This window comes from Glycomyces albidus (assembly GCF_009451885.1).
Lineage (GTDB): Bacteria > Actinomycetota > Actinomycetes > Mycobacteriales > Micromonosporaceae > Glycomyces > Glycomyces albidus.
The window spans coordinates 54,424-110,911 of record NZ_WIAO01000018.1 but is presented as its reverse complement, the minus strand read 5'-3'; the positions used below and the strand labels follow the sequence as shown (position 1 = coordinate 110,911).

54 protein-coding genes and 1 pseudogene (2 of these 55 running past the window's edge) are annotated in these 56,488 nt (G+C 71.5%); 27 read left to right on the top strand and 28 right to left on the bottom strand.

The genetic code is table 11. From position 1 onward, the window contains the following. Together GFD30_RS27960 and GFD30_RS15590 are read left to right on the top strand one after the other, a co-directional pair. Positions 1-47, top strand: partial view of a helix-turn-helix transcriptional regulator gene (locus GFD30_RS27960; RefSeq protein WP_322633288.1) — the final stretch only. The gene continues 577 nt to the left of window position 1, outside the view; 47 of the gene's 624 nt are visible here — the last part of the coding sequence; its start codon lies off the left edge, out of view; its stop codon occupies positions 45-47. A gap of 93 nt (positions 48-140) precedes the next feature. After that, positions 141-1,280 (top strand): hypothetical protein, encoded by a 1,140-nt coding sequence (locus GFD30_RS15590; protein ID WP_153026113.1) that lies wholly within the window; start codon positions 141-143, stop codon positions 1,278-1,280. A 113-nt stretch (positions 1,281-1,393) separates the two neighbouring features. Here the strand turns inward: GFD30_RS15590 and GFD30_RS15585 are convergent, their stop codons facing one another. The 6 genes from GFD30_RS15585 to GFD30_RS15560 form a co-directional block, all read right to left on the bottom strand. After that, positions 1,394-1,810 carry a hypothetical protein gene (locus GFD30_RS15585; protein ID WP_153026112.1) on the bottom strand — a complete coding sequence of 139 codons (417 nt, stop codon included), beginning with the start codon at positions 1,808-1,810 and terminating at the stop codon, positions 1,394-1,396. 131 nt (positions 1,811-1,941) lie between these two features. After that, positions 1,942-2,727, bottom strand: a complete 786-nt coding sequence (locus GFD30_RS15580; RefSeq protein WP_153026111.1) for an ABC transporter permease — start codon at positions 2,725-2,727, stop codon at positions 1,942-1,944. 46 nt (positions 2,728-2,773) lie between these two features. Further along, positions 2,774-3,715 carry an ATP-binding cassette domain-containing protein gene (locus GFD30_RS15575; RefSeq protein WP_153026110.1) on the bottom strand — a complete coding sequence of 314 codons (942 nt, stop codon included), beginning with the start codon at positions 3,713-3,715 and terminating at the stop codon, positions 2,774-2,776. A 391-nt stretch (positions 3,716-4,106) separates the two neighbouring features. Then, positions 4,107-4,625 (bottom strand): EXLDI protein, encoded by a 519-nt coding sequence (locus GFD30_RS15570; protein WP_153026109.1) that lies wholly within the window; start codon positions 4,623-4,625, stop codon positions 4,107-4,109. Between the two features lie 172 nt (positions 4,626-4,797). Then, the gene (locus GFD30_RS15565) at positions 4,798-5,571 is read right to left on the bottom strand and encodes a sporulation protein (RefSeq protein WP_153026108.1); all 774 of its coding nucleotides are present in this window, start codon (positions 5,569-5,571) and stop codon (positions 4,798-4,800) included. A gap of 162 nt (positions 5,572-5,733) precedes the next feature. Then, entirely contained in the window at positions 5,734-7,029 is a 1,296-nt protein-coding gene (locus tag GFD30_RS15560) for a nicotinate phosphoribosyltransferase (protein WP_153026107.1), read from the bottom strand. A 157-nt stretch (positions 7,030-7,186) separates the two neighbouring features. Between GFD30_RS15560 and GFD30_RS15555 the strand changes: the two genes are divergently transcribed. From GFD30_RS15555 to GFD30_RS15520, 8 genes are all read left to right on the top strand, one after another. Further along, positions 7,187-7,669, top strand: a complete 483-nt coding sequence (locus GFD30_RS15555; RefSeq protein ID WP_322633287.1) for a M67 family metallopeptidase — start codon at positions 7,187-7,189, stop codon at positions 7,667-7,669. Between the two features lie 106 nt (positions 7,670-7,775). Continuing rightward, positions 7,776-8,054 (top strand): MoaD/ThiS family protein, encoded by a 279-nt coding sequence (locus GFD30_RS15550; protein WP_153026106.1) that lies wholly within the window; start codon positions 7,776-7,778, stop codon positions 8,052-8,054. An 18-nt stretch (positions 8,055-8,072) separates the two neighbouring features. Continuing rightward, positions 8,073-9,023, top strand: a complete 951-nt coding sequence (locus tag GFD30_RS15545) for a PLP-dependent cysteine synthase family protein (RefSeq protein WP_322633286.1) — start codon at positions 8,073-8,075, stop codon at positions 9,021-9,023. Between the two features lie 436 nt (positions 9,024-9,459). Beyond that, positions 9,460-9,990, top strand: coding sequence for a hypothetical protein (locus GFD30_RS26315; RefSeq protein WP_194201986.1), 531 nt, complete (start codon positions 9,460-9,462; stop codon positions 9,988-9,990). Positions 9,991-10,250: 260 nt separating this feature from the next. Next, positions 10,251-11,054, top strand: a complete 804-nt coding sequence (gene murI, locus GFD30_RS15535) for a glutamate racemase (RefSeq protein WP_153026105.1) — start codon at positions 10,251-10,253, stop codon at positions 11,052-11,054. A 6-nt stretch (positions 11,055-11,060) separates the two neighbouring features. Beyond that, positions 11,061-11,819: an MBL fold metallo-hydrolase gene (locus GFD30_RS15530; RefSeq protein WP_153026104.1), complete on the top strand. Its 759-nt coding sequence runs from the start codon at positions 11,061-11,063 to the stop codon at positions 11,817-11,819. Between the two features lie 72 nt (positions 11,820-11,891). Then, a complete protein-coding gene (locus GFD30_RS15525) occupies positions 11,892-13,733 on the top strand; it encodes a hypothetical protein (RefSeq protein WP_153026103.1) in 1,842 nt (613 codons plus the stop codon). A gap of 55 nt (positions 13,734-13,788) precedes the next feature. Further along, positions 13,789-15,018 (top strand): deoxyguanosinetriphosphate triphosphohydrolase, encoded by a 1,230-nt coding sequence (locus GFD30_RS15520; protein ID WP_407649064.1) that lies wholly within the window; start codon positions 13,789-13,791, stop codon positions 15,016-15,018. 8 nt (positions 15,019-15,026) lie between these two features. On the opposite strand, the gene GFD30_RS15515 is transcribed toward GFD30_RS15520, so the two are convergent. The 4 genes from GFD30_RS15515 to GFD30_RS15500 all read right to left on the bottom strand — a co-directional run bounded on the left by GFD30_RS15515 (position 15,027) and on the right by GFD30_RS15500 (position 17,262). Next, positions 15,027-15,440, bottom strand: coding sequence for a PIN domain-containing protein (locus tag GFD30_RS15515; RefSeq protein ID WP_407649063.1), 414 nt, complete (start codon positions 15,438-15,440; stop codon positions 15,027-15,029). Next, positions 15,440-15,673, bottom strand: a complete 234-nt coding sequence (locus tag GFD30_RS15510) for a type II toxin-antitoxin system VapB family antitoxin (protein ID WP_153026101.1) — start codon at positions 15,671-15,673, stop codon at positions 15,440-15,442. The genes GFD30_RS15515 and GFD30_RS15510 overlap by 1 nt, the downstream gene beginning before the upstream one ends. 65 nt (positions 15,674-15,738) lie before the next feature. Further along, positions 15,739-16,428, bottom strand: coding sequence for a tRNA (guanosine(46)-N7)-methyltransferase TrmB (gene trmB / locus GFD30_RS15505; protein WP_153026100.1), 690 nt, complete (start codon positions 16,426-16,428; stop codon positions 15,739-15,741). Between the two features lie 24 nt (positions 16,429-16,452). Continuing rightward, positions 16,453-17,262 (bottom strand): hypothetical protein, encoded by an 810-nt coding sequence (locus GFD30_RS15500; RefSeq protein WP_153026099.1) that lies wholly within the window; start codon positions 17,260-17,262, stop codon positions 16,453-16,455. A 365-nt stretch (positions 17,263-17,627) separates the two neighbouring features. On the opposite strand from GFD30_RS15500, the gene GFD30_RS15495 reads away from it, so the two are divergent. Continuing rightward, the gene (locus GFD30_RS15495) at positions 17,628-20,279 is read left to right on the top strand and encodes a sigma-70 family RNA polymerase sigma factor (RefSeq protein WP_194201985.1); all 2,652 of its coding nucleotides are present in this window, start codon (positions 17,628-17,630) and stop codon (positions 20,277-20,279) included. Between the two features lie 73 nt (positions 20,280-20,352). Further along, positions 20,353-20,871 (top strand): GtrA family protein, encoded by a 519-nt coding sequence (locus GFD30_RS15490; RefSeq protein WP_153026097.1) that lies wholly within the window; start codon positions 20,353-20,355, stop codon positions 20,869-20,871. 62 nt (positions 20,872-20,933) lie between these two features. On the opposite strand, the gene GFD30_RS15485 is transcribed toward GFD30_RS15490, so the two are convergent. From GFD30_RS15485 to GFD30_RS15470, 5 genes and pseudogenes are all read right to left on the bottom strand, one after another. After that, the gene (locus GFD30_RS15485) at positions 20,934-21,461 is read right to left on the bottom strand and encodes a PH domain-containing protein (protein ID WP_194201984.1); all 528 of its coding nucleotides are present in this window, start codon (positions 21,459-21,461) and stop codon (positions 20,934-20,936) included. A 127-nt stretch (positions 21,462-21,588) separates the two neighbouring features. Beyond that, a complete protein-coding gene (locus tag GFD30_RS15480; protein ID WP_153026095.1) occupies positions 21,589-22,611 on the bottom strand; it encodes a hypothetical protein in 1,023 nt (340 codons plus the stop codon). Between the two features lie 236 nt (positions 22,612-22,847). Beyond that, positions 22,848-23,663 carry a biotin--[acetyl-CoA-carboxylase] ligase gene (locus tag GFD30_RS15475; RefSeq protein WP_153026094.1) on the bottom strand — a complete coding sequence of 272 codons (816 nt, stop codon included), beginning with the start codon at positions 23,661-23,663 and terminating at the stop codon, positions 22,848-22,850. A 29-nt stretch (positions 23,664-23,692) separates the two neighbouring features. Further along, positions 23,693-24,154: a transposase gene (locus GFD30_RS28270; protein WP_227996417.1), complete on the bottom strand. Its 462-nt coding sequence runs from the start codon at positions 24,152-24,154 to the stop codon at positions 23,693-23,695. Beyond that, positions 24,123-25,028, bottom strand: a pseudogene (locus GFD30_RS15470) (RNA-guided endonuclease InsQ/TnpB family protein); the annotation flags it as partial. The gene GFD30_RS28270 and the pseudogene GFD30_RS15470, both read right to left, overlap by 32 nt. Positions 25,029-25,127: 99 nt before the next feature. Between GFD30_RS15470 and GFD30_RS15465 the strand changes: the two are divergent. From GFD30_RS15465 to GFD30_RS15450, 4 genes are all read left to right on the top strand, one after another. Then, entirely contained in the window at positions 25,128-26,711 is a 1,584-nt protein-coding gene (locus tag GFD30_RS15465; protein ID WP_407649062.1) for an acyl-CoA carboxylase subunit beta, read from the top strand. A gap of 228 nt (positions 26,712-26,939) precedes the next feature. Beyond that, a complete protein-coding gene (locus GFD30_RS15460; RefSeq protein ID WP_153026092.1) occupies positions 26,940-27,953 on the top strand; it encodes an NYN domain-containing protein in 1,014 nt (337 codons plus the stop codon). A gap of 4 nt (positions 27,954-27,957) precedes the next feature. After that, positions 27,958-28,167 carry an acyl-CoA carboxylase subunit epsilon gene (locus GFD30_RS15455; RefSeq protein ID WP_153026091.1) on the top strand — a complete coding sequence of 70 codons (210 nt, stop codon included), beginning with the start codon at positions 27,958-27,960 and terminating at the stop codon, positions 28,165-28,167. Next, on the top strand, positions 28,164-28,784 hold the full coding sequence (locus GFD30_RS15450) for a Maf family protein (RefSeq protein WP_322633282.1): 621 nt from the start codon (positions 28,164-28,166) through the stop codon (positions 28,782-28,784). The genes GFD30_RS15455 and GFD30_RS15450 overlap by 4 nt, the downstream gene beginning before the upstream one ends. Before the next feature lie 7 nt (positions 28,785-28,791). Here the strand turns inward: GFD30_RS15450 and GFD30_RS15445 are convergent, their stop codons facing one another. After that, entirely contained in the window at positions 28,792-29,334 is a 543-nt protein-coding gene (locus GFD30_RS15445; RefSeq protein WP_153026089.1) for a thioredoxin family protein, read from the bottom strand. 355 nt (positions 29,335-29,689) lie between these two features. Further along, a complete protein-coding gene (locus GFD30_RS15440; protein WP_153026088.1) occupies positions 29,690-30,367 on the bottom strand; it encodes a MerR family transcriptional regulator in 678 nt (225 codons plus the stop codon). 89 nt (positions 30,368-30,456) lie between these two features. On the opposite strand from GFD30_RS15440, the gene GFD30_RS15435 reads away from it, so the two are divergent. The 3 genes from GFD30_RS15435 (at position 30,457) to GFD30_RS15425 (ending at position 33,829) form a co-directional block, all read left to right on the top strand. Beyond that, a complete protein-coding gene (locus GFD30_RS15435; RefSeq protein WP_194201983.1) occupies positions 30,457-31,152 on the top strand; it encodes a DUF2306 domain-containing protein in 696 nt (231 codons plus the stop codon). 14 nt (positions 31,153-31,166) lie between these two features. Next, positions 31,167-31,595 carry a GNAT family N-acetyltransferase gene (locus GFD30_RS15430; protein ID WP_153026086.1) on the top strand — a complete coding sequence of 143 codons (429 nt, stop codon included), beginning with the start codon at positions 31,167-31,169 and terminating at the stop codon, positions 31,593-31,595. A gap of 92 nt (positions 31,596-31,687) precedes the next feature. After that, a complete protein-coding gene (locus tag GFD30_RS15425) occupies positions 31,688-33,829 on the top strand; it encodes a HelD family protein (protein WP_322633281.1) in 2,142 nt (713 codons plus the stop codon). Between the two features lies 1 nt (position 33,830). On the opposite strand, the gene GFD30_RS15420 is transcribed toward GFD30_RS15425, so the two are convergent. The 5 genes from GFD30_RS15420 to GFD30_RS15400 form a co-directional block, all read right to left on the bottom strand. Beyond that, positions 33,831-34,082, bottom strand: coding sequence for a hypothetical protein (locus GFD30_RS15420; RefSeq protein WP_227996383.1), 252 nt, complete (start codon positions 34,080-34,082; stop codon positions 33,831-33,833). Between the two features lie 9 nt (positions 34,083-34,091). Continuing rightward, positions 34,092-34,799 (bottom strand): lysoplasmalogenase, encoded by a 708-nt coding sequence (locus GFD30_RS15415; RefSeq protein WP_153026085.1) that lies wholly within the window; start codon positions 34,797-34,799, stop codon positions 34,092-34,094. Between the two features lie 255 nt (positions 34,800-35,054). After that, a complete protein-coding gene (locus GFD30_RS15410) occupies positions 35,055-35,651 on the bottom strand; it encodes a histidine phosphatase family protein (protein ID WP_153026084.1) in 597 nt (198 codons plus the stop codon). A 39-nt stretch (positions 35,652-35,690) separates the two neighbouring features. Then, the gene (egtD, locus tag GFD30_RS15405) at positions 35,691-36,671 is read right to left on the bottom strand and encodes an L-histidine N(alpha)-methyltransferase (protein ID WP_322633280.1); all 981 of its coding nucleotides are present in this window, start codon (positions 36,669-36,671) and stop codon (positions 35,691-35,693) included. Between the two features lie 52 nt (positions 36,672-36,723). Beyond that, complete coding sequence (locus GFD30_RS15400) at positions 36,724-37,611, bottom strand: carbohydrate kinase family protein (protein ID WP_322633289.1); 888 nt, start codon at positions 37,609-37,611, stop codon at positions 36,724-36,726. Positions 37,612-37,934: 323 nt separating this feature from the next. Here GFD30_RS15400 and GFD30_RS15395 point away from each other — a divergent pair, with 323 nt between their 5' ends. Then, positions 37,935-38,579, top strand: a complete 645-nt coding sequence (locus tag GFD30_RS15395; RefSeq protein WP_153026082.1) for a DUF4245 family protein — start codon at positions 37,935-37,937, stop codon at positions 38,577-38,579. 381 nt (positions 38,580-38,960) lie between these two features. Here GFD30_RS15395 and GFD30_RS15390 read toward each other — a convergent pair whose 3' ends face one another. Further along, positions 38,961-39,176, bottom strand: coding sequence for an exodeoxyribonuclease VII small subunit (locus GFD30_RS15390; protein WP_322633279.1), 216 nt, complete (start codon positions 39,174-39,176; stop codon positions 38,961-38,963). Continuing rightward, the gene (gene xseA / locus GFD30_RS15385) at positions 39,173-40,402 is read right to left on the bottom strand and encodes an exodeoxyribonuclease VII large subunit (protein ID WP_153026125.1); all 1,230 of its coding nucleotides are present in this window, start codon (positions 40,400-40,402) and stop codon (positions 39,173-39,175) included. The genes GFD30_RS15390 and xseA overlap by 4 nt, the downstream gene beginning before the upstream one ends. A gap of 125 nt (positions 40,403-40,527) precedes the next feature. Between xseA and GFD30_RS15380 the strand changes: the two genes are divergently transcribed. From GFD30_RS15380 to GFD30_RS15370, 3 genes are all read left to right on the top strand, one after another. Continuing rightward, entirely contained in the window at positions 40,528-41,490 is a 963-nt protein-coding gene (locus tag GFD30_RS15380) for a 4-hydroxy-3-methylbut-2-enyl diphosphate reductase (protein ID WP_322633277.1), read from the top strand. A gap of 297 nt (positions 41,491-41,787) precedes the next feature. Next, positions 41,788-42,294, top strand: a complete 507-nt coding sequence (locus GFD30_RS15375) for a SigE family RNA polymerase sigma factor (RefSeq protein WP_153026081.1) — start codon at positions 41,788-41,790, stop codon at positions 42,292-42,294. Beyond that, on the top strand, positions 42,294-43,655 hold the full coding sequence (locus GFD30_RS15370) for a hypothetical protein (protein WP_153026080.1): 1,362 nt from the start codon (positions 42,294-42,296) through the stop codon (positions 43,653-43,655). Before GFD30_RS15375 ends, GFD30_RS15370 begins: the two co-directional genes overlap by 1 nt. 56 nt (positions 43,656-43,711) lie before the next feature. Here the strand turns inward: GFD30_RS15370 and GFD30_RS15365 are convergent, their stop codons facing one another. Next, positions 43,712-44,863, bottom strand: coding sequence for a DNA recombination protein RmuC (locus tag GFD30_RS15365; RefSeq protein ID WP_153026079.1), 1,152 nt, complete (start codon positions 44,861-44,863; stop codon positions 43,712-43,714). Positions 44,864-44,904: 41 nt separating this feature from the next. Here GFD30_RS15365 and GFD30_RS15360 point away from each other — a divergent pair, with 41 nt between their 5' ends. The 3 genes from GFD30_RS15360 to GFD30_RS15350 all read left to right on the top strand — a co-directional run bounded on the left by GFD30_RS15360 (position 44,905) and on the right by GFD30_RS15350 (position 52,446). Then, positions 44,905-45,669, top strand: a complete 765-nt coding sequence (locus GFD30_RS15360; protein ID WP_153026078.1) for a hypothetical protein — start codon at positions 44,905-44,907, stop codon at positions 45,667-45,669. A 563-nt stretch (positions 45,670-46,232) separates the two neighbouring features. Beyond that, positions 46,233-49,502 carry a S8 family serine peptidase gene (locus GFD30_RS15355; protein ID WP_153026077.1) on the top strand — a complete coding sequence of 1,090 codons (3,270 nt, stop codon included), beginning with the start codon at positions 46,233-46,235 and terminating at the stop codon, positions 49,500-49,502. A 214-nt stretch (positions 49,503-49,716) separates the two neighbouring features. Beyond that, positions 49,717-52,446 carry a S8 family serine peptidase gene (locus tag GFD30_RS15350; RefSeq protein WP_153026076.1) on the top strand — a complete coding sequence of 910 codons (2,730 nt, stop codon included), beginning with the start codon at positions 49,717-49,719 and terminating at the stop codon, positions 52,444-52,446. Positions 52,447-52,506: 60 nt separating this feature from the next. Here GFD30_RS15350 and GFD30_RS15345 read toward each other — a convergent pair whose 3' ends face one another. Next, positions 52,507-53,613 (bottom strand): alkene reductase, encoded by a 1,107-nt coding sequence (locus tag GFD30_RS15345; protein ID WP_153026075.1) that lies wholly within the window; start codon positions 53,611-53,613, stop codon positions 52,507-52,509. Between the two features lie 56 nt (positions 53,614-53,669). Between GFD30_RS15345 and GFD30_RS15340 the strand changes: the two genes are divergently transcribed. After that, positions 53,670-54,041 (top strand): MerR family transcriptional regulator, encoded by a 372-nt coding sequence (locus tag GFD30_RS15340; RefSeq protein WP_153026074.1) that lies wholly within the window; start codon positions 53,670-53,672, stop codon positions 54,039-54,041. Between the two features lie 33 nt (positions 54,042-54,074). Here the strand turns inward: GFD30_RS15340 and dgoD are convergent, their stop codons facing one another. Next, positions 54,075-55,220, bottom strand: coding sequence for a galactonate dehydratase (gene dgoD, locus GFD30_RS15335; protein ID WP_153026073.1), 1,146 nt, complete (start codon positions 55,218-55,220; stop codon positions 54,075-54,077). A gap of 41 nt (positions 55,221-55,261) precedes the next feature. After that, a protein-coding gene (locus GFD30_RS15330; RefSeq protein ID WP_322633276.1) for an N-acyl-D-amino-acid deacylase family protein crosses the window boundary here: on the bottom strand, positions 55,262-56,488 show its 3' portion. 387 nt of this gene lie beyond the right edge of the window; only the last 1,227 of its 1,614 coding nucleotides appear in the window; the start codon falls outside the window, past its right edge; its stop codon occupies positions 55,262-55,264.

Here is a 56,488-nt window from a genome sequence, read left to right as displayed (position 1 = left end):
GGGCGCAGGCGGTGGCCCGGGCGTTCCGGTCGGGCCTGGTCGCGTGAGCAGGAAGGCGCTCCAGTGGCGGTTGACCACGGAGCGTCCCGACTGCGATACTCGGCAGCTTCCGGTCCTCCGGCTGAAACGAGGCGATGCCAATGCCGCTCACTGAGGAACACCGCGAGGAGTGGTTTCAGATCCTCGACGGCTACCCCGACGGCCAGAAGCCCGACCCGGAGAACCGGCTGGCGGTGGAGACCTCCTGCTCGGGCTTCCTGGGGAACATGTGGACCCGTTCCACGATGCCCGAGGTCCAGGGGGTGTCGCTGGCGGAGCTTGAGACGGTCTTCGTCCAGTTCTACCGGAGCCGGCCGGAGCCGTTCTCGGCCGCGATGCTGGCGGCGATGACCGAGCTGGCCGACGCTCCTGGCGGTCGCCGCGCGGCCGCGAGGGCCCTTGAACACCTGGCGGGGCAGGGGATCGAGGCGCCGTCGTGGTACGGCGAGGAGATGAAGGCGGGGGAGTGCTGGAAGGCCGGCGACGTGTACGGCGACCAGTTGACGTTCTTCTGCTCGTTCCACGCCCCGAGCGGCGACCAGGCGCTGTCCTTCACGGTCGACTATTCGGAGTACCACTTCGACATGGTCGTCGACTGCGATGCGACCGATGACGTCTCGCGGCTGCTGGAACTGCACCGCGAGCGGAACGCGAAGTCGCCGGACCGGTTGTTCGTGCCGGTCGAGGCCGACCCGGCCGAGCTGTACACCGGGACGGTCCGGTCGCTGGAGGAGTGGGACATCTTCTGCGTGGAGGGCGATGCACGGCGGCTCGCGCCGCGGTTCCTGATGCTGCGGGAGCTGTGGCGGGCGCGGCTGCGGCTGCTGCCGCAGGGCGATCCGCCGGAGGTCCGGCAGCCGACGGACGACGAGCTGTCGCTGTTCGCGTCCGGGTTCCTCAACCACATGCTCGGCCGGATCGTGCTGGAGGAGCGGCATTTCGAGGCGATCCAGGAGCTTTGCTGGTTCCACGGGATCAACGGCCCCAAGGTGAGTCCGACGCGGGCGTACGTGTTCCTGGAGCGGTGGCTGCCGTCGAAGTACGAGCCGGACGACCCGGTGGTGGAGGCGGTGCGGGACCTGTTCGTGCCGTTTCTGCGCTGGACCGCGTCGGCCACCGACATGGATCCGGTGGCCTGGCCGTACCTGAAGTACAAGGCCGAGAAGTGGTTGAAGGACTTCCCGGGCTGGGAGTCGAAGGACCCCGACTGCGCCCGCTTCCCGCGGCCGCGGTCGCTTTAGATCCGGCGGCCGGCAGCGGCGGGCTCGGTCGATCCGCCGCTGCGGCAGGGAGTTCGGGGATCGGCCGCCGCCGATCGGAGCGGAGGGCCGCGACTGCGGCCCTCCGCCCTGGATCAGACGACGGTGTAGTTGGCCGTGAACGCGGCCGCGTACTCCTCGTAGCTCATGCCGTCCCAGATCGGACCCCAGCCGATCTCGTGCCCTTCGGTGAAGTTCTTGTTGCAGACGGTCCAGCCGGTGGCTGCGCCGAGGCGGTTCCAGCATTCACCGATGCGGTCGGAGTCGAGGTCGACCCAGGCGATGCCCACGATCATCCCGTCGGCGACCCGGTCCTTCACCCAGAGCACGTCGCCGTACGGCTGCACGCACACCTGGACCAGGGCGGCGGTGTCGCATTCCTTGGCGGTGGAGGTCCAGCTCGCGGCGACGGCGCTGTCGACTTCGGCCGCATTGGCGGTTCCCGCCGGGGCCAGCGCGATCAGCATCCCCGCGACGGCGGCGGCGAGGACCGCCAAGAGTTTCTTTGCCATTGAAGCGTCCTTCTCTTGAGGCGGAGTCCGAGGCGATGATAGCGAGGCGCGTCAATCTCCACACGCGACGACGGGCGGGCCGCGAGTGCGGCCCGCCCGTGGGGTGCGGTTTCCGGTTGTGGTTGCGGCGCTTAGCGCTTGTTGAACTTCTTCTTCGAGACCAGGTAGCCGATCAGCGCGAAGGCCAGCGACCAGGCGACGGTCAGGGCCAGGTCGACGCCGTCGACCGCGTTGCCGAACAGGAGCGCCCGGGTGACCTCGATGAACGGGGTGAAGGGCTGGTAGTCGGCGAAGTACTGGATCGCGGTCGGCATGGACTCGGTGGGGACGAACGCCGAGCCGAGGAACGGCAGGAGCATCAGCGGCATCGGGGTGTTGGACGCCTCTTCGACGGTCTTGGCGGTCATGCCCAGGCCCACGGTCAGCCAGGTCAGGCCGAAGGAGATCAGGGCGAGGACGCCGACGAGGCCGAGCCAGCCGAGTCCGTCCGTCTCGGGCCGGAAGCCCATGGCGACGGCGACGGCGAAGAGCACGATCATGCACAGGAACGACTGGATCATCGAGGCGACCACGTGTCCGGTGAGGACGGAGACCCTGGCGATCGACATGGTGCGGAACCGGTCGACGATGCCTTCGGTCATGTCCATGGCCACGCTGATCGCGGTGCCCTGCACCGCGGCGACGATCGCCATCAGCAGCATGCCGGGTGTCAGGTAGGTCAGGTACGCCTCGCGTCCGCCGGTCGGGCCGCCGAGGCCGTCGCCGATGGTGCCGCCGAAGACGTAGACGAACAGGAGCAGGAAGACCACCGGCATGCCGACGAGCATGAGCGTCAGCGACGGGTAGCGCAGCATGTGCTTGAGCTGGCGGCGGAGCATGGTGGACGTGTCGGACAGGGAGTAGGCGAGGGTGCTCATCGAGCGGTCTCCTTCTGATGCTTGCGGTCTGCGGTGGGCGGGCGGGTTACGCGTCGGTCTTGGCCTGGCCGGTGAGGGCGAGGAAGACGTCGTCGAGGTCGGGGGTGTGGACGGTGAACTCGTCCACTTCGATGCCCTCGCGGTCGAGGGTGTCGAGGATCTTGCGCAGGGAGTCGACGGACGCGTCCGAGGGGACCTGCACGGTGAGCTGCTCGGCGTCGAAGGCGCCGGCGCCGAGGACCTGGGCGGTGCGCTCGACCTGGTCGGCGCGGTGGAGCCGCAGGCCCACGTGGCCGCCGGGGACCATGCGCTTGAGCTGCTCGGGCGTGCCCTCGGCGACGATCTTGCCGCCGTCGAGGACCGCGATGCGGTCGGCGAGCTCGTCGGCCTCCTCGAGGTACTGGGTGGTGAGGAAGATGGTGGTGCCGGACTTGACGAGTTCGCGGATGATGCCCCACATGGTGCGGCGGCTGCGCGGGTCGAGGCCGGTGGTGGGCTCGTCGAGGAAGATGATCTTCGGGTCGCCCATGAGGCACATCGCGATGTCGAGGCGGCGCTTCATGCCGCCGGAGTAGGTGGCCGGCGGGCGCTTGGCGGCGTCGACCAGGTCGAAGCGCTCCAGGAGGTCCTCGGTGCGGCGCCGGATCTCCTGCTTGGGCAGGTGGTTCAGGCGGCCCATGAGGTGGAGGTTCTCGCGGCCGGTGAGGAGGCCGTCGACGGCCGCGAACTGGCCGGTGACGCCGATGGCCTTCCGGACGTCGTCGGCGCTTCGGGCCACGTCGTTGCCGCCGACGCGGGCCTCGCCGCCGGAGGCGGGGATGAGGGTCGACAGGATGTTCACGGTCGTGGTCTTGCCGGCGCCGTTCGGGCCGAGCAGGGAGAAGATCGTGCCTTCGGGGACTTCGATGTCGATGCCCTTGAGGACGTCGGTCTCGCCGTAGGACTTGGTGAGGTTCCGGGCCTCGATCGCCAGGGGCTTGGTGGTCATGGTTCCTTCTTTCGAGGGTGTTCGCGGTGCGGTTCGGTGTGTTCCGGTTCGGTGTCCCGCTCCGGGCATGTGAGTACTGTCGCCGGGTCGGCTGACACGGCGCTGACACGGCTCTGACGGGCCGTCGCCGGCGGTGTCAGTTCGCGCGGCGGCGGGTAGAGGACGAGGAGCATCCCGAGGTCGGGCACGGGACCGAGGTCCGACTTCATGTCTAATGTGGACTTTCTGTGGGCAGGGCTCCGCCCCGGAGGTCCGACGGTTCGGGATCGGCCCTGAGCGCGCGAGGGCCCGGCGGTGCCGTTTGCGGTGCCGTTTCCTGCGGGCAGGTTCTCGCTGCGGCGGCCCGGCGGTGACGGGCCGGCGGTGCTTGCGGCGCCTAGGTGCGCGTGGTCTAGATGTCGAGGTCCTGCACGGGCGGGGCCTCCGTGAACGCGGCGACCATCTCGTACAGCTCGGCGGGGACCTTGGCCTTCAGCGCTTCGAGCGTCTCGACCACTTCGAGGGTGGCCTCCCCGGTGTTGGAGGCGTAGACGTGCTCGCCCAGACCGAGCATCTTGCGCAGGCCCGTCTCATTGGTGACCTGCACGAAGTCGGGCGTCTTCTCGATGTGGACCACGTACTTGCCCGACCGCGAGCGGTAGACCCGGTAGATCTCCGCCTTCTTGTCGTTCGAGCGGACCCACTCGGCCAGCTTGATGCCGGTGAAGCGCTGGCGCTGGCGGTTGCGGCCGGTGCCCGGGCCGACGGGGACGGTGATCTCCTTGTAGCCCTCCAGCCGTCCCTCCTCGGCGTCGACGTAGCGCCGGAGCGCCGTCGAGATGGCCCTGGAGAGGTTGCCTCCGGCCAGCTCCTGCGCCCGGTTGTAGATCGGCAGGTCGCTGTCGGAGACGTAGATCGTCTTGTTGGGCATAGCGGCATCTTAACCTCCTTCCAGGAGTCGTCCTCGTTATACGTATAGACTATACGTATACGTAGACCAGATGCAAGCCCGGCCCCCGGATTTCTTCCCGAACACGCGGAAGGGCGGCCCCGCGATGGTTCGCGGGACCGCCCTCCGGACGTCGTGAGCTGCGGCGGAGCGCCTACACGCCCTTCTGCGCCGCAAGCTGCGTGAGCTGCGCCTTGACCGTCTCGACCACGTCCGTCGACGCGGTGGGCACCGAGAAGCGGATCGTCGAGTTCAAGTCCGGGGCCAGGAGCTCCGCCGAATTGTCGGCCGCGAACACCACGTCGGTGTTCGCCTCGCCGGCGACGAACACGACCTCGAGCTCCCGGATGCGGTCGTGGAACTCGCCCTCGGTCGCCCAGAACTCGACCTCCTGGTAGAACGGCACGGTCGCCCCCTGGATCGTCCCGAGCTCCAAGTCCGTCTCCTGGAACGCGAACCCGAGGGACTCCAGGGCCTCCCACACCGCCTTGTGGACCGGCAGCGCCTCCACGGTCAGCCAGTCCAGGTCGCCCTTGTCCAGCGCCTGGTCCAGCGCCAGGTGCGTCGAGACGCCGAGCTTCATGCCGCCGACGAGGGGCCGCTCGTCCACGTTGTTGAACGGGGTCTCCCACGGCACCTGCACCTCGAACGCGATCGGGTGCGCCGCACCCTTGGCGAGGTCGAACTTGCCCGAGATCTCGGTCTTGAAGTAGTCGTGGACCGCGCCGGCCGCGTCCTCGCCCTTGCTGTCGTCCTCGACCAGGGCGGTGAACTCGATCTCGACGCTCTCGACGGCGGCAGCCACTTCGGCGCCCGAGATCCGCACCTCGCCCTTGAGGGTCCCGCCGGGGACGACGTGCTTCTCGTGCAGGAGCGTGTCGACTTGGATGCCACTACCGAGAATGGCTTTGAGCTTGCTGAAGACCATTGGGGCGGTTCCTTTCGGAGGATCGCGGGAACGTCGCGGGAACACTGACAGGGGGCAACCGCATCGTATCCCGGAAGCGCAGGCCACGGTGTGTCAGGCACGGCGCCGCCGGCGCGAACCGCCTGCACCCGACATCCGTTGCGGCGCCGGGCGACGAGGCCGCTACTCGCCCCCGTGCTTCTGCACCACCGGGATCGCCGGGTCGCCGGGCGAGAGTTTCAGTCCCTCCCAAGGGATCGAGATCAGGCGCTGGCGCAGCAGCTCCCGCGACTCCTCGAGCGACGGCTGCGCCACCAGCTCCCCGCCGCGGAACAGCGGCGTCTGGAGCAGCTTGTCGCCCGGCAGCGAGTCCGGTTCCCCCTGGGACACCACGACCTCCTCGACCGCGGTGCCCGTCGGCTTGTGCCGGCGCACCGCGACCTTCCTGCCGCCGTTGGTGCCCTTGTGCTCCGAGCGCTTCGCGACCGCCCGGCCCTCCACTTCGACGAGCTTGTAGACGAGCTGCGCCGTCGGCGCGCCCGAACCGACCACGACCGCGGTGCCCGCGCCGTAGATGTCGACCGGCGCCGCCGCGAGGGCCGCGATCGAGTACTCGTCGAGATCGCCCGAGACCACGATCTTCGTGTCGTGGGCGCCCAGCTCGTCGAGCAGCTCCCTCGCCATCGTGGCCATCACGTCGAGGTCGCCGGAGTCGATGCGGATCGCGCGCAGCCGCGGCCCGGCCACCTCGATCGCGTTCCGGATGCCCTGCGAGATGTCGTACGTGTCCACCAGCAGCGTCGTGTCGGTGCCGAACGCGTCGATCTGCGCCTTGAACGCGGCGACCTCCGATGTGTGCAGCAGCGTGAACGCGTGCGCGCTCGTGCCCGAGGTCGGCACCCCGAACCGGCGGCCGGCCTCCAGGTTCGACGTCGCCGCGAACCCGGCCAGGTACGCCGCCCGCGAAGAGGCGATCGCGGCCGCCTCGTGCGTGCGCCGCGAACCCATCTCCAGTATCGGGCGCCCGCGCGCGGCGGTCACCATGCGTGCGGCCGCGCTCGCGACCGCGCTGTCGTGGTTGAGGATCGAGAGCGTCAGCGTCTCCAGGAGCACGCACTCGGCGAACGTCCCGGTCACGGTGACGATGGGGGAGCCGGGGAAGTACAGCTCCCCTTCGGCGTAGACGTCGATGTCGCCCTTGAAGCGGTAGTCGGCGAGCCACTCGGCCGTCGACTGCTTCACGACGCCCCGCGAGGTGAGGTCCTCCAGGTCGGCGTCCTCGAAGCGGAAGCGCTCGATGGCCTCGCTGAGGCGGCCGATGCCGGCGACGACGCCGTAGCGGCGGCCGGTCGGGAGGCGGCGCCCGAACACCTCGAACACGCACGGCAGCTCGGCAGTCCCGTCGCGGAGGGCGGCCTCCAGCATCGTGTACTCGTAGTGGTCGGTGTACAGGGGCGTGCGCGGGAGCGTGACGGACATAGAGGTGAGCGTAATGCACCCGGGCGACGCGCGAGCCGCGCGCGCGAGCGCCCCTCGCACACCTCTGGTTATTCCCTTCCTCCCCAGGTCGCGAGGTTCGTCTCACGCTCTGAACGAGGGCTGGAGCGTCGGTAGGCGCGCGTGTACGCTTGCTGACGTGTTGCGGATCGCGCATGAGCTGGTCGAAGCGATGGTCGCGCACGCCCGCGCGGACCATCCCGACGAGGCGTGCGGCCTCATCGCCGGCCCCGAGGGCACGGGAAGGCCGGAAAGGCACATCCCGATGACGAACGCTGCCCGCTCCACCACCTTCTACGAGTTCGACGCGGAAGAGTGGAAGCGCGAATACGACCGCATGTGGGACAACGACGAGGAAGTCGTCGTTGCCTACCACTCGCACACCCACACCGAGGCGTACCCGTCGCGCTCCGACGCCGGCATCGCCTCGCAGCTCGGGCTGCCCGGCGCCCACTACGTGCTCGTGACCACGAAGGACCCCGAGACCGCCGAGGTCCGGTCCTTCCGCATCGCCGACGGCGTCATCACCGAGGAGCCCATCGAGGTCACCGGTGCCCCCGAGGCCGTCCAGAGCTACAAGTTCGCGCACACGCCGGACTCCACGGTCTACGACTGTCACTGAGCGCCGCCCCCGGCGGCACCGGTCAATGCAGCGTTCGGCTGCGCCCCAGACACACGAGCGCCCTCCGCGGCTGCTCACCAACGTCACAGAGCAAAGGAAGACCCGCATGTCCATCGAAGTCCGCATCCCCACCATCCTGCGCCAGCACACCAAGGGCGAGAAGCTCGTCTCCGGTGAGGGCGAGACCCTCGCCGAGCTCTTCGACCACCTCGACGCCGCGAACAACGGCCTCAAGGCCCGCGTGGTGACCGAAGAGGGGGCCCTGCACCGCTTCGTGAACGTCTACATCAACGACGAGGACGTCCGCTTCATCGGCGGGCTCGAGGCGAAGCTGTCCGACGGCGACCAGGTCACGATCCTGCCCGCCGTCGCGGGCGGCATGTAGACGGAAGGGGTCGGTCCCGTGGCGCGCTTCGACGACATCACCGCGACCGTGGGCGACACGCCGCTGGTCGGACTGCCGCGGCTGTCGCCCTCGCCGGAGGTCAGGCTCTGGGCCAAGCTGGAGGGCGCCAACCCGACCGGCTCGGTCAAGGACCGCGTGGCCGCCAAGATGATCGAGGCGGCGGAGGCCGACGGCCTCCTCCACCCCGGCGCGACCATCCTGGAGCCCACGTCGGGCAACACCGGCATCGGTGTGGCGATGATCGCCCGCCGCAAGGGGTACAAGCTGGTGGCGGTCATGCCCGAGAACACGTCCTTGGAGCGGCGCCAGCTCCTGTCGGCGTTCGGCGCCGAGATCGTGTTCTCCCCGGCCGCCGGCGGCTCGAACGCCGCGGTCGCGAAGGCGCGCGCGATGGCCGCCGAGCGACCCGACTGGGTGATGCTCAACCAGTACGCGAACCCGGCGAACGCGGCCGCGCACTACGAGGGCACCGCGCCCGAGCTGCTGCGCGACCTGCCGGAGATCACGCACTTCGTCGCCGGCCTCGGCACGACCGCGACGCTCATGGGCGTGGGGCGCTACCTGCGCGAACACGCCCCGGGCGTCCAGATCGTCGCGGCCGAGCCGCGCTACGGCGAGCTGGTGTACGGGCTGCGGAACCTCGACGAGGGGTTCGTGCCGGAGCTGTACGACGAGAAGGTCCTCGACCGCCGCCTCTCGGTGGGCACCGAGGACGCGCTGCGCCGCACGCGGGAGGTGCTCTCCGAGGAGGGCCTGTTCGTGGGCCTCTCGACGGGCGCGGTCCTGCACGCCGGCCTCCAGATCGCGAAGGAGGCCGCGAAGGCCGGCCGCACCGCCGACATCGCGCTCCTCGTGGCCGACGGCGGCTGGAAGTACCTGTCGACCGGCGCCTACTCGGACGTCCTGGACGACGCGGTCGGCGCCCTCGACGGCCAGGTCTGGGCTTAGGGGACAACGCTTTTCGAGCGCTTTTCGGAGTGCTCTCCAGAGCCGGGTCCGTGCATCGCGCGGGCCCGGCTCTCGGTTTCGGTCCGATTCGGAGACCGGCCCGGCCCCCGGGAGGCGGTGCGGAGTCGCCCCGGTTCGACAGTGCCGCCGGGGCCTCGACGGTTCGTGCGCACGCGAGTCGGAACGGGTGCGCCTGCTGCCGGCTCGTGCCGGTCCAGGTGCGGCGGGGACGTGCGGCGGTCGGGCGGCCGGGGTCGGTGTGCGGCCCTTCGGCTCCGGCGGTGGCGTCCTCGGCCGCTCCCCGGGGTCGGGTGCGTCCGATCGCCGTCGCCCCCGGTTTCGATGATCGCTCAGGGGTACGACAGCGGTTACGGCGCGGATCGCACTGCTCGGGTGCACCACTGAGGAGTCCTCAGTGGGTTGCTAGCCTGAGCCGATGACCACCGGGGACCAGCGCACGTTCACGATCGGCAAGGCCGGCGGGCTCCCGCGCCAGGGGGTCGCGCCGCAACCGGCGCCAGGCGCGGTGCCGCCACCGGGAGCGGTCCCGGTGGCGGGCGCGGTGCCGCAGCCCGGAGCGGTCCCGGCACCGCAGGCGGAGCCGGCGGCGTGGAGCGTACCGCCGAAGCCCCGGCCGGCGCCCAAGCGCGGGCTGTCGATCAAGGTCGAGCCCGTCACCGGACAGCCCGAGAAGCCCGCCATCCGCCTGCGCCGGCTCGCCGGCGTCGCCTCGTGGGCCCTCGTCCTGGTCCTCGCGGGCGTGGCCTCGTCGATCGTGGGCCTGTTCAGGATCTTCGGCGACAGCCCGGCCTGGTTCACGCCGGCGTTCATCTCCGTCGGCGTCGTCGGGATGCTGCTCGCCATGATGGCGTTCGCGACCGTCCGGTTCAAGGGCGTGCCCTGGATGTTCATGGCCGCCTCCACGGTGACGCTGCTCGCCGCGTTCGTCATGCTCCGCGTGTCCTGAGACCCCGGCGACCTGCGGATCCGACCCCGTTCAGGTCCCAACCTCCCGGCTGATCCGGGACCGGCGCGGAGCGCCCCGCGCGCGGGCCGAGGGCGCACCTCCCGCCCTGGGGGGGGGGGGAGGCTCCAGCCCGCCGTCCGCGACCGACGGCAACCGGTGCCGATCACGCTTCGTGTGGTGATCGCCACGTTGTCATTTTGGCGACATTCCCGTGCCGAGCAGGGGCGCTGAACGGCAGTTTGGACGTACTCTCGGAGCCCATGAACGACGCGCCCATCGGGATCTTCGACTCCGGTGTCGGAGGTTTGACCGTCGCGCGGGCGATCAGCGAACTGCTGCCGGCCGAACGACTGGTCTACGTCGGCGACACCGCCCATGTCCCGTACGGACCCAGGCCCATCGCCGAGGTCCGCAAGCTGTCGCTCGACGTCTGCGACCACCTGGTCCAACAGGAGGTCAAGGCGCTGGTGATCGCCTGCAACTCGGCCTCGGCGGCAAGCCTGGCCGACATCCGCGACCGCTACGACATACCCGTCGTAGAGGTGATCCGACCCGCCGTCCGCCGCGCCGTCGCGACGACCGGCACCGGACGGATCGGGGTGATCGGGACGGTCTCCACGATCTCCTCGGGCGCGTACCTGGACGCCTTCAACGCCGTCCCGAACGTCGAGGTGACCGCGGTCGCCTGCCCGGCGTTCGTGGATTTCGTGGAACGCGGTGTGACAACCGGCCGACAGCTCCTGGGCCTCGCCCAGGGGTACCTTGAGCCGCTACAGCAGTCCGACGTCGACACAGTCGTGTTGGGCTGCACCCACTATCCGCTGCTATCGGGACTCATCGGCCTGGTGATGGGAGAGGACGTGACTCTGGTGAACTCCGCAAGCGAGTGCGCCCGCGAACTCTACCGCGTGCTCACCGAGCACGAACTGCTGACCGCCTCGACCGACCCGCCCGCGCACCGGTTCCTCGCCACGGGGGACCCGGAGGCGTTCACCAGGACCTCCCGGAGGTTCCTGGGGAACCTGTTCCCGAGCGCGGCCGCAGCCGTACTGGACAAGGTGTGATCTGCCATGAAACTGACGGTCATCGGATGCGCCGGCTCGTTCCCGGCCCCGGACACGCCCTGCTCGGCCTACCTGGTGGAGGCCGGAGACTACCGGCTGCTGATCGACTTCGGCACCGGCTCGCTCGGTGAGCTCCAAAAGCACGTCGACCCGCACACGCTCGACGCGGTGATCGTCACCCACCTCCACGCCGACCACTTCTTCGACGCCTGCGGCTACGCCGTCATGCGCCGCTACGCGCCCGAGGCGCCGAAGCAGCCCGTGCCGCTGTACGGACCGACCGGGGTCGGCGAGCGCATCGTCGCCGCCTACGGCGGGCAGGGCGAGCTGTGCCACCCGTCGCTGCGCGACGTCTACGACTTCCGCGAGCTGCAGAGCGGGAGCTTCGAGCTCGGCCCGCTCAACGTGACCGTCGCCCGGGTCGCGCACCCGGTCGAGACCTACGGGGTGCGCATCGACCACGCCGGCTCGTCCCTCGCGTACACCTCCGACTCCGGGCCCTGCCACGCCCTCGAGTCGCTGGGCGCCCATTGCGACGTGTTCCTCGCCGAAGCCTCCTACCTCGAAGGCAGGGACAACCCGAAGGACGTCCACCTCACCGGGAAGGAGGCCGCGGAGTTCGCCACCAAGACCGGCGCCGGGCGGCTCCTGCTCACCCACCTGGTCGAGCCGTGGAACTCCCGCGAACGCACCCTCGCCGAAGCGAAGGCCGCGTACACGGGCCCGGTCGACGTCGTCCGCCCCGGGCAGGTCTTCGAATTCTGAGGGCCCTCCTCTGAGGCCGGTTCGGCACGAACTCGGGATGCGCCTGTTGCACACGCGCCGTACCGTCGAGGGATGTCGAGCGACGCCAACCCCCAGCAGTACCCGGGACCGCCCGGCGGCCCCGCGTACCAGCCCGCGGCCGCGCAGCAGCCCCCGCCGCCCCATTACCAGCAGTCACCCCCTCCCGCGTACCAGCCGGCGCCGCCGCAGCAGCAGCCCGTCCCGTACGTCGAGCCCGGCGCCCCCTACCAGCAGGGAGCGGGCGGCCAGCCGCCGTACCTCCCGCCCGGCGCGTACGTCCCGGTCCCGCCGCCCCCGCCCCGCGGCGGCCGCGGCGCGAAGGTCGCCGTCGCCGCGATCCTCTCGGTGGTCCTCCTCGCCGCCGTCGGCGCGGTCGTGCTCTTCAAGTTCGTCCTCAACCAGGGCCCCGACCCGGCCGAGAGCTTCCCCGCGTCCGCGAGCATGTACGTCGAGATCAACCTCGACCCCTCGTTCGACCAGACCCCCAAGCTCCTCGAGCACCTCTCCAAATTCGACGACCTCGAATACGACTCCACCGACGACCTCCTGACCGACCTCCTCGAAGAGTCCGGCCTCGAAGGCGTCGACGCCGAAGAGGACCTCACCTCCTGGATCGGCAACCGCCACGGCCTCGCCATGTGGGAATACGACGGCCGCCAGTACGCGGTCGTGAGCCTCGCCAGCACCGACGCGGGCGCCGCCGAGGACGGCCTCGCCGACCTCCGCGCCGCCGCCGGCGCCCAAGAGGACCAGATGGCCTACACCGTCGAGGACGACCACGTCCTCATGGTCGTGGGCGAGGAGGGCGCGGCCGACGCGCTCGACGCCGCCCAGAGCGAAGCCGGCACCGAGCCCCTCTCGGCCTCCGCCGACTACGAAGAGGCCCGCTCCTGGCTCGACGGCGACCAGCTCGCCGTCTACTGGGTCGACATGGACGCCGTCGCGGACCTCGCCGAACTCACCGGCGGCAGCGCCGACATGTTCTCGGAGCTGTACTCGGGCCAGTTCATCGCCGGCTTCTCCGCGTTCGACCGCGGCTTCGAACTCACCTACCGCCTCTTCGGCGACCAGGACGACCCCTGGACCGGCTCCGAGGACCTCCTCGCCGGCATGGGCGAACTGCCCGCCGCCGACGTCGCCGCCACCGCGCACATCCCCGAGAACCTCGGCGAACTCGCCGAGGAGTGGATGGGCACCTATGAGGAGTTCTACGGCGGCGAAGACGACTACGCCGAGGCCGAGCCCGCGCTCGAACCGCTGACCGACGCCGAGTACGCCGAGTACCTCGAACTCGAGACCGGCTACTACGCCGGCACTTTGTCCGCCGAGGACGAGGCGCGCTACCTCGAACTCGACTCCCGCTACTGGTCCGCCGGCACCGTCGAGGACCCGTGGACCGACGACTACGACCACGGACCGTCCACCGAGGAGATCGAAGCGGCCGTCACCGAGTTCACCGACCTCCTCGCCGGCGCCGACCTCAGCATCGCCGGGGACTTCGACGCCGACCAGGGCGTCAACCCCGAGTCGATGCTGCTCTCGGCGCACCTCGCCGAGGACCGCGCCGCGGACCTCCAGGCCCTCGTCGAGGAGTGGATGGCCGAAGACGGCGGCGCCCTCCCCGAAGGCGTCACCGCCGAAGGCGCCGAACTCTCCTACACCGGCGGCGAGACCGCGTCCGGCACCCTCTCCGAGGACGACCGGTTCAGCGACTTCGCCTCCGCCGCACCCGACCAGGCCGCCGTCGCGGTCTGGGTCGACCTCGCCGCCGCCGCCGAGGCGTTCCCCGACGAATTCGACGAAGGCGGCGAAGCGCTCTCGGCGTTCGCCTGGGCCCACGGCTCCGACGACGGCGACGGCACCGGCGTCATGCGCCTGTACCTGACGGATTGAGTCCCATGCATGCGGGATCGGTCGCGCTAGGCTCGACAGCGTGACCGATCCCGCACTGCACCCGCTGGCCAAGCGCTGGCCCTCCGCGGCGCGGCTGGTGGCCGAACCCGGGTCGTCGCGCTCCCCGTTCCAGCGCGACCGCGCCCGGCTCCTACACTCGGCCGGGTTCCGGCGCCTCGCCGACAAGACCCAGGTCCACACCGCCGGCACCGACGACTTCCTGCGCACCAGGCTCACCCACTCCCTCGAGGTCGCCCAGATCTCCCGCGAACTCGGCTCCGCGCTCGGCTGCGACGCCGACGTCGCCGACGTCGCGGGCCTGGCCCACGACCTCGGGCACCCGCCGTTCGGACACAACGGCGAAGACGCCCTCCACGAGGTCGCCGGCCCCTGCGGCGGCTACGAGGGCAACGCCCAGACCCTCCGCGTCCTCACCCGCCTCGAAGCGAAGGTCCTCGACGCCGACGGGAACTCGGCCGGCCTCAACCTCACCCGCGCCTCACTGGACGCGACCTGCAAGTACCCGTGGCCCGCCCGGCCCGGCCGCCGCAAGTTCGGCGTCTACGAGGACGACCGCGCCGTCTTCGACTGGGTCCGCGGCGACGTCCCCGAAGGGGTCACCTGCCTAGAAGCGCAGGTCATGGACTGGTCCGACGACGTCGCGTACTCCGTGCACGACGTGGAGGACGGCCTCCACGGCGGCTACATCAACCTCGGCAAGCTCATGGACGACGCCGAGGAGCAGGCCGCGGTCTGCGAGGCCGTCGCCGAACGCTACTCGGACGCCTCCCCGGCCGCGCTCGGCGAGGCCCTCCGCGACCTCCTGCGCGACCCCGTCACCGGCGGCCTGCACGACTACGACGGGTCGTTCCGGTCCCAGGTCGTCCTCAAGGAGTTCACCTCGAACATGGTGGGCCGCTTCGTGAAGGCCACCGTCGCCGCCACCAGGGAGCGGTTCGGCGAGGGCCCGCTGCGCCGCTACGACGCCGACCTCGTCGTCCCCGAGCGCGAACGCGTCCAGTGCGCGCTCCTCAAAGGCATCGCCTGGCGGTACGTGATGCGTCCGCGGACCGACGAGTCCTGGTACACGCGGCAGCGGGAGATCCTCCACGACCTCGTCGCGCTCCTGTGCGAGCGCGGCCCCGAGGCGATGGAGCCGATGTTCGCCGAACTCTGGCACCGCGCGCCCGACGACAGCGCGAAGCTGCGGGCCGTGATCGACCAGGTCGCGTCGTTGACGGACGCCTCGGCGGTCTCCTGGCACCGCCGCCTCACCGGAGTATGACCGGATGCTCAACCGAGTGGTCGGGCATCTCTCTCCCGTAGCTCCGGCATGATCGACGCGACAGTTCTGAAGTCGTTGTCCACGTGCAGAACGGTCAGATCGTGATGCACGGCGGTCGCACAGACCAGTAGATCGGCGAGCCCGGCTGAGCGGTGAAGTCCTCGCTGAGTCAACCGGTACTGCGCGGTGTCGATCCAGCGCCAAGCCTGCTTAGGGACCGGGGCGAGCTTGCATACGCTGTCGATGTCCTCGACGAGCTCATCGTGGTGGGAGGCGCTGGTCGCCGAATAGAGGATCTCGGTCCGAGTCGCTTCGCAGATCCGCAGTGCTCCCGAAGCGATGTGCTCGTGCAGGGCTTCGAGTGCGCGGGCGTTCCGGAACAGGAACCAGAAGGCGGAGGCGTCCAGTAGATGCCCGGCGATCACTTGAAGGCGTCTTTCCAAGCCTGCTTGGCAGCTTGGCGGGCTTCAGCGGCGGCGTCGAATTCGCCGCGGCGACCACGTTCGAACAGCCGCTCCGCGGCCTTCAGTCGCTCCATGCGCTCCACGTACTCGAGTAGAGCGGTGTTGACCGTGTCCTTCTTCGTCTTCGTACCCATGAGGCTCATGGCCTTTTCGAGCGCTTCGTCGTTCAGGTCGATCTGTGTGATGGACATGGCGCCCCCTTGATGTTGGTCATGTATGCTCCTAGCATACATGACCAACAAACAATCGAGGCCGTTCAGCGCTTGCGGAAGACGAGGTCGTAGATCTCGCGGCCGGCCTCGACGCCGCGGCGCTCGAACTTGGTGACCGGGCGGCGGTCCGGGCGCGGGGCGAAGCCCTCGGCGGTGTTCTCCAGGGTCGGCTCGGCCGCGAGCACCTCGAGCATCTGGTCCGCGTAGTCGGCGATGTCGGTGGCGCAGTGCACGAGCCCGCCGGAGCGCAGCAGACCGGCCATGGTCTTCACGTGCGCCGGCTGGATGATGCGGCGCTTGTGGTGGCGCTTCTTCGGCCACGGGTCGGGGAAGTACACGCGGATCTCGTCGAGCGACTCCGGTGCGATCCCGTGCCACAGCAGCGGCAGCGCGTCCCCCTGGTAGACCCGGACGTTCCCGAGCCCGCGCTCGTCGGCCCGCGCCATGAGGTCGGCGATGCCCTGCGGGTAGACCTCGACGGCGAGGAGGTCCCGGTCGCGGTCGGCGTCGCCCATCGCGGCGGCGGCCTCGCCGTTGCCCGAGCCGATCTCGAGGATCACGGGCGCGGTCCGGCCGAACAGCGCCGCGAAGTCGAGCCGTCCCTCCTCGGGCGTCCACTCCACGCCGTAGCGCGGCCACAGGCGCTCGAACGCCTCGTCGTGGCGGGGCTTGTTCCGGCCCTGGCGGAAGTTGAACGTCAGGATGTGGCGGTGCTGCGGTTCCTCATCAGGCATAACCCGGCAAGTGTAGGTGCCGGATCAGCGTTCGAGCTTGGCCGGGGCCTCGTAGGAGCGCCCGCGCACGCCCGCGGGCCCGTCGGGCCGGCGCGGGTCGGGCCGCGGCGCGGGCGGCACCGGGTCGTCATCGTCGTCGTCGGCGAACAGGAACGACTCGCGGGTGTCCTCCTCAACGAAGTCGCCGTCGGGCTGCTCGGGCACGTACGTCGGCGGGCCGACCTCCTCGTGCTCGGGCTCGGCGGTGAGCATCGCCTTGGGGCGCCGCCGCGGGCGCATCCGCTTGGCGCGCTCGCGCAGGAACCACACGTAGCCGCCCAGCGCGGCGATCGCCACACCCGCGCCGATCCAGAACCCCGGGCCGCCGACGGCGACGCCGACGAGCTCGAGGAGGGTCAGTGCGATGAGCACGTAGAGGATGCGGCGGTGGCGGCGCCGCCACCACTCGGCGCGCATCTGCCGGAGCCTGGCCTGCTCGTGCATCTCGGGGTCCTCGCCGGTCAACGACTGGTCGGTCTCCAACCGTACCGAGTCGCCGCGGCGCGTGCCGCGCCGCTCCCACCCGCGGGCGTTCCGAACGCCGTGAGGGCGTTGCGCCGCAAGCATTTCGCCGGACGAAGCGTCCGTTTCGCCCGATTCTGCCGGATCGAGTGGGACGGTCGGGTGCGACGTGGGACGGGGCGGCCGGTGGCCTTCGCGGTCGAGCACGCGCGCGTCGGAGGAGGACCGGTCGGCGATCATCCGCTCGTCGGGGTCGTACCTGCGCACCAGGGCCGGGGTCAGGGCCAGCAGGGCCGTTCCGACCAGGAGCGCCAGCAGTACCGATGCGGGCATCGCTCACCTCCTTGCGTCGATCGCGCCACAGCACGCGCTACCCCACGGTACGCAATGGCGTGACGTATTTCCGACAGATGGCCGGAACCCGGGGCGGAAGTCCCAATACCATTACACATGGTCACAGTCGCATCACAATTCCCGACTATGACGGGTTTTTGCCCTAAACTCCGTGGAATGTCCCGTTCGCGGCAATGTCCATTCCACCGCGAGGGGCGCAACCGGAGGCCGACTCGATCGTTAAGTCCAACGGAGACAGCGAGAACTCCTCCAATCCAGTCGACCGACCCGCCTCGCCCGCGAGACGCCACCGAGCCCCCCGATCGTACGAGCTCGGCGCAACCAGGAAGGAGCACCGGCGCACGATGCCCGAGACCGTACCCGCTGGCGATCCGCGCGGCCAAGGACCCGACGCCGCCCCCGACCCCGACGACACCCCCGCCACCCGCTCCGACCCCGAGCTCATCGCCGCCACCCGCCGCGGCGACACCACCGCGTACGCCGTCCTCTACGAGCGCCACGTCCACGCCGCCCGCCGCCTCTCGCGCATCCTCTCCCGCGACCCCGCCGGCGCCGACGACCTCGTCTCCGAGACCTTCGCGAAACTCCTCCACACCTTCCGCGAAGGCGGCGGCCCCGACCTCGCCTTCCGCCCCTACATGCTCCAGACCCTCCGCAACACCTTCTACGACCGCGTCCGCCGCGACAAGCGCGTCGAGTTCACCGACGACCTCTCGCCCCACGACTCCGGCGAGATCTTCGTCGACCCCGCCGTCGAGGGCCAGGAGCGCCGCTACGCCGCCCTCGCCTTCGGCAAGCTCCCCGAGCGCTGGCGCATGGTCCTGTGGCACACCGAGGTCGAAGAGGACTCCCCGGCCCAGGTCGCGCGCATGCTCGGCATGACCCCCAACGGCGTCTCCGCGCTCGCCTACCGCGCCCGCGAGAAGCTCCGCCAGAACTACCTCACCGAGCACGCCGCCGACGCGCCGCGCGAAGCATGCCGCTGGACCGTCGACCGGCTCGGCGCGCGCGTGCGCGGCAAGCTCGGCGAGCGCGACGCCCAGAAAGTCGACGGCCACCTCGACTCCTGCGTCACCTGCAGCCTCCTGTTCGCGGAGCTGACCGAGCTCAACGCCGGCCTGCGCGGCGTCATCGCCGGCGTCCTCCTCGGCGGCGCCGCCGCCCCGTACATCGCGGCCGCCACCGTCTCCGCGGCCGGCCTCGCCGTCGGCGGCCTCCTCGCGTTCGTGTCGGCGCCGTTCATCGCCGCCGCGAACTGGATCCGCCGGATCGTGCAGCAGCTCGGCACCAAGGGCACCCTCGCGACCGGTACCGCGGCCACCGTCGCCGCCGCGGTCGTCGTCTTCGCGCTCGTCTCCGGCGACGAGGAGCAGCCGCCGCAGGCCGCCCCCGACGAACCCGCCGTCGCCGCCCCGGCCGAACCCGAACCCGACACCGAGGACCCGCCCGCCGACCCCGGCGAGCCCCCGGCCGAACCGGACGACCCGGCCCCCGAACCCGACCCCGAGGACCCCGCCGAGGAGCCCTCGCCCGCCGTGCCCGCCTCGTACGGCATCGAGCACGGCCTCGGCACCACCGGCCTCGTCGCCGGCGGCGATGCCGTCCTCCCGATCCGCCTCGAAGCCCCCGCAGGCGGCGGCTACGCGCCCCGCACCGACCGCGCCCCCGAAGCCGCGGTCGCGGCGCTCGACGACCGCGCGGGCGAGACCGCCTCCGCGCGGGACGACCGCAACGAAACCACGGCCGCGCAATACGGCGATGCAGTCGGACCCGCCACCGCGCGGGACGACCGCTCAGCGGAATCCGCCGCCGAGCGGGAGCGCGCCGCCGAATCCGCGCCCGGGTACGGCCAGGCCGCCGCGACCGACCGCGTCACGCTCGACATCGTCCTCCCCGACGGCGTCACCCTCGCCTCCGAGACCGCCGAACCCGGCTGGACCTGCATCGAAGCGGACGGCGACGCCGCCACGACCGTCCAGTGCACCGTCCCGCGGATGCCCAGCCCCGCCGAAGCCCACGTGCGCATCCGCATCGGCGACGACGTCAGCGGCTACCAGACCTTCGAGGTCACCGTCGAAGGCCCCGGCATCTCGGGCACCACCGCGCTCCAGGTCCCGATCGCGCCCGCCGGCAGCACCGTCGGCTACGCCAGCCTCGACGCCACCGGCGTCACCGCCTCCGGCAACACCTGGATGACCTGCGCCGTCCCCGGCTGCCACGACGCCGCGCTCCTCGGCGCCGGCGACCGCTGGCCCATGAAGGCGTACAAACCCGAGCACGCACCCCCCGGACGCGAAGGCCAGGCCGCCTCCGGCGCCGTCCTCGACCTCCCCGCCGGCGCCACCGTCGCCTGGGCCGGCCTCTACTGGGCCGGCGTCCACGACGACCTCCCCACCGAGGTCGCCCTCCACGGTCCCGGCGGCACCTGGACCGACCTCACCGCCGACACCACCACCCCCACCAGCCCCGGCGCCCAGGCGTTCACCGACGTCACCGAGCTCGTCGCGAGCGGCGGCGAATACTGGGTCGCCACCGACAACCACCGGCTCCCCACCTCGCCGTGCAAGACCTGGCCCATCGCCCCCAGCGCCCACTGCCTCGAACCGCACTGGGCCGGCTGGTCCCTCACGGTCGTGTACACCGAGCCCGGCGCCGACCCCAAGGAAGTCGCGGTCTACGACGGCGCGCCCGCCGCCGACACCGAGATCGAGATCGAAGACGGCGGCGACGTCGACATCGCCGCCACACTCTGGGGCGGCTCCGCCTACCGCAACGGCGACACCCTCACCGCAGGCGACGAGCACCTCGGCGAACCCGCCACCTGCCGCGCGAACGGCGCCGCCGACAACCCCGACTGGTACGCCTTCGGCGTCGACGTCCACGTCCACCGCGCCCGCACCGGCGACGAGGCCGTCATCCGCTTCGAACGCGGCGACGACCCGTTCATCGTCGGCGTCATCGCCGTCGCCCAGCCCCGCAGCGACGGCAGCCCGTAACCTCCGGCAGCGGGGGGCGGTGCACCGCCCTCGGCCGCCCCGCAGCCCCGCCGAGCCGGGTACCCTGGCCGTAATGAGCACGACGGACACCCCCACCCCCCAGACGGCGAATCACCGTCCGGGCCTCTTCGCGCGCGCCCTCGGGCTGCTCAAGCGCCACGCCGGCGAACTGTTCCGCTTCGCCGGAGTCGGCGGCACGGCCTACATCGTCGACGTCGGCCTCTTCAACCTGCTGTACCTCGGCCTCGACTGGTCCTACTGGTACGCGAAGATCCTCTCCGCGATCCTGGCGATGACCCTCGCGTTCTTCGGCAACCGCCACTGGACCTGGCGCGAGCGCCGCGGCACCGCCGCCGCCCACCGCCAGTACGCCCTCTACTTCTTCTTCAACGGCATCGGCCTGCTCATCGCGCTCGCCTGCATCTGGGCCAACACCGGGCTCGCCTCGGTCTGGCCCCAGTACTTCGACAACGCGATCGCGGTCAACCTCGCCGCCAACGTCTTCGGCGTCGGCCTCGGCTCGGTCTTCCGCTTCTTCGCGTACCGCACCTGGGTCTTCAACAGCCCCAAGCTGAACGAAGCGAGCGCCTAGGACGGGCCCTGGACACGGCGAAGGCCCGCACCGGACCGGTGCGGGCCTGAAGCGTGCTCGGGCTAGGCGCCGTCGCCTTGGCTGGCGCGGCGGGCGCGGTCGTCCTCGGCGAGCTGGTACAGCAGCGCCTTGGTCTTGTCGACGCGGGGGACGTCGACCAGGTTGATCTCGCCGTCGTCGGAGGCCGAGTCGATGTTCATGTCGCCGAAGCCGAAGATCCGCTCCCACACGTTCTGGGTGTACGAGACCGTGTTGACGCGGGCGAGCGGGATGTGGCGGCTCTCGCGGGTCACGAGGCCTTCGCGCCACATGATGCGCTGGTCGGTGATGACGTAGTGGGTCGAGCGCCAGCGGATCCAGGGGATCACCGCCAGCCAGATCAGCAGGGCGAGCGTGATGACGACCTCGGCGACGATGAGCCAGAGCCTGACGTCGGCGTTGTCGAGCTGCGCCGTGTAGGTGATCGCGATGGCGCCGATCGCAAGGAAGACCACGAACCACAGGATCGGGGCGACGCCTTCCTTCCAATGCGGGTGGGTGTGGAGCTTGACAACCTCGCCGCGGGCGAGCTGGTCGTCGGGATATCCCACTGCGGACCTCCAGGAGTGAGAAACGGGCCGGGGGCGGTACGAATGTTCAAAAGCACAGTACAACACTGCGTCACCGGCCCCATGGCCACGATTGCGCGCACTTTCCGAAGGACACTCGCATCGAGTGCTAAGGCACCCAGCCGTTCTTGGCGGCGTGCCAGCCGAGCTGGATGCGGGTGTCCACATCGGCCAGGTCCATGAGCTCGCGGACCCGGCGCTGGACGGTGCGCAGCCCGATGCCCAGTTTGGACGCGATCGACTGGTCCGTCAGGCCCGCGATGAGCAGCCCCAGCAGCACCGCGTCGTCCTCGTCGATCGTCTCCGCGCCCAGCCGCACGCCGTCGGCGGACGCGCTCGTCGCGGGGATGCCCGCCGTCCACAACTGCTCGAACAGGGTCGCGGCGAGCTCGGCGATCGACCGGTTCCCGGTGACGATCGCCCGCGGCCGGCCCTCGCCCGGCTCCTCCATGAAGACGGTCCGGTCGTCCACGATCAGGAGCTTCAGCGGCAGGCGCTTCCCGAACCGGACCTCGTCCCCGGACTCGAGCGCGTGCCGCACGTAGTCGGCGTACGGGTCGATGTCGAGCACCGCCCGGTCGAACAGGATCCGGTGGACCACGCCGCGTGCCTGGAGGTCCCGGTGCACGCCGTCCTCGGGGACCGGCAGGACCATCGGCGGGCGCACGAACGTGCTCAGGCTGCGTTCGGCCCCGGCCTTGAGCTGGCGCAGCCGCGAGCGGATCGCCACCGCACCCGTCACCGCCTCCCAGGAACCGGCGGTCCCGCCCGCGCCGGGGCCCGCCCGGTGGATCTCGAGCAGCTCGCGCAGCGTCTCGTACTCGCCGAGGACCTCGCCGAGCTGGGAGGCGATCCGCCCGCCCAGGACCGCGTCCGGCCCGACCGCGCGGAAGCACGAGTCCGCGACCATCGTCGCGAAGCCCTCGTCGACGAGCCGCGCGAGGACCTCGCGCACATGGTCGATCGAACGCCCCGAGTCGGCCGCGAGCTGCGCCACCGTCGCGTCGGAGCGGGAGAGCAGGAGCCGGTAGAGCCCTTCGGTCTCGGGGTCGAGCCCGGTCGCGCCCGGCGGCTGCCGGGCCGGCCGGGTGTCGGGGTGCTCGCCGCGCTTGCCGCCCGCCTGGTCGCTCATCCACTCCTCCGGTCCTCGGGCCCGACTGGGCCTGCCGCGTCAGTGCCCTTCAACTGCGAGCCCTCGCTGCGGGCCGTCCAACTACGGCCGTCTCAATGCGGGCCGTCGAACTGCGGCGCCACCGGACCGCAGCCATCGAACCGCGGCCGCGGGACTGCGGTTCAACGGACGTGCAGGGCCGCCGGACTCCAGGGGAACCGTGGTTCACAACCACCGGATGCCGTGCCCGCCGGGCGTCATGCCCGCGGCCGCAGGTGGACCACGTCGCCGGCGGCGACCGCCTCCACGGGGCCGTCACCAGGATCCACCCGCAGGCGTCCGTCGGCGTCGATGCCGACGGCCCGGCCGGTCAGGTTGCGGCCGTTCGGGAACGATACCGCGACCTGGCGCCCCAGGGTGTCGGAGTTCCGCTCCCAGCGCTCGATCGCCGAGGCCGGGCCCTGGTCCTCCCAGGTGCGGTACACGGCCGCGAAGTGCCCCAGGAACGCCGCCGCGATCTCCTCCCGGTCCAGCGTCGTCGCCCCCGCGAGGAGCAGCGAGGTCGCCTCCGGGACCGGCAGCTCCTCCTCGGTCAGCGACACGTTCAGGCCGACGCCGACCACCACCGCGCTCCCCTCGGCCTGCGCGAGGATCCCGCACACCTTCTTCCCGGCGATGAGGACGTCGTTGGGCCACTTCAGCTTCGCGCGCACCCCGCACACGGCCAGCAGCGCCTCTTCGAGCGCGACCGCGGTCGCGAACCCCAGCGTGCCCCACCGCTCGCGCGGCGCGGTCGGGCGCAGCAGGAACGACATCATCAGGCTCGCCCGCTCCGGGCTCTCCCAGCGCCGGTCCAGGCGCCCGCGCCCGCTGAGCTGCTTCTCCGCCAAGAGGACGCGCCCCTCTTCGGCGCCGTGCCTGGCCGACTCGGCCAGGTCGGCATTCGTCGACCCCGTGACCCCCACCACATCGACTTCGGTCCAGAAGTCGGACTTCTCCGACAACAGCGACCAGAGCAGGTGCCGGTCCAGTGGCTTTCTCGTCGGTGTGTCCACGCCCTTGGCATCCTCCATCCCCTCATCGTAAGGGGCCGGATCTCCGGCTAGGGTGATGCGATCGCATCACCGGTACGGATGGGTTCCTCGTTCCTCCCGCTTGCGGGTTTCCGGACAGCACCTGGTCTCCCGGGTCTTACCTGCCCTCCAGAGGCGTTTCGAGTCTCCGCATGCCCTGCGGCGACCGTTTGCACTCGCACCAGCCGTTTTCCTTCAAAGCGGATGTTGACCTCCGCGTTGACGTCCCTCTCGTGCACCGACCCGCACGGGCAGGCCCAAGTTCGCACCGCGAGTCCTTCCAGTCCCTTCGGCCCTGACAGGACCCCGCAGTCCGAGCACATCTGGGTGGAAGGGAAGAACCGGTCGACTTTGACGAATGTTCGACCGCGCCGAGAAGCCTGCGCTTCCAGGACCGCCGAGTGCCTGGTCGTACATGCTCTTCGCGGTCCGACTCCGGGCCAGCCCTTTGATGTTGGGGTCTTCGACGTACACGGCTTGGTTCTCGTCAAGTACGGCCTTGACCTGCTTGTTCAACCAGTCCTCCCGCTTGTCTCGGATGCGCTCGTGCAATCGGGCAACTGAAACGCGCGCTTTCTCCCGGTTCGCCGACCCGGGTTGCTTTCGCGCGAACACCTGCTGAGCGCGTTTGAGCCGGCGCTCCATCGACCGGAAGAACTTCGGCGAGGCGATGGTCTTCCCGTGACGTAGCACGGCGAAGTCCTTGAGGCCGAGGTCGATGCCCGTCTCGGCATCCGCCGGAGGGGGTTCGTGCTCCACCTGCGCAGCGACGGCCACGATGAAGCTTGCGAAATACCGGCCGGCCGACGTCTTGATGACCGTGACAGAGGAGGGGTCCGACGGCAGGTCCCTGGAACATGCGACTCTGATCGTCCCGATCTTCGGAAGCCGCAGGCGGCCTCCTTCTGTGATGCGAAATCGGGCGTTGCGCGTGAACCGGATCGATTGGCGATGCGTCCGCCGTTTGAATCTGGGCGGACCTATATGCGGTCCCCGCCGTTTACCCGCTCGTGAGTCGAAGAAGTTGCGCCAAGCTTGGTTGCAGTCTTCCAGCGCCTGTTGAAGCACCACCGCCGAAACCTCCCCGAGCCAGGCCCGCTCAGGAGTCCGTTTCGCCTCGGTGATCAATTTCCGCGAAAGCATGCTTGTGCTCGGGTAAGGCTCTCCGGCTGCGAATGCGGCTCTGCGTGCCGCCACCGCGTCGTTGAACACGACGCGCGCGCAACCGAACGCCTTGGCCAGCGCTGCACGTTGCGGGCTCGTCGGGTAGATGCGGTACCGATATCGGAGTAGCACACCTGTACAACGAGCAAGCCCGGAACGCGTTTCGAACGCATCGGCATGACCATGCTCACAGCCGCCCATCGAGTCGTCGGCAAGTGAGCACGCGGTGAATTGGCAGCTCAGCGGGAGAACGCGTTCGGGAGGAAACCACTCAGCACCTCCTCAGGTAATGCAGATACGATCCGAAGCGTGACCGACATCGACTTCCACACGACCGCCGGGCGGCTCGCCGACCTGGCCGAGCGACTCTCCGAATCGGCCACCGGGAACCCCCGGGCGATCGAGAAGCAGCACGAGAAGGGCAAGCGCACCGCCCGCGAGCGCTTGGAGGAGCTGCTCGACGAGGGGTCGTTCGTCGAGCTCGACAGCCTGCGGCGCCACCACTCCATCAGCTTCGGCATGGAGGCCAACCGCCCCTACGGCGACGGCGTCGTCACCGGCTACGGCACCATCGAAGGCCGCGAGGTCTGCGTGTACGCCCAGGACTTCACCGTCCTCGGCGGCTCCCTCGGGCAGGTCTCGGGGGAGAAGATCACGAAGGTCCAGGAGCTGGCCATGCGCACCGGCCGGCCCATCATCGGCATCTCCGACTCCGGCGGGGCCCGCATCCAGGAGGGCGTCGCGTCCCTCGGCGGCTACGCCGACATCTTCTTCCGCAACGTGCGCGCCTCGGGCGTGATCCCGCAGATCTCGCTCATCATGGGCCCGTGCGCCGGCGGTGCGGTGTACTCGCCCGCGATCACCGACTTCACCGTCATGGTCGACCAGACCAGCCACATGTTCATCACCGGGCCCGACGTGGTCCGCGCGGTGACCGGCGAGGACGTCGGCATGGAGGAGCTCGGCGGCGCGCGCACCCACAACGCGGTCGCCGGCAACGCCCACTACCTGGCCTCCGACGAGACCGACGCGCTCGAATACGTCAAGCACCTCCTGTCGTACCTGCCGTCGAACAACCTCGACGAGCCCCCGGCCTACGAGTCGAAGGACTTCGAGCTCGACCTGACCGCCGACGACCTCGCGCTCGACACGGTCATCCCGAACTCGGCGAACCAGCCGTACGACATGCACAAGATCGTCGAGACCGTCCTCGACGACGGCGAGTTCCTCGAGACGCAGGCGCTGTTCGCGAAGAACATCCTCACCGGCTTCGGCCGCCTCGACGGCCGCCCGGTCGGCGTCGTCGCGAACCAGCCCATGCACTTCGCCGGCTGCCTCGACATCGACGCCTCCGAGAAGGCCGCGCGGTTCATCCGCTTCTGCGACGCCTTCAACATCCCGATCATCTCGTTCGTCGACGTCCCCGGGTTCCTCCCGGGCACCTCGCAGGAGCACGACGGGATCATCCGCCGCGGCGCGAAGCTCATCTACGCGTACGCCGAGGCCACCGTCCCCAAGCTCACCGTCGTCTGCCGCAAGGACTACGGCGGCGCGTACTGCGTCATGGGCTCCAAGGGCGTCGGCGCCGACCTGTGCCTCGCCTGGCCGACCGCCGAGATCGCGGTCATGGGCTCGCAGGGCGCGGTCAACATCCTCTACCGCCGCGAGCTCGCCAAGGCCGACGACGAGCAGGCCAAGCGCGCCGAGCTCATGGCCGAGTACGAGGAGAAGCTGAACAACCCGTACGTCGCGGCCGAACTGGGCCTCATCGACGCGGTCATCCAGCCGCGAGAGACCCGGGCGATGCTCGTGCGCGGGCTGCGCATGAACGCCTCCAAGCGCGACGAGCTCCCCGCGAAGAAGCACGGCAACATCCCGCTCTAGGCGGCGATCCGGGCGGCGCGGCTCCGGCCGCGCCGCCCGCGCGTGTCACTCGACCCGGTGAGGACCGCGCGCGTCTCACCCTGTCCGCACGGCGGCTACCGGCGGAAACCGCATTTCCGACCGGAGCGGCGCGCACCACTCCCATCCGAAGAGTCCGATCCGGGTACCGTCTATACAGCTGGGGGAAGCGGGACGATTCGTCCCGCTCGGATGTTGGGAGTGTGGGCGATGACACCAATCGGAGGACTGGTTCACGGACTGCCGTCCCGGCGGTACGCGATCCTGATCGACGTCGGGTACCTCTACGCCGCAGCGGCCGAACTCCTGCTCGACGCCACCTCGCGCCGCGACTACCGGGTCGACGCCGAGAAGCTCATCAAGTCCCTCATCGAACGGGCCGCCGGCCGCCTCTCCGACGGCGAACTGCTCCGCCTGTACTGGTTCGACGCCGCCCGCGACCGCGTCCCCACCGTCGACCAGCGCGTCATCGCGAACATGGACTACGTGAAGGTCCGGCTCGGCAACCTCAACTCCCGCGGCCAGCAGAAGGGCGTCGACGCGCAGATCCGCTCCGACCTCGAGCTCCTCGCCCGCCACCGCGCCATCCACGAGGCGATCCTCCTCGCCGGCGACGAGGACATGGTGCCCGCCGTCGAGATCGCCCAGACCTACGGCGTCCGCGTCCACCTCTGGGGCGTCGAACCGCCGTACGGCACCAACCAGGCCGAACGCCTCGTGTGGGAGTCCGACACGGTCGAGACCATCGAGGCCGACGAGCTGCGCGCCTACTTCACCAAGAGCGGCACCGCCGCCGCGGCCACCCACGGCATGGTGGGCGCGCCCATGGCCCAGCCCGAGCCGCGCGTCCCGAACCCGGCGGTCGTCTTCGGCACCCGCCAGTCCGTGGCCGTCACGATGACGGCCGCCGACGCGCTCGCGCAGGCGGAGTCGGCCCGGCCCAAGTTCGTGCGCACCACGCAGACCGGGGAGAAGCTCGACCCCGAGACCGTGCGCTCCATCGGCGAGTACGTCGGCCACAAGTGGCTGCTGACCAGGGGCGCCGACAACATAGCGGACCTCCTGCCCGGCCCGCAGCTTCCCACGGTCATCGACAAGGAGCTGCTAGTAGAAGCCGAGAAGGAACTCGGCTACTCTCTACGCGACCACCCCGAGGCGCGGATCTGGGTCCGCGACGGGTTCTGGGAGCGGGTGCACCGCGAATTCGACTACGACGAGGAGTAGCGCGATGAGTCTCGAGCTCAAGGTCCTCCGAGGCAACCCGACCGAAGAGGAGCTCGCCGCCCTCGTCGGCCTGATCACGGCCCTGCCGCGGCCGGTCGAGGAGTCCGAGCCGCCGCAGCGCCGCGCCGCCTGGTCGAGCCCCGGCCTGAAGCTGCGGGTCCGCCGCTCCTGGCGCGACACCGCCGTCCCGGCGCGCCGGGGGCTCGAGCGGTGACCGGGACGTTCCCGCGCAGCGAGGCGGCGCGCCCGTTCGTCCTCGCGTCGCAGTCGCCGGCCCGCCGCGAGCTGCTCAAGGCCGCCGGGATCGAACCGCTCGTCATCGTCTCCGGTGTCGACGAGTCGCGCGTCATGGGCCACGACCCGGGCGAGCTCGCGAGCACGCTCGCGGAACTCAAGGCCCAGGCGGTCCTCGACCAGGTCGAGCCGGGCTCGCTCGTCCTCGGCTGCGACTCGGTGCTCCACTTCGGGCACGAGATCCTCGGCAAGCCCGAGGGCCCCGAGGAGGCGACCTCGCGCTGGAAGCGGATGCGGGGCAACTCGGGGACGCTCTACACCGGGCACTGCCTCGTCGACACCGCCGCCGACCGGCAGATCGTGCGCGCCTCCGCGACGGAGGTCCATTTCGCGGAGGTCTCCGACGAGGAGATCGCCGCGTACGTGGCGACCGGTGAACCGCTTCACGTGGCCGGCTCGTTCACGCTCGACGGCTACGGTTCGGCGTTCATCGACCGCATCGAGGGCGACCCGGGCACCGTGATCGGCCTGTCGATGCCGCTGCTGCGCAACATGCTCGGCGAACTGGAGATCGCGCTCCACCAGCTCTGGCGCTGACGGGCGGCTAGGCGCGCCATTTGATGCCGCACCCGGTGGACGGGTAGTGCGGTTCGGGCACCGGTTCGCCCTTGCGGACCTGCTCGATCGCCGCGGCGAGGTACTCGCCGGTGACGGGCACGCCGTTGCCGGGGGTCGAGCCGTCGAACGCGCCCCGGTAGGCGAGTTTCCGGTCGGGGCCGTAGAGGAAGAAGTCCGGGGTGCAGGCCGCGTTGTAGGCGCGGGCGACCTCCTGCGACTCGTCGACCAGGTACGGGAAGGTCCAGTGGGCGCGCGCGGCCTGCTCGGCGAGGCCGGCGGGGGCGTCGTCGGGGTGGGTCTCGGCGTCGTTGGAGCAGACGGCGACCACGTCGAGGTCGGCCTGGCCGGCCGTGAACGAGCCGAAGACCTGCTCGATGTGGCGCACGTACGGGCAGTGGTTGCAGGTGAAGGCGACCAGCAGCGCCGGGGCGTCGAAATCGGACAGCGACCGCAGGTCGCCGTCGAGGTCGGGCAGGGTGAAGTCGGGCGCGGCGGTACCGAGCGGGACCATGGAGGAGTTGAGGGCCATGGGAATCGCACTCCTGGAGTAGACGGTGTGGGGTCCATCGTAGGGAGCGGGGGGCGCGGGCTCAACCGTCGTTTCCGGTCGGCGGCGGTGCGGCGCCGGTGAAGGCGGCGGGGCCCCAGGCCAGGTAGTTGGGACCCCGCCGCGGGCCGCCCGTCTACCCCACTTCGGCGGACGGCCACCTGGTGATGGCGGCAAAGTCTCTGTCGAGCAGGCTTGGCCCTTGCCGCCGCGCCACCATGGGGCGTTGAAATAAGGGTAGAACTACGCAATCGACTTGCGAAGTCAGAAACCCGACAAGTGCAGACATTGCCATTCGCGCATGTGTGGGGCGCGGGGGACGGCACGGCGCGCCCGTTCACCGGTCTACTGTGGATAAATTTTGCTCGGCGCCGGACTGCTTCCGTTGTCCTCGTTGGAATACCCGACTCGAGACCTCGACCTGGGCGATGCGGCGCAGCGCCTCGAAGATCGCGTCGCCGAGGACCGTGCCGATGACCATCGCCTCGAGGATCTCGTCGCGCTCCTTCCGGTTCGCCAGGAGCGAGAGGTCGAATTCGGCGACGATCTCGGCCGCGCGGGCGTACTCGCCGGTCACGTCGACCATGTCGGCCAGGCCGAGCTCGCGGAGCCGGCCGATCGCGTCGGCGAGGGTCCAGAGGTAGCCGTGGTCGGGGTCGATCGAGTGCCAGCCGCGCCCGCGCACGATGGCGCGCGCGAGCTCGAGGTCCTCGGCCGCGGGCTCCTCGGCCGGGACGCGGTGCTGCGACAGGGCCCGGCTGGCGACCCCGAGCGTGCTGTCGAGGTCGCGGTCGGGCTCCTCGATCTCGGCCAGGACCTCGCGGACCTTCGCGATCGGCACCGAGCCGACCTCGACCATGGCCCGCACCAGCCGCAGCCGCCGGACGTGCTCCTCGCCGTACTCGACCTGGTTGTGGCTGCGGCGCTCGCCGCCGGAGAGCAGGCCCTCGCGCACGTAGTACTTGATGGTGGCCGCCGGGACCCCGGTCCTCGCGCTGAGCTCTCCGATTCGCATGGCTCCTTCTTACCCGAAGCGCGGTTGACCACCGCTCGCCTTTAATGATAGCTTCACTATCGATAGTGTCACTCACACCTGGAGCACCCATGACCGCCACCCTCGAAACCCGGCGCCGCGCCGCCCGCCGCGGCCGCACCGCGGTGGCCGCCGTCGCGATCCTCAGCGTCGCGATCGTCCTCTACGCCGTGCCCGCCTACCTCGTCCCCGACGTCGACTCCCGCGTCGGCATCCGCGAGGACGTCCCCTTCCACCTGCCGTTCCTCGTCGTCCACGCCGCCACGGCCGGGATCGCGCTCCTGGTGGGGCCGTTCCAGTTCTTCGGTTCGATCCGCCGGAACCACCCGAAGATCCACCGGGTCGTCGGCCGCGTCTACCTCCTCGCCGGCGTCCTGCCCGGCAGCCTCTCCGGCATCGTCGCCGCCGTCCTCACCACCGCCGGACCGGTCCCGCTCGTGACCTTCGTGCTCCTCGACGTGTTCTGGTTCTACTCGGCCCTGCGCGCCTACCGGGCCGTGCGCGCCCGCGACTTCGCGGCCCACCAGGAGTGGATGCTGCGCAACTTCGCCGCGACCTTCGCGGCCGTCAACCTCCGCGTCTACCTGGGCCTGTTCATCGCCGTCCAGCTCCCGCTCCTCGACGGCCACTACGGCGGCGACTTCGAGCCGCTGTTCGACACCGCCTACACCGCCGCGGTCGTCTCCTCGATCGCGCTCAACCTCGCGTTCATGGAAATCTATTTGCGGCGCAAGCGGACCCGGGGCACGCTCGGGGCGAAGGACTGAGACAGGGGAGCACCATGGGCAGCGAAGCGTACGAGATCTCGACCGACCCGGACCGGCTCGACCGCGAGTGGGTCCACCGGGTCATCTCGACCGACACCTACTGGGCCGAGGGCCGCGCCCGCGAGGACATGGACCGCGCGATCGAGTTCTCGCTCCCGTACGGCGTGTACGACGGGTCGGGCCGGCAGGTCGCGTTCGCGCGGCTCGTGACCGACCGGACCTACTTCGCGTGGCTCAGCGACGTCTTCGTCGACCGCTCCGTGCGCGGGCAGGGCGTGAGCAAGCTCCTCATGGCCCGCATCGTCGCCGACGCCGAGGAGATGCGCCTCAAGCGCGTCCTCCTCGCCACCGGCGACGCCCAGGGCCTCTACCGGCAGTTCGGGTTCGACGACATCGACGACGACTACTCCTGGATGTACCGCGTGTGGCCGACCCGGCCCTGAAGGTGCTCCACACCCTCCTCGTCCATGATCGGCGGACGCGTGTCGCACGGGCGCGCTAGGCTGGTGCGTCCCGAATTCGAGCGAGGAGCGCCGTGTCCCAGGAACCAGGTCCCGCCGACGCCCGCAGTCCGGAGGACGTCGACACGGGTCATGCCGTGCCCGATCCCGACCCTGCCAACACCCCCGAGCAGGAGATCGCGATCGAGCAGGCGTTCGTCGACCGCGTCTACGACCGCGTCGACGTGCTGCGCGCCGACGCCGTGGGCGACCGCGACGCCGGCTACCGCCATCTCGCCGCCACCGTGCCCGGCGCCCAGTTCGAGCGCGACGTCTTCGTCTACCGCGCCGCCCGCCGCATCGCCGACCTCGACTCCCAGCACGAGGGCCTGGTCTTCGGCCGCCTCGACTTCGACGACGGCCGCATCCGCCACATCGGACGCCTCGGCGTGCGCGACGAGGAGTACCGCACCCTCCTGATCGACTGGCGCGCCCCCGCCGCCGCCGCGTTCTACCGCGCCACCGCCGTCGACCGCCAGGAGGTGTCCCGGCGCCGCGTGATCCGCTCGTTCGGCCGCAGCGTCGAGGAGATCAGCGACGACCTCCTCAACGAGGACGCCGCCGAGAAGCTCCCCGTGATCGGCGACGGCGCCCTCATGGCCGCATTGGGCCGCAAGCGGACCGGGCGGATGCGCGACATCGTCGCCACGATCCAGGCCGAGCAGGACGCCGCCATCCGCGCGCCCGGCCGCGGCGCCACCATCATCACCGGCGGGCCCGGCACCGGCAAGACCGTCGTGGCCCTGCACCGCGCCGCGTACCTGCTCTACCAGGACCGCAGCCGCTACGAAGCCGCCGGCATCCTCGTCGTCGGACCTTCGGCCGTGTTCATGAAGTACATCGGCCGCGTCCTCCCCAGCCTCGGCGAGGAGACCGCCGCCCTGTACTCCCTCGGCGAGCTGTACGCCGGGGTCGAGGCCACCCGCCAGGACCGGCCCGAGGTCGCGGCCGTCAAGGGCGGCACCATCATGCTGCCGATCCTGCGGCGCCTGATCCGCCAGACCCCGCCGGAGGCCCCGAGCGAACTGCGGATCGTCTACCGCGGCGACGTGTTCAAGCTCGACGCGGCCGACCTCGCCGCCGCCCGCGCCCGCGTCTTCGAGAAGGAGCCGCGCCCGAACCTCGCCAAGACCGAGGCCGGCCGCGCCCTCCTCGTCGCGTTGTGGCGCAAGGTGAAACCGGTCCTGCCCGACGCCGAGCCGGCGAAGTTCTCGCGCGACGTCGGCTCCCGGGGCGAGTTCCTCACGTTCCTCGACCACTGGTGGCCCGACCTCGATCCCGCCGAGGTCCTCGGCTGGGGCGGCGACGCGCGCCGCCTCGCCGCCGCGGCCGAAGGGCACCTCAAGCGCGAAGCGATCGACGCGGTCGCCGAGTCGCTCCGCGAGACGGACTTCTCGATCCCGGACGTGGCGCTCCTCGACGAGCTGCGCATGCTCCTGGGCGTGAAGCCGCAGCCGCGCGGACGCGACCGGATCCGCTCGTGGGACGGCATCCAGGAGGTCTCGACCGCCCAGGACCGCTTCTACGACCGGCCCGAGCGCCAGGCCCGCGACGCGTTCTACGAGGACTACGCGCACGTCATCGTCGACGAGGCCCAGGACCTCTCGCCGATGCAGTGGCGGATGCTGTCGCGCCGCGGCCGCGCCGCCGGGTGGACCATCGTCGGCGACGAGGCCCAGTCGAGCTGGCCGCGCCCCAAGGAGAGCGCCGACGCCCGCCGCCGCGCGGTCCCGCACGGCCGGGTCCACGAGTTCCACCTGACGAAGAACTACCGGAACTCCAAGGAGGTCTTCGAGTACGCGGCCGCGTGGGCCCAGCCGCGCCTGCGCGCCATCGACCTGCCCGAGGCCGTCCGCGAGACCGGCGTCCCGGTCGAGGCGAAGACCGTCGACCCCGACGCGCTCCTCCCCGAGCTCGCGGGCGCCGTCGCCGAGGCCCTCGAGGCCGTCGAAGGCACCGTCGGCGTCATCGCGCCCTACGACCGGCACGGCGAACTCGCCTCCGTCGTCCACGACGACCGCGTGACCCTGGTGGGGCCCTTGGAGTCCAAGGGCCTGGAGTGGGACGCGGTGATCGCCGTCGACCTCGACGCCGTCGCCGAGGCCCACGGCCCCGGCGTCGCCTACGTGGTCCTCACCCGCGCCACCCAGCGGCTCAAGCGCATCGACCTGGGCTGACTCAGTCCGCGGGCCGGTTCTCGGCGGGCCCGGCCGACTTCCGGCCGGCCCGCCGCACACCCCAGACGAGCAGGGCCGCCGCGAGCACGCCGGGGCCCATGTGGACCAGCAGCACGCCGAAGAGGCTCGGGCCGCCCCAGTCGTCCTCGTAGCTCGACGGGTCGGAGAAGTCGATGACGAAGGGCTCCATCAGGGCCCGGACGATGAAGAACCCGCCGACGACGAAGGCCAGCAGCCACAGCACGCGCATCATGTGTCGACCTTAATGCGCCGCGGGCGATCGCAGGTGCCTCCGGACGCCGACCGTCAGGAGCAGCTGCGCGGCCGCGTACGTCGACATCACCGCCAGGCCCGCGCCCGGCAGGTCGAACCCGGCCACACCGAGGCCGAGGACCAGGTCCGAGACCACGAACAGCGCCCCGCCGACGCCCGCCAGATGCCCCGCCTCGCGCGCGCGGCCGAGGCCGAACGCGAGCGCCGCCATCGACACGAGCAGCAGGCTGTAGACCGCGACGGGCGCCGCGAGCGCCCCGAGCCGGGTCCACAGCGCGACGATGAGCCCGGCCCAGAACGCCAGGTAGCACGCGGGCACCGCGTACCGGTTCCGGAACGCTTGGAGCGCACCGAGTTTCACGAACGCCGCGATGTACAGGACCTGCATGACCGCGAACAGTCCCATGCCGGTCAGGAACGCGGCCGTGCCGTCGGCGAGGAGCGCGAGGTCGGCGGCGCAGGCGACGAGGAGGCCGAGGCCGAACAGGCGGGCGGGCGCCTGGCCGGGCGCGACGGAGACGATCAGGTGGCTGAGGAGCAGCAGTGTCAGCGCGGGCTTGGTGGCCCAGCGGACGGCGTCGAGGCCGAACGCGACGGCGGTGAGCTCGACGGCGAGCGCGACTGCGAACGCCCACAGCCAGGCCCGGGAGGGCACGCGGGCGATCTGCGAGCGGAGAAGCAAGAGGGGTGGGCTCATGGTCGAGCGACGCTATCAGACCCGGCCGGCCCTCCGGTGAGGCCGGGGTCACCCCACCCGATCGGGTGAGAGATTCGCCGGATGCGGCCGGGATTGTCGGCCCCGCCCGGGAGGATCGCCGCTACGGTCCCCGGGTGGGTGGGGGTGAGGGACGGGCTCTGACCTCTACCACCGGAAGGGCGCGAGTGAACCGGTGGCGGTGCGGAAGCCGGCGGCGGGTCATCGACGGCGGCCGGCCTGGCGAACATGCGACGGTCAGGCCGCGCCGCTCGCTGCCGCGGGTGTCAGGTTCCACAACGTGATGGCGTGGCCGCCGTGCTCGTAGCCGAGCGCGCCGATCGAGGCGGTGTCGATGGTGAAGTCGCGGCCGTCGCGCGCCGGCCTGCCGAGCCAGCGGGCGGCCGCGACCCGGAGGCTGTGGCCGTGCGCGATGAACGCGACGTCGCCGCCCGGGAGCAGCGGCTCGGCTTCGGCGAGGGCCCGGTCGAGGCGGGCCGCGACCGCGTCGGCGCTCTCGCCGCCGGGGCCCTTCCCGCCGTGCGTCCACAGGGTCCATTCCGGGTCGTCGCCGCGGATCTCCTCGCTGGTGCGGCCCTCGTAGTCGCCGTACGCCCACTCGGCCAAGTCGGGTTTGACGGCGGTGACCGGCAGCCCGGCGAGGTCGGCGGTGACCAGGGCCCGCTTGCGCGGGCTCGACCAGACGGCCGCGAACCGCCGCCCCGACAGGAGCGGCGCGAGCGCCTTCGCCTGCGCCGCACCGTTCTCGGTGAGCTCGAGGTCCGTGACCGAGGTGTGCCGGCCGGATGCCGACCAGGTCGTCTCGCCGTGGCGGATGAGCACGATCTCTCCCATGCCCGCCACCCTAGTCGGGGACGATGAACCGCACGAGCGTTAGACCGCTTCGGCGAGGAAGACGCCCATGTACTCGCGCTCGTCGGTCCAGCACGCGGCCGGCTCGAAACCGGTGTCGCGAAGCTGCTGCTCCAGTTCGGCGCGGCGGAACTTGACGGAGATGCCGGTGTGGATCTCCTCGCCGACCGCGAAGCTCACGTCCAGGCCCAGGCCCGCGACGTCCACGGCCATCGGCTTCAGGGCGCGCAGCCGCATGTCGACCGTGGACGCAGGGGCGTCCCAGACGGCCACGTGCTCGAAGTGGTCGGGTTCGAAGTCGGCGTCGAGGCGGTGGTTGAGCACGTGGAGGACGTTCCGGTTGAACTCGGCGGTCACCCCCGCCGCGTCGTTGTACGCCGCGACGATGATCTCCGGGTCCTTGACGAGGTCGGCGCCGAGCAGGAACCGGTCGCCCGGCCGCAGGGCCTCCCGCAGGCCCTGCAGGAACTGGACGCGCTCCATGCCCGCGAAGTTCCCGAAGGTCCCGCCGAGGAACGCCACGAGCCGCGTGTCGTGGTGGTCGGGGATCTGCGCGAGGTGCCTCGTGAAGTCGCCGACGATCCCGCCGAGGTAGATGTCCGGGTAGACCGCGGCGAGCTCGAAGATCACCTCCCGGACTTGGCCGGCGGCGACGTCGAAGGGCCAGAACGCGTCGAGCCGCCTGGCGGCGGCGAGCGCGTCGAGGACCGGCCGGATCTTCTCGGCCCGGCCGGCGCCCAGCTCGACCACCGACACCGGCCCGTCGCCGAGGGCCGCGGCGATCTCGCCGGCGCGGTCGCGCAGGACCGCGCGCTCGCTGCGGGTCTGGTAGTACTCCGGCTGCCGCGTGAGCTCGCTGAACAGGCCCGAGCCGCGGCCGTCGTAGTGCAGCCGCATCGGGAGGTACTTGGGGCGCGAGGTCAGGCCGCGCCGCGCGTCGAGGCGGAGCGCCGCGTCGAGGTCGTCCTCGTCGATGCAGATCCGCAGTTCCGGTTGAGACACAAGCCGAGTTTATGCCGTATCCGTCCCGGTTCCGGGCGGTCGAACGGCGCGGTCAGGGCGCGCCGGGGACCGTGCACGCCTGCGCGGCGATCTGGCTCGCGTACCGCAGGGCCGCCGCGACGACGGTCGGGTTGCCCCAGGACGGGAGCCGGTCGAGGCGCATCCAGCCCGCGGAGGTGAGCCAGCCGAGGAGCCCGGAGGTGAAGGCGTCGCCGGCGCCGATCGCGTCGACGACGTCGACGCGCGGGGCGGTCATCTCGGTGGTGTGGTTGCGGTGGAAGGCGACCGACCCGGCGTCCCCGAGGGTCACGACGACCAGTTCGGGCCCGAGCCCGAGCCATTCGCGGGCGACCCGGTCGACCGGCGTGTCCGGGTAGAGCTGCGCGAGGTCGCGTTCGGAGACGCGGACGAGGGTCGACAGGCCCGCGAGCCGCTCGGTGCGTTCGCGGACCTTCGCGGCGTCGCCCATGGCGCCGAGGCGGATGTTCGGGTCGAAGGTGACCGGGACGGCACCGCGGGCGCGGTTCACCCAGTGCTCGATGATCCGCGCGGACGGCTCCAGGTAGGCGGCGAGGGACCCGAAGTGGACGAGGTCGACCGTGCCGGGATCGGGTCTGGGCAGGGAGCGGCCCTCCCACGCGAAGTCGGCCGTGCCGGTGGTCCAGTAGTCGTAGCGGGCGGTGCCGTCGCCGTTGACGACGGCGAGGCCGAGCGTCGATGGCAGGTCGGTGCGCTGAAGCCAGTCGCGGCGGACGCCGGCGGAGATGTGGCGGCGCCAGACGCGGCGGCCGAAGTGGTCGCCGCCGACGGAGCCGACGAGGGCGGTGGGGATGCCGCGCCTGGCGAGGGCGACGGCGGTGTTCGCGGGCCCGCCGCCGCAGGTGGGGCGGAGCTGGCCGCCGGGCGCGGGCACGAGGTCGATGACGTTCTCGCCTGCCACGAGGATCAACGGGGGGCTCCTTCCGTTCGGGCGCGAGTGCCGCTGCGGAGAGGGTATTGCAGGGCCTGGCGTGTGCGGAAGTCGCATTCGCGCCTCGATGCCCGGGCGCGTCCCGATTCGGCCCGGGATGGTGTGAGGACGGGCCTCGGGATGCGGTCGGGGCGGCCCGGTCGACCTGACGGACGCGCTCGGCATCGGGCGCGAGGGGCCGGCGACGAGCGCGGGTGCCGGCTCCGGCCTCGGTGACGCGGCCGGGGGACTCGTGGGCCACGCCGGGCCGGGGCGGCTCCCGGGGCCCGGCGGCGGTCGTTCAGGATGAAGGCATGTCCAGCGAAGAGGTCAAGTCCGAGGGCGGCGGTCCGCAGTCCGGCAGCGCGCAGGTGGACGACGCGCAGGCCGGCGGCGCCCCTACCGACGGCGCGCAGTCGGCGGCCGAGGCGAACGCCGAGGCGGCGAAGGCGTCGCGCCCGAAGCACCGGCGGATGCGCGACATGGCGCTGTCGATGGCGGTGCTGCTGGTGCCGCTGGGCCTGTTCTACTGGGCGTGGAGCTGGCTCGCCGAGGACCGGCAGGTGAGCGTGGTCGACACGAGCGAGAACTCCGCGTCGGCCGCGAGCATGGGGCTCCCGGCGATCGAGCCGGAGCTCTCCGAGGACTGGAAGCCGATCTCGACCCACTTCGCCGCCGACGGCGAGACCGCGACCCTGCGCACCGGCTGGTACTCGCCGGACGGGAACGGCCTCCAGATGTCCGAGACCAGCGGTGACGCCTCTGACGTCGACGAGGACCTCACCGGTGCCGGTACTCCGGTCGAGGCCGGCGGGATCCAGTGGTCCGCCTACGAGCTCGACACCGGCGAGGCCTGGGTGGCCGAGATCGCCGGCGCCACGATCGTCCTCTCGGCCGAACCCGACGGCATCGCCGACCTCGACGACCTCGCCGAAGGCGTGGCCGCAGCGGCGTCGTAGGCGGACCGGCGGCGCTTGAGACCGGAAGTCGACTGACGCCGGAGGCTGCGGTGGCGGCCGCGGCCGGAGCCGCTGTGGGTGCGGGGAACGCGCGCCGCCCGCAGGGCGGGTGGGTGGGCTACGTGTATTGCCATCCCAAACCCCCACCCACCCGGGGAAAGGTAGGCCCCATCCTTCCGGGCGGGTCCGACAAGAAAACCCGCCGCACCCGACCATGTCACCCGAACGAGTGGGGGAGTGTCGCTGCGGGACCGCATGAGGTCAGATGAGGTCCGGTCGGCGCGAGGCGCGAGGCGCGAGGCGCGAGGCGCGAGGCGCGAGGCGCGAGGCGCGAGGCGCGAGACGCCAGACGCGACGCCGACTCACGCTCCGCCCGGCTCGCTAATCCTCTGCCGCTTCGGGTTCGATGCGGGCCTGGAGGCGTTCCCGGGCGCCTTCGAGGTGGCGCTGGCACAGGTCGGCGAGCGCTTCGCCGCGCTCCCAGAGCTGCAGCGACTCCTCCAGCGTGGCGCCGCCGGCCTCCAGCCGCTCGACCGTGGCCACGAGCTCGGCCCGGGCCTCCTCGTACGTCAACCGCTCCGTCTGCTCGGTGCTCACTGCCCGTCCTCCCTTGTCTCAGCGGCCGTCTCGGCGGCCGCTTCCACGACCGCCGCCCGCAGCGTCCCCGCCGCGAGCCGCACTTCGATGGCCTCACCGGCGTCCGCCGCGTCCCGCAGGACCGCCCCCGAGCCGGCGTCGGTGACGATCGCATAACCGCGGTCCAGTGTGGACTGCGGCGAGAGGGCGCGGAGCCGCGCCCGCAAGTGCCCGAGGTCGTCGGCGGACCGCTCCAGGCGCGAGTCGACGCGGCCGCGCATGCGGTGCACGAGGTTCGCGACCGCCTCGGCCCGCGCCTCCAGCATCGTCTCTGGCCGGGCCAGCACCGGCCGCGCCCGCATCGCCGCGAGCGCGTCGGACTCCCTGGTGAGCATCGCGTTCAGCGCCTGGCGCAGCCGGGTGCGGCTGATGTTGAGGCCGCGCTGCTCCTCGGCGAGGTCGGGGACGACCTTCTTGCCGGCCTCGGTGGGCGTGGACGCCCGCCAGTCGGCGACGTAGTCGAGGATCGGCGTGTCCGGCTCGTGCCCGATCGCCGAGACCACGGGCGTGACGGCCTCGGCGACGGCCCGGCACAGCGTCTCGTCCGAGAACGGCAGCAGGTCCTCCATGGAACCGCCGCCGCGTGCGATGACGATGACCTCGACGTCAGGGTCGCGGTCGAGTTCGGCGAGCGCCGCGCACACCTCGGTGACCGCGCGCGGCCCCTGGACGGCGACCTCGCGGACCGCGAAGTCCGCGGACGGCAGCCGGGCCTTGGCGTTCTTGAGGACGTCGCGCATCGCGTCGGAGGCGCGCCCGGTGATGAGGCCGATCTTGTAGGGCAGGAACGGGAGCGGCTTCTTCCGCTCGGCGGCGAACAGGCCCTCGGCGGCGAGGAGCCGCTTGAGCCGCTCCAGCCGCGCCAGCAGCTCGCCGAGCCCGACCTGGCGGATCTCGCGCACGTGCAGGGACAGCGTGCCGTTCTTGTCCCACCACTGGGCCTGGGCCCGGATGACCACTTGCGCGCCGTCGCGCAGCGGCGGGTCGCAGGACGCGACCGCGCCGTTGAAGTCGACGACGCGCATCGAGACCTCGGCCGACGGGTCGCGCAGCGTCATGTAGACGGTGCGGCCGCGGTGGCTGATCTCGGTGATCTGGCCCTCGGTCCACACCTCGCCGAGGCGCGCGAGCCAGTCGCCGATCTTCTTGGACACCACCCGCAGCGGCCACGGGTTCTCGGCGCTCATCGGCGCGCCCGGCCCGGTGGCCGGGGCCGGGGCGCCGGGGGCGGCGCTGGTCTGCTCTGCGGCGGTCACGTGGCAAGCGTAACTGTGGGGTGTGACCAAACCGGGCGTGCGGATACCATCGAGGCGTGGCAGACCCGAAGCGAGTGTTGTTGGCAAAGCCGCGCGGGTACTGCGCGGGCGTGGACCGGGCCGTGGAGACCGTCGAGAAGGCGCTGGAGCTCTACGGGGCTCCCGTGTACGTGCGCAAGGAGATCGTCCACAACCGCCACGTCGTCGACACGCTCGCCGGCAAGGGCGCGGTCTTCGTCGAGGAGAACGAGGAGGTCCCGCCGGGCTCGGTGGTGGTCTTCTCCGCGCACGGCGTGGCGCCGGAGGTCCACGACCAGGCCGCCGAGCGGAACCTCAAGGCGATCGACGCGACCTGCCCCCTGGTGACCAAGGTCCACAAGGAGGCGCGCCGGTACGCCGAGGAGGACTACGACATCCTGCTCATCGGCCACGAGGGCCACGAGGAGGTCATCGGCACCTCCGGCGAGGCCCCCGAGCACATCCAGCTCGTCGACGGCCCCGACTCTGTGGACGGGGTGCGGATCCGCGACCCCGAGAAGGTCGTGTGGCTGTCGCAGACCACGCTGTCGGTGGACGAGACGATGGAGACGGTCGACCGGCTCAAGAAGCGCCTCCCGCTGCTCCAGAGCCCGCCGAGCGACGACATCTGCTACGCGACCCAGAACCGCCAGCAGGTCGTCAAGGACATCGCCGCCGAGTGCGACGTGATGCTCGTGGTCGGCTCCAAGAACTCCTCGAACTCGGTCCGCCTCGTCGAGGTCGCGATCCAGCACGGCGCGACCACCGGGCACCTCATCGACTTCGCCCACGAGATCGACGACGCCTGGCTCGAAGGCGCGTCGACCGTCGGCCTCTCCTCCGGCGCGTCGGTGCCCGACAACCTGGTGCAGGACGTCCTCGCGCACCTCGCCGAGCGCGGCTTCACGAGCGTCGAGGAGTTCGAGCCGGTGACCGAGAAGATCACCTTCCAGCTCCCGCGCGAACTCGTCACGGACCTGAGGGCCGCCGGCCGGGCCTAGGCGGACGTCCCGGGACGTCGTCGGCGACCACTCCCGCCTACGCCGAGACCTGCGCCGACGAGACAGCAGACCGGGCGCAGCCAAGCCCTGACGGGCCGGCTCCGCTGCTGCGATCGCCACCGAGCCCACTCCCCGCCGGAGGCCGACCACCGGTCACGCGACCCGACCGGGCCTGCCCGGACATCGCACCTGGCGCCGGCGCAGCCCCCGGCGCTCCGCCCGCTCGACGCATCCTCCCGTATGCAACCTCGCCGCCGCCCCGTTCCGTAGAAACGGCGAGCGACGAAAGGCGAGCCATTGACCCCCGAATCCGAGAACGACTTCTGCGCGTACGTGGAGCGGCACCGCGGTGCCCTGCTCCGCACCGCCTACCTCACCTGCGGCGACTGGCACCGCGCCGAGGACGCCGTCCAGACCTCACTGATCAAGCTCTACGGCGCCTGGAACCGGACCCGCAGCGAGACCGTCGACGCCTACACGCGCCGCATCCTCGCGCACGCCCTGATCGACCAGACCCGCCGAGGCTGGTTCCGGCGCGAGCGCTCCTACGCCGACCCGCCCGAACTGCCGGAGGACCCCGAACCGCGGGGCGACCGGGCCGAAGCCGCCGCCATCCTCGCCCGGCTGCCGATGCGCCAGCGCGTCACGCTCGTGCTGCGGTTCTGGGAGGACCGCTCGGTCGAAGAGACCGCGAGCATCCTCCGGTGCAGCACCGGCACCGTCAAGAGCAACACCGCGCGCGGGCTCAAGACCCTGCGCGACCACTACGAGGCGCCGAGCCCCTCCGTCCAAGGGAGCAAGTGATGAACGAAGCAGAAGTGCGGAACCTGTTCGACACGGCCGCCTCCGGCCCGGTGGACGTCGACCGCGTGGACCCCATGGCGATCCTCAGGGCGGGCAGGCGCAGCGTGACCCGCCGCAGGCGGATCGGCGCCGCCGTCGCCGGCGGTGTGGCCGCCGTGCTCGCCGTCGGTGCGGCCGTGGGCTTTCCGATGGCCTTCGGCGGCGACTCGGACCGGCCCCTCGCGGGCGCCGTCGTCCCGGGCGGGCTCCCGACCGCCCCGGTCGACGACGCCCTCCTCGGCCAGGCGCTCCGCGCCGACCGCGCGGACTGCCCGCTCCCGGAGGTCCAGACGGGGGAGCAGCAGCGTGCGGCGGCCGTCTACAGCGCCGCGTTCTTCGCGGCCCTCACGGACTTCGGCGCCGAACCGGCCGGGGTCTGCCTCACCACGCGCCCCGACTACGACGGCTTCTACTACAGCGCCGACCAGGGCCTGTACCGGACGGAGGAGGCCGTGACCTTCGGCGGCGACGACTGGGCGCAGGTGACGGGGGCCGTCTGGGACCCCGCGGGAGTGGACTACCAGGAACAGATGGAGTCTGAGGAGTGCTCCTACGGGAACGTCGACTGCTCCTGGGAGGACCGCCCCGAGGGGCGGGTCCTGCGCATCGAGGGCTCGCGCGACGACTTCCTCGACCCTGACACCGAGGCGGAGGGGTCGGCGGAGTTCCCGGTGGTAGCGGCGTTCCTGTTCCGCGAGGACGGCATGATCGTGTCGATGGAGATCGTCCCGCACTTCGCGTCGGACCGCCCGATCCCGGACATCGACCAGCTGATCGGCCTCCTCGCGGCGTTCCCCGTCGACGAGGAGGCGTCCGCCGGGACCGCTCCGGGTACGCTCGCCGAGGCGCCGGCCTCGGCGACCGGGGCCGAGCTCCCGAGTGCCCTCGCCGAAGCGCTGGCCTCCGCCGCCGGAGCCGAGCTCCCCGGAGCCACTGTGGACACCGGTAGCGCCGAACTCGTCCGCCTCGCGGCCGACACCCCGCTCTACGGCTCGGAGGGGACCCACGTCCTGTTCGCGCTGGCCGAACTGCCCTCCGGGGAGACCGTGCGCCTGTCCCTGCAGATCGAGCGGATGCCGGCCGACGCCACGGAGGAGGCCGTCGCGGCCCGGGCCGGATGCGACGGCGGCGCCTGCGAGACCGAGAGCGACGGCACGGGCGTCTCGGTCCACCGCACCGTCGAAGGCGACCGACCTGGTCTCACCGCCTTCGGGTACCGGCCCGGCGGCCTGCTGATCGGCCTGGGCGCCGAGTCCCTCACGGGCGAGGCCCCGCAGGTGGACTTCGCGACGCTCGACGCGGTGCTCGACCGGGTCGCCTGAACCGGCGCCGGACGTACGAATCGAAGGCCCGGGCTCCGGCCCGGGCCTTCCGCCCGCTACGGGCGGTCCGTGTCGGCGACCGCCGCTTCGGCGTCCCACGTCGGACGCCGCGCCGGGGTCACCACCGGGGCCGGCGACTCGGGCGGGTCGCCCGCGACCTCGAGCTCGCTGAAGCGCCGCGCCGTCACCAAGAGGCGCGACTCGACGCTCGCGACCGCCGCGTTGTACGAGCCGACCGCCGCCTCCAGCGACGAGCCGAGCCGCGCGAAATGCCCCGCGACCGAGCCGAGCCGCTCGTGCAGCTCCCGGCCCAGCCGGTGGACCTCCTTCGCGTGCCGCGCCAGCGCCTCCTGGCGCCACGTGTGCGCCACCGTCCGCAGCAGCGCCATCAGGGTCGCGGGCGAGGCGATCACCACGCCCCGCGCGAACGAGTCCTCGAGCAGCGCCGGGTCGCCGCGCAGGGCCGCGTCGAGGAACGCGTCCGCGGGCACGAACAGCACCACCATCTCGGGCGTGTCGTCGAACGCCCGCCAGTACTCCTTGCCGGCGAGCGCCTCGGCGTGCCGGCGCAGGTGCTTCGCGTGCGTGCGCAGCAGCTCGTCGCGGCCGGTCTCGTCCTCGATCTCGAGCGCCTGGAGGTACGCCTGGAGCGGGGCCTTCGCGTCGACCACGAGGGTCCGGCCGCCCGACAGCCGCACGATCAGGTCGGGGCGGACGGCGCGCCCGTCGACCGACCCGGTGTGCTGCTCGGTGAAGTCGCAGTGCTCCACCATCCCGGCCGCCTCGACGATGCGCCGCAGCTGCACCTCGCCCCACTGGCCGCGGACCTGCGGGGAGCGCAGCGCCCCCAGGAGCCGCCCGGTCTGCTCGCGGAGCCCCTCGGAGATGTCGGCGACGCCGGAGAGCTGGACGCGGAGCTGGGCGTACGCGTCGAGGCGGGCGCGTTCGACGTCGCCGAGGCGGGTCTCGTACCGGGCGAGCGTGTCCGCGATCGGGGCGAGGACCTGCCCGACCGCTTCGCGGGAGTGGTCGGTCGCCTCGTAGGCGACCGCGCGGAGGGTCGATTCGAGCCGGTGCTCGTTCTCGGCCGCGGCCTCGAGGCGGGCCGTCGCGGCCGCCAGCTCCGCCGACTGGCGCGAGCGGCCCGCGAACCAGCCGCCGACGCCGCCCGCCGCGAGGCACACCACCGCCAATAGGACCCACGTCATAGGGGCCAGTGTAGGCGTGCGACTCCGAGTAGAGTTTGAACATGTTCGTGTGGTTGACGCTCCTGGTGATCGCCGTGCTGGTCATCGCCTTCGTGGTCCGGTCCAACAAGCAGCGCGCCGAGGCCGAGCTGGCCGACGCGCAGGCGGAGGCGCGCCGCCTGCACGAGCGCCTCGGCGGGCAGACGATGAACCTCACCGCCCCGGGGGACAACCTCCCCGCCGGGCAGGCGCTGGCCGACGCCGGCGAGCGCTACACCGCGGCCGGCTCCCAGCTCGAGCAGGCGCGTTCGATCAACCAGTACCGGCTCGCGGCCGAGACCGCGATCGAGGGGCTGCACTACGTGCGGGCCGCCCGCACCGCGATGGACATGGACCCGGGCCCGGAGATCCCCGTGATGCGCGGCCAGCGCCGCACCGGGGCGCTCACCGAGCCGGTCAGCGCCGAGATCGAGGGCCGGCGGTACACCGGTTCGCCGGACCCGAGCGACGAGAACCGCCACTACTACCCGGGCGGCAATGTGGACGGTCGCCCGGTCCCGTCCGGCTGGTACAACACGCCGTGGTGGCAGCCGGCGCTCGCGGGCGCCGCGGGCGCGTTCGTGGGGCTGATGGTCATCGACGCGATGATCGCCCCGGCGTACGCGATGGGCGCGGTCGAGGGCGGGTACGCCGAGGGCTACCAGGACGGCGCGGCCGACGCCGGTGACGCCGGGGCGGACTCCGGCGACTCCGGGGGCGATTACGGCGGTGGCGACTTCGGCGGCGGGGACTTCGGCGGGGGCGACTTCGGCGGCGGTTTCGAGTAGTCCGGGCGGCCCGCGCCGCACTGTGTTTCAGGCCCTCGCCGGCGACGGCGGGGGCCTTTCGCCCGCCCGGGGTGCAGAAGGGGTAATGCGGCCGTTACTTGATGCGAGTCCCAAGGGTCCCAACGAGTATGCACAACCTTCCTTGTGATCTTTCTCACATGTTTTGATCGACGTTCCGTTTCCGGGCTGTTGACGAAGCGTTACCCCGTGCCCGGAAGCATCCCGGTTCGCGCCCCCATGCGCGGGAATCCGCCGAGATCAGGGGCTCTGACGGACCCTCCCGGTACGGGCCTTTCGTTCACTTTGGATCATCTGGCCGTTACCGGAGTTCTGTGAACGCGTGCCCGAACCATACAAAGTGGGGCCTTGTGCGTTCGTTTGTGGACTGGCACCGTGTCTTCGTCGGCGTCCGCGCATCCACGCGGCGCGCCGGCGCGACGACCCGCTCCGCGATCGGAACCCCGCACCCGGAGCCCAACAGAACAGGAGCCGTCGTGACGAATCCGCAACGACGATGGCGTCGGACTCTCGCGGCCGCGGCCGCAGGACTGCTCGTATCGGCCATGCCCGGTACCGCCGCCCTCGCCGAGTCCGACACCGACGCACTCATCGAGGACAAGGTCGCAGCCGACCTCCTCGCGCTGATCGAGACCGAAGGCGAGGCCGAACTCTGGGTGCGCTTCGAAGGAGCCCCCGACTTCAGCCCCGCCCTCGCCGCAGACACCAAGACCGAGAAAGGCGCCGAAGCCGTTGCAGCGGCTCAGGAATTCGCCGACACCTCGCAGAAGGACGTGATCGACCTCCTGGAGCAGTCCGGTGTCGACTACGAATCCTACTGGGGCTCCAACACCGTCCGCGCCGTCGGCGGCAAGGACCTCCTCGCCGACCTCGTCGGCATCGACACTGTGGACGCCATCGTCCCGGCCCCCGAGTACGAGCTCATCGAACCCGTCCCCGAGTCCGGCTTCGGCACCACCGCCGCCGAATGGGGCGTCGACGCGATCAACGCCCCCGACGTCTGGGACCTCGGCTACGACGGGACCGGCGTCGTCGTCGCCTCGATCGACACCGGCGTCGACTACGACCACCCCGCCCTCGTGAACCAGTACCGCGGGAACAACGGCGACGGCACCTTCACCCACGACTACAACTTCTACGACGTCGCGAACAGCTGCGCCGGGGACGCCCCCTGCGACGCGAACGGCCACGGCACCCACACCATGGGCACCATGGTCGGCGACGACGGCGGCCAGAACCAGATCGGCGTCGCCCCCGGCGCCGAGTGGATCGCCGTGAACGGCTGCTGCCCCAGCGCCGACGCGCTCCTGGACGCCGGGCAGTGGATCGCCGCGCCCACCAAGGCCGACGGCTCCGACCCCGACCCGTCCAAGGCGCCCGACGTCGTCAACAACTCCTGGGGCACCACCCAGTCCGTCGACGACCCGTTCTACGAGGACATCGTGGCGCTGTGGCACGCCGCCGGGATCATCCCGGTCGTGTCCCTGGGCAACAACGGCGAGGACGGCTGCGAATCGGCCGGCTCGCCCGGCCTGTACCCGAACGTCATCGGCGTCGGCGCCTTCGACGCCGCCGGCGAGATCGGGTACTTCTCGGCCCGCGGCCCCGGCCGCGACGGCCAGGTCAAGCCCGACATCGCCGCCCCCGGCGTCTCGGTCCGCTCAGCGGTCCCCGGAACCGGGTACGGCCTCAAGAGCGGCACCTCCATGGCCGCCCCGCACGTCGCGGGCGCCGTGGCGCTGATGCTCTCGGCCGCTCCGGCGCTCGACGGCGACTACGACGGCGTGTACGAAGCGCTCGTCGGATCGGCCGTTCCCACCGCCGACGGCGAATGCGGCGGCACCGAGGACCTCAACAACGTCTGGGGCCACGGCAAGCTCGACGCCCTCGCGGCGGTCCTCGCCTCCCCGATCGGCGACACCGGCTCGATCACGGGCACCGTCGTCGACCAGGACGGCGCACCCGTCGCGGACGCCGACCTCGTCTTCACCGGCGAGTTCACCCGCACCGCCACCACCGGCGCCGACGGCGCGTTCACGATCCCGGTCGTCCCGACCGGTGAGTACGGCGTCACCGTCAACAAGTTCGGCTACGGTGAGACCACCGGCGCCGTCACCGTCGAAGCCGACCAGGCCGCCGTCTACGACGCCGTCCTCACCGCGGTCGAATCGGGCACCGTCACCGGCACCGTCGTCGACGGCGGCGGCCACGGCTGGCCGCTCGCGGCGACCGTGAGCACCACCGGCGGTGAAGTCACCACCACCACCGACCCGGTCACCGGCGCGTTCTCGCTGACCCTCCCGGTCGGCGAATGGGAGCTGCTCGTCGACGCCGACTACCCCGGCTACCAGGACGTCACCGTCGACGCGGTCGCCGCCGCCGACCTCACCATCGAAGTCCCGATCGCCGAGAACTGCACCGCACCCGGATACGGGTACGAGCCGCTCGGCAACCGCTTCGAGGGCGGGACCCTCCCGGCAGGCTGGACCGTCGTCGACCGCGGCGCCACCCCGTGGGAGTTCGACGACCCGGGCGCCCGCGGCAACCGCACCCCCGGCTCCGGCGGGTTCGCCGTCGCCGACTCCGACGAGCAGGGCTCGGGCAACAAGCTGCTCGACTCCGACCTCATCTCGCCGGAATTCGACCTGTCCGCCGCCGACGAACCGGTCCTGAGCTTCGCGACCGACTACTACAAGGGCTCCTACAACACCGTCGCCGAAGTCCTCTTCAGCCCCGACGGCGGCGCCACCTGGGAGACCGTGTGGGCCCCGACGGCCAACGCGCGCAACCAGACCGTCACCGTCGACCTGTCCGAATGGGCCCACGCGACCGAGGCGCAGGTCAAGTTCCACTACAACGACAACCGGACCTGGGCCTGGTGGTGGGAGGTCGACGACGTCTTCGTCGGCACCGACCGCGAATGCTCCCCGATCGAAGGCGGCCTCGTGCGCGGCACCGTCACCGACCTCGAGACCGGCGAGCCCTTCGAAGGCGCCACCGTCACCCACACCGCCTCCGGGCACCAGGCCGCGACCGCCGCCGACGGCTCCTACTGGATGTTCGCGCCCGGCTCGGGAGCGTCCGAGTTCACGGCCGTCGTCGCCGAATACGGCGCCGCCACCGAGGAGGTCGCGATCGTCCCCGACGGGATCGCCGCGGCCGACTTCGCGATCGGCGTCGCCGAGATCAGCGTCGCCACCACGACCCTGAGCACCTACGTCCAGCAGGGCGCCTCGTGGTCGACCCGGCTCACGCTCACCAACACGGGCACCGCCGACGGCGAGGTCACCTTCACCACCGGCGGCGGCGGGTTCGCGATCCTCGGCTACGGCTACCCCGGCGACACGTCCTGGCTCACCACCAGCGTCGACTCCGTGACCGTCCCGGCCGGGCAGTCCGTGAGCGTCACCGTGAAGACCAGCGCCACCGCCGCCGGCGGCGTCGACCAGCCGGGCACCTACACGGCCACCCTCACCGCCGACTACGTCGGCCCCGGCGAGGCGCCCGTCGTGAACGTGTCCATGCTCGTCGTCCCCACGGTCGAGCAGGGCAAGCTGACCGGATCCGTCCTCGCCGAGACCTGCGACGGCGCCACCGCCGCGATCGGCGACGCCCAGGTCCAGGTCCGCAGCGCCGACGGCGAGTCCTTCCACTTCTGGACGGACGCCGACGGGAACTACTCGTACTGGTTCCCCGAAGGCGACTTCACGATCATCGCCTCCAAGGACGGCTACGCCGCCGACTTCGGGAGCATCGCGCTCCCGGCCGGCGACACCGCCGACCTGAGCTTCACCCTGGAGGAGCTCAACTGCTGATGCGCGAGTGACGACCGCCCCCTGCCGCCCGAAGCGGCAGGGGGCTTTCGCTTGTGCCTAAATCAGAACTAATGCAACCGTGACGGGCCTTCGGTGCGTACGTCGTTTGGGGATCCCAAAGTGGATCTACCCAGACAACCTGTCAATACCCGATGCAATCCTGCGATACCCAACGGCCCCGGCGCCGCCGGGGCCACCCCCCAAAGGAGAGTTCGTGACAGTTGCACAGCGGCGCACGCGCCGCATCCTCGCCGCCGCCTTCGCCGGCGCGCTCGTCCCGGGGGCCGTCGCCTCCGGTGCGGCCGCCCAGGAGGCCGAGACCACCGAAGCCCTGATAGCCGAGAAAGTCGCCCCCGAACTCGTCGCCGAGATCGCCGACGCGGGCGACGCGGAGCTGTGGCTCCTCTTCACCGGCTCCCCCGACTACGACGCGGCGCTCGCCGCCGACACCAAGGAGCAGCAGGGCGTCGCCGCGGTCGCGGCCGCCAAGGCGTACGCCGAATCCTCGCAGCAGGAGGCCGTCGCCGCCCTCGAAGCGGCCGGCGCCGACTTCGAGACCTTCTGGGGCGCCTCCACGATCAAGGTCCAGGCCGACGAGGAACTCCTCGCCGACCTCGTCGCGCTCGACAGCGTCGAGCAGGTCGTGGCCGCACCCGAGTACGACATGATCGAGCCGATCGCCCCCGGCGGCAAGGAGGAGGCGAGCGGCGGGTTCCAGACCTGGGACGCCGTCCAGTCCGCCGCCGCCGAATGGGGCGTCGCCGACGTCGGCGCCCCCGAGGTCTGGGAGGACGGCTTCACCGGCGAGGGCATCGTCGTCGCCAACATCGACACCGGCGTGCAGTTCGACCACCCCGCGCTCGAGGACTCCTACCGCGGCAGCAACGGCGACGGGACCTACACGCACGACTACAACTTCTACGACATCCAGGACGTCTGCGAAGGCGACGCCCCCTGCGACGACGACGGCCACGGCACCCACACCATGGGCACCATGGTCGGCAACGACGGCATCGGCGTCGCACCCGACGCCGAGTGGATCGCCGTGAACGGCTGCTGCCCGAGCATCGAGACGCTCATCCTCGCCGGCCAGTGGATCGCCGCGCCCACCGACGCGGAGGGCCGCAACCCCGACCCGCTGAAGGCGCCGCACGTCGTCAACAACTCGTGGGGCACCACGATCCCCGGGTACGACCCGATCTACGCCGAGGTCGTCGACCTGTGGCACGCCTCCGGCATCATCCCGGTGTTCGCGGCCGGCAACAACGGCTCCGCGTGCCTGACCATGAGCACCCCCGGCGTGTACGAGAACGTGATCGCCGTCGGCGCGTACGACGAGGACCACGCGATCGCCGACTTCTCCTCGCGCGGCCACGGCCTCAACGGGACCCTCAAACCGGACGTGTCCGCACCCGGCGTCGAGGTCCTCTCCTCCCTCCCGGGCGACGAGTACGGCACCGGCGACGGCACCTCCATGGCCGCGCCGCACGTCGCCGGCTCCATCGCGCTCCTGATGTCCGCATCGCCCACACTGGAGGGCGATTACGAGGCCGTCTACGAGACGATCACCGGCACGGCCGTCGACACCGCCGACGACCAGTGCACCGGCGACGCCGAGGCCAACAACGTCTACGGCCACGGCCGCATCGACGTCGAGGACGCCGTCGACGAGGCGCCCGCCGGGAAGTTCGGGTCCCTGTCGGGGACCGTCACCGACCAGCACGGCGACCCGGTCGCCGGCGCCCGGCTCGTCTTCGAGGGCGGCGTCGTCCGCGAAGCGACCACGGACGCCGACGGCGCGTACGCGTTCGAGCGGATCCCCGCCGGGCGCTACCACGTCACCGTCTCGAAGTTCCTCTACGGCGAGACCACCGGCTCCGTGCGGGTCGGCCGCAACGGCGCCGCGGTCTTCGACGCCGAGATCGAGCGCCTGGAGACCCGCACGGTCGCCGGGCAGGTCGTCGACGGCGGCGGCCAGGGCTGGCCGCTCGACGCCACGGTCGAGACCGCCGGCGGCGAGGCCGTCGCCGAGACCGACCCGTTCACCGGCGAGTACAGCCTGGTCATCCCCGCCGAAGGCGACTGGCCGCTGACCGTCGAGACCGACTACCCCGGCTACCGGGCCCTCACCGTGGACCCGGACGACGCCGCACTGATCGAGGTGCCGCTCGCCGAGGGCTGCCTGGCGCCCGGCTTCGGATCCGAGGTGCTCGACGAGCGCTTCGAGTCCCTCGCCGCGCCGCCCGGCTGGGAGGTCGTCAACAACGGCGAGGACGACTTCCCGTGGGTGTTCGACGACCCGTGGGACTACGGCAACATGACCCCCGGCTCGGGCGGGTACGCGGAGGCCAACTCCGACGCCTCCGACATCGAGCTGCTCACCGACACCGACATGATCACCGCGCCGTTCGACCTGAGCGCCGCCGCGGAACCGACCCTGTCCTTCGCGAACTTCTTCGTGGACGGCGGGATCGGCTCCGAAGCCGAGGTGCTCGTGTCCGCCGACGGCGGGGCCACCTGGGAGCAGGTCTGGTACACCAACGAGGACCTCGAGGCCACGGTCGAGACCGTCGACCTGTCCGAGTGGGCCGACCAGACCGCCGTCCAGCTCAAGTTCCACTTCACCGACAACGCCACGTGGGCGTTCTGGTGGATGGTCGACAACGTCCGCGTCGGCGGCTGCGACGCCCTCGACGGCGGGCTGGTGCGCGGCACCGTCACCGACGCAGAGACGGGCGACCCGGTCGCGGGCGCGCGCGTGTACGACGCGGCCTCGGGCGCCGCGGCCGTCACCGCCGCCGACGGCGAGTACGTCCTGTTCACCGACGCCGGTGAACGCACCCTGGAGGTCAGCGCCGAAGGGTACGCCGCCGCCGCCGCGACCGCCGAGGTCGCCGACGGCGCCGTCACCGGCGCCGACGCCGAACTGACCGCCGAAGCCTGACCCGGCGGACGCCAAGGGGCTCCCCGCCACCGCGGGGAGCCCCGTTTCCATTGGCGCCGTTCAGGAGTCGAGGAACGGGTAGTCCGTGTACGCCTCGGCGCCGCCGCCGTACAGCGACCGGTCCTCCCGGACCGGGTTGAGCGCCGCGCCGGTCCGGTACCGCTCGACCAGGTCCGGGTTCGCCAGGAACGCGCGCCCGAACGCGATCAGGTCCGCGCCCGCCTCCAGCAGCGCCACGCCCTTCGCGAGCCCGCCGTCGGCGGGGATCGGAAGCTCCTCGCCCAGGTCCGGGTTCGCGATCAGCGGCCCGGCCCAGCGCCTCCGGATCACCGCGAACAGCGGCTCCTCGGGCCGCGCGTACGCCACGTGCAGGTACGCCAGGCCCAGGTGCGACACCGCGTCCAGCAGCGCCGGGAACAGCTCGTCCTTGTCGGCCACGTCGATCCCGTTCGTGGTGTTCCACGGCGAGATCCGAAGCCCGGTCCGCTCCGCGCCGACCTCCGCGACCACGGCCTCGACCACCTCGACGACGAACCGGATCCGATTCTCGACCGAGCCGCCGTACCGGTCGGTGCGCCGGTTCACGCTCGTGGCCAGGAACTGGTTGAGCAGGTACCCGTTGGCGGAGTGGACCTCCACGCCGTCCGCGCCGGCCCGGAGCGCGTTCCGGGCCGCGGTCGCGAACTCGACCACCGTGTTCTTGAGCTCGGCCTCGGTCATCTCGACCGGGACCGGCGCCTCCTGGTGCCCGGTCGGGGTGTGGATCCCGCCCGGGAGCCGCACCGGCGAGGGCGCCATCGGCAGGTGCCCGCCGGGGTTGTTGTCGGGGTGGCCGATCCGGCCGCCGTGCTCGATCTGCAGGAACAGGCGCCCGCCGCCGGCCTTCACGGCCGCGGCCACGGCCCGCCAGCCCTCGACCTGCTCGTCGTCGTAGAGGCCCGCGATCTCGGGGTACGTGAACCCGACCGGGCTCGGCGTGGACGCCTCGCCCACGATGAGGCCGGCGGTGGCGCGCTGGCCGTAGTACTCGGCCATGAGCGGCAGCGGGACGCCCGCGAACGTGGCGCGGTTGCGCGTCATCGGGGCCATGACCATGCGGTTGGGGAGCTCCAGGGCGCCGAGCCTCACCGGCTCGAAGAGGCGCCGGGCCGTCGTTTCGTTCGTCATACGGGTACGGTAGAACCTGACACCGATGTGAGGTTCAAGGGATTGTGAGGCACGCCATGCGAATCGGGGAGCTCGCCAAGCGGACCGGGGTCAGCGTCAGGTCCCTGCGCTACTACGAGGAGCGCGGCCTCCTCGCCTCCGAGCGTACGCCCGGGGGCCACCGCGAGTACGCCGAGAAGGCCGTCGACCGGGTCATCCGCATCCAGGTGCTGTTCGCCGCCGGGCTCGACTCGACCACTGTGGCCTCGGTCCTGCCGTGCATCCACGACGAGGACGGCGGCCCCAACGAGCACACCACGGAGAGCCTCGCCCGCGAGCTCATGGCCGAACGCGACCGGATCGACCGCACCATCGCCGACCTCCAGCGCACCAGGTCCATCCTGGACGAGGTGATCGCCACCGCGGCGCTCCCCGAACCGGCGCGGTAGGACGGGGCGGGACGCGACCCGCCCCGCGGGCGCCTACCACTCGGCGAAGGTGCCGTCCCGGAGCCGCCACACCTGGTTGCGCCACCGGTGCGGGTCCTCGGCGGCCTTGCGGACCGCCGCCTCGTCGACCTCGATGCCCAGGCCCGGGGCCGTCGGCCGCTCCACGTACCCGTCCGTGAACGCGAACACCGACGGGTCCACGAGGTAGTCGAGCAGGTCGTTGCCCTGGTTGTAGTGGATGCCGAGGCTCTGCTCCTGGATGAGGAAGTTCGGGGTCGCGAAGTCCACCTGGAGGCTCGACGCGAGGGCGATCGGCCCCAGCGGGCAGTGCGGCGCCATCGCGACGTCGTACGCCTCGGCCATCGCCGCGATCCGGCGGACCTCGGAGATCCCGCCCGCGTGCGAGAGGTCCGGCTGCGCGACCGCGATCCCCGCGGGGAGCACGTCCCGGAAGTCCCAGCGCGAGTACAGGCGCTCGCCGGTGGCGATCGGGATCGACGTGCCGGCGGTGACGGCCGCCAGGTCCCGTGAGAACTCCGGCAGCACGACCTCCTCGACGAACAGCGGCAGCAGCGGCTCGAGCAGGGGCAGCACGCGGCGGGCCATCGCGGTCGAGAAGCGGCCGTGGAAGTCGATCGCGATGTCGAAGCCGTCGCCGACGGCCGCCCGGAGCTCGGTGAACTGGTCGACGATCGCGCGCACGGCCGCGGGGGACTCGATGGGCCCGAGCTGCGCGGCGGCGTTGCACTTGGCGGCGTCGAACCCGTTCTCCTTGGCGCGCAGGGCGTCCTCGGCGAGCGCTTCGACGGTGTCGCCGCCGATCCACGTGTAGACCCGGACCTTGTCGCGGACGGCACCGCCGAGCAGGTCGTGCACCGGGACGCCGAGGGCCTTGCCCTTGATGTCCCACAGGGCCTGGTCGATCCCGGCGACGGCGCTGGAGAGCACCGGGCCGCCGCGGTAGAACCCGCCCTTGGTCATGACCTGCCAGTGGTCCTCGATCCGGGAGGCGTCGGCGCCGACGAGCCGCTCGGCGAGGGTGGCGACGACCGCGGCCACGGCTTCGGCGCGCCCTTCGACGATCGGCTCGCCCCAGCCGACGATCCCGTCGTCGGTCTCGACGCGCACGAACAGCCACCGGGGCGGTACGAGGAAGGTCTCGATTCTGGCGATGTTCAAGGGAACCTCAATCTCTCGTGGAGGAATCTCCGGCCGGCCCGTCAGCGGGAGCCGGGGCGGCGGACCGAGCGGCCGGGCAGGACCTCGGTCCGCCGCCCCTCGTCGACCGCCAAGGCGCCGTTGACGAACACGTACGGGATCCCCGCGGCCTGCCGGCGCGGCTCGGCGAACGTCGCCATCGCGTCCACAGTGTCCGGATCGAACAGGACGAGGTCGGCCGCGTATCCCTCCTTGACGAGTCCGCGGTCGCCGAGCCCGAGGACCGCGGCCGGGCGCCCGCTCAGGTGCGCCACGCACTCCTCGACGCTGAACAGCCCCAGCTCGCGCGTGTAGTGGCCGAGGTAGCGGGCGAACGAGCCCCACGCCCGGGGGTGGATCTTCTCGCCGGCGAGCACGCCGTCCGACGATCCGGTGTGGACGCCGTGCCGCATGATGGCGCGCACGTTCTCCTCGTTGCCCACGTGCATGAGGCAGCCGGTGCCGAAGTCGTCGCGCACGAGCAGGTCGAGGAAGAACTCGGCGGGCCGCCGCCCTCCGGCGGCCTCGGCGACAGGCTTGCCGACGTACTCGCGCAGTTCGGGATTGGCGACGCTCGCGATCTCGTACTTCGCCCAGTCGGCGGGCACCCCGTTCGCGCCGTCGGTGCCGGTCACGTCGAGCTCGTGCACGATCCGCGCCCGCGCGTCCGCGTCCTCGAGCCGTTCGCGGAGGGCCCCGTAGCCGCCCGCGAGCGACCAGCTCGGCAGGAGCGCCGCGAGCATCGTCATGCCCGGCAGGTAGGGGTAGGTGTCGAGGCTGACCGGCACGCCCTCGTCGAGCGCCTCGTCGACGAGCTTGAGCAGCTCGGCCGCGCGGCCCGCGTTCACGTCGTAGTTCAAGGTGGCGTGCGCGAGGTGCAGGGCGCAGCCGGCCTGGCGGCAGATCTGGATCATCTCCGCGTAGCCCTCCATGGCGCCGGCGCCGTAGCTGCGCTGGTGGGGCCCGAAGTACCCGCCGTACTCGGCGACGACTGCGCACAGTTCGACGAGCTCGGCGGTGCCGGCGTACATCCCCGGCGTGTAGCTGAGCCCGGCCGAGAGCCCGAAGGCGCCTTCTTCCATGCCTTGGGCGACAAGGGCTTTCATCGCATCGAGCTCGGCGGGGGTCGGCGGCCGGTCGTCCCAGCCCATGGCGAGCATCCGGACGGTCCCGTGGGGGACCAGGTAGGCGGCGTTCACGGGGATGCCGCGGCCGTCGATGCCGCGGTCGAGCCGGTCGAGGTACTCGCC

Bases quoted from the DNA above. Each gene is read 5' to 3' on its own strand.
- GFD30_RS15525 (WP_153026103.1), top strand. From the start codon at position 11,892: ATGTCGAGCGACGCCAACCCCCAGCAGTACCCGGGACCGCCCGGCGGC.
- GFD30_RS15370 (WP_153026080.1), top strand. From the start codon at position 42,294: ATGAACGAAGCAGAAGTGCGGAACCTGTTCGACACGGCCGCCTCCGGC.
- GFD30_RS15475 (WP_153026094.1), bottom strand. From the start codon at position 23,663: ATGGAGGATGCCAAGGGCGTGGACACACCGACGAGAAAGCCACTGGAC.
- GFD30_RS26315 (WP_194201986.1), top strand. From the start codon at position 9,460: ATGACCACCGGGGACCAGCGCACGTTCACGATCGGCAAGGCCGGCGGG.
- GFD30_RS15345 (WP_153026075.1), bottom strand. From the start codon at position 53,613: ATGACGAACGAAACGACGGCCCGGCGCCTCTTCGAGCCGGTGAGGCTC.
- GFD30_RS15565 (WP_153026108.1), bottom strand. From the start codon at position 5,571: ATGGTCTTCAGCAAGCTCAAAGCCATTCTCGGTAGTGGCATCCAAGTC.
- GFD30_RS15440 (WP_153026088.1), bottom strand. From the start codon at position 30,367: ATGCGAATCGGAGAGCTCAGCGCGAGGACCGGGGTCCCGGCGGCCACC.
- GFD30_RS15355 (WP_153026077.1), top strand. From the start codon at position 46,233: ATGCCCGGTACCGCCGCCCTCGCCGAGTCCGACACCGACGCACTCATC.
- GFD30_RS15460 (WP_153026092.1), top strand. From the start codon at position 26,940: ATGACACCAATCGGAGGACTGGTTCACGGACTGCCGTCCCGGCGGTAC.
- GFD30_RS15480 (WP_153026095.1), bottom strand. From the start codon at position 22,611: ATGAGCGACCAGGCGGGCGGCAAGCGCGGCGAGCACCCCGACACCCGG.
- GFD30_RS15360 (WP_153026078.1), top strand. From the start codon at position 44,905: ATGTTCGTGTGGTTGACGCTCCTGGTGATCGCCGTGCTGGTCATCGCC.
- xseA (WP_153026125.1), bottom strand. From the start codon at position 40,402: ATGAGCGCCGAGAACCCGTGGCCGCTGCGGGTGGTGTCCAAGAAGATC.
- GFD30_RS15510 (WP_153026101.1), bottom strand. From the start codon at position 15,673: ATGTCCATCACACAGATCGACCTGAACGACGAAGCGCTCGAAAAGGCC.
- GFD30_RS15365 (WP_153026079.1), bottom strand. From the start codon at position 44,863: ATGACGTGGGTCCTATTGGCGGTGGTGTGCCTCGCGGCGGGCGGCGTC.
- GFD30_RS15455 (WP_153026091.1), top strand. From the start codon at position 27,958: ATGAGTCTCGAGCTCAAGGTCCTCCGAGGCAACCCGACCGAAGAGGAG.
- GFD30_RS15560 (WP_153026107.1), bottom strand. From the start codon at position 7,029: ATGTCCGTCACGCTCCCGCGCACGCCCCTGTACACCGACCACTACGAG.
- GFD30_RS15395 (WP_153026082.1), top strand. From the start codon at position 37,935: ATGTCCAGCGAAGAGGTCAAGTCCGAGGGCGGCGGTCCGCAGTCCGGC.
- murI (WP_153026105.1), top strand. From the start codon at position 10,251: ATGAACGACGCGCCCATCGGGATCTTCGACTCCGGTGTCGGAGGTTTG.
- GFD30_RS15590 (WP_153026113.1), top strand. From the start codon at position 141: ATGCCGCTCACTGAGGAACACCGCGAGGAGTGGTTTCAGATCCTCGAC.
- GFD30_RS15570 (WP_153026109.1), bottom strand. From the start codon at position 4,625: ATGCCCAACAAGACGATCTACGTCTCCGACAGCGACCTGCCGATCTAC.
- GFD30_RS15340 (WP_153026074.1), top strand. From the start codon at position 53,670: ATGCGAATCGGGGAGCTCGCCAAGCGGACCGGGGTCAGCGTCAGGTCC.
- GFD30_RS15410 (WP_153026084.1), bottom strand. From the start codon at position 35,651: ATGGGAGAGATCGTGCTCATCCGCCACGGCGAGACGACCTGGTCGGCA.
- GFD30_RS15420 (WP_227996383.1), bottom strand. From the start codon at position 34,082: ATGATGCGCGTGCTGTGGCTGCTGGCCTTCGTCGTCGGCGGGTTCTTC.
- GFD30_RS15415 (WP_153026085.1), bottom strand. From the start codon at position 34,799: ATGAGCCCACCCCTCTTGCTTCTCCGCTCGCAGATCGCCCGCGTGCCC.
- GFD30_RS15585 (WP_153026112.1), bottom strand. From the start codon at position 1,810: ATGGCAAAGAAACTCTTGGCGGTCCTCGCCGCCGCCGTCGCGGGGATG.
- GFD30_RS15580 (WP_153026111.1), bottom strand. From the start codon at position 2,727: ATGAGCACCCTCGCCTACTCCCTGTCCGACACGTCCACCATGCTCCGC.
- GFD30_RS15550 (WP_153026106.1), top strand. From the start codon at position 7,776: ATGTCCATCGAAGTCCGCATCCCCACCATCCTGCGCCAGCACACCAAG.
- GFD30_RS15500 (WP_153026099.1), bottom strand. From the start codon at position 17,262: ATGCCCGCATCGGTACTGCTGGCGCTCCTGGTCGGAACGGCCCTGCTG.
- GFD30_RS15445 (WP_153026089.1), bottom strand. From the start codon at position 29,334: ATGGCCCTCAACTCCTCCATGGTCCCGCTCGGTACCGCCGCGCCCGAC.
- GFD30_RS15530 (WP_153026104.1), top strand. From the start codon at position 11,061: ATGAAACTGACGGTCATCGGATGCGCCGGCTCGTTCCCGGCCCCGGAC.
- GFD30_RS15430 (WP_153026086.1), top strand. From the start codon at position 31,167: ATGGGCAGCGAAGCGTACGAGATCTCGACCGACCCGGACCGGCTCGAC.
- GFD30_RS15490 (WP_153026097.1), top strand. From the start codon at position 20,353: ATGAGCACGACGGACACCCCCACCCCCCAGACGGCGAATCACCGTCCG.
- GFD30_RS15435 (WP_194201983.1), top strand. From the start codon at position 30,457: ATGACCGCCACCCTCGAAACCCGGCGCCGCGCCGCCCGCCGCGGCCGC.
- trmB (WP_153026100.1), bottom strand. From the start codon at position 16,428: ATGCCTGATGAGGAACCGCAGCACCGCCACATCCTGACGTTCAACTTC.
- GFD30_RS15575 (WP_153026110.1), bottom strand. From the start codon at position 3,715: ATGACCACCAAGCCCCTGGCGATCGAGGCCCGGAACCTCACCAAGTCC.
- GFD30_RS15495 (WP_194201985.1), top strand. From the start codon at position 17,628: ATGCCCGAGACCGTACCCGCTGGCGATCCGCGCGGCCAAGGACCCGAC.